This window comes from Microbacterium helvum, assembly GCF_014779795.1.
Taxonomy (GTDB): Bacteria; Actinomycetota; Actinomycetes; order Actinomycetales; family Microbacteriaceae; genus Microbacterium; species Microbacterium helvum.
This window is the reverse complement of sequence record NZ_JACXZS010000006.1, coordinates 101,361-158,552: the sequence shown is the minus strand read 5'-3', so window position 1 is coordinate 158,552 and position 57,192 is coordinate 101,361. Positions and strand designations below refer to the sequence as shown.

The window sequence follows — 57,192 nt, the reverse complement described above, 5'->3', positions numbered from 1 at the left end:
GGCGAGCTCCTTCTCGGGAGGCAGTCGCGAGCCCGGGGTCAGTTCGCCCCGGACGATCATGTCCTTGATCTTCGAGATCGCTTCGTCGGTGACGGCCACGACCCCATCGTAGACATCACCGCCGCAGACATCCGATGTCATGATGGTGCGCATGCGTGTCGTCGACAGTCACCTGCACCTGTGGGACCCTGAGCTCCTCGACTACGGGTGGCTCGAAGGCGCGCTGCTCCGATCTTTCGGGCCGTCCGAGCTCGACGGCGCGCTCGCCGCCGCCCCCGATGCCGAGTACGGCTTCGTGTTCGTCCAGGCCGACTGCGCGCCGGATCAGTCGATCGCCGAGGTCGACTGGGTTCTCTCGCAGGCATCGCGTGTCGGAGTGCGCGGAATCGTGGCGCACGCGCCGCTGGAGGATCCCGCCGCCACCGACACCCACCTCGCCGCCTACGCCGAGCGCCCGCTCACGGTCGGGGTGCGGCGGCTGCTGCAATCCGAGCCCGACGGCTTCTCGGCCGCTCCCGGGTTCCGCGCGTCGGCGGCCGCCGTGGCGGCGACCGGACTGGCGTTCGACGCGTGCGTCCGCGCACACCAGCTGCAGGACGTGATCGCGCTCGCCGATGCCGTGCCCGAGCTCAGGGTCGTGCTCGATCATCTCGGCAAGCCCGCTGTGGGGACGAGGGATGCCGCAGCCTCCGCCGCGGGAACGCCGTGGGCCGCGCAGCTCACGGCCCTCGCCGAGCGGCCGAACGTCGTGTGCAAGCTGTCGGGGCTGCCCGCCGAGTCGGCGGGCGGGTGGTCTGAGGAGCAGCTGCGGCCGTTCCTCGACGTGGCGCTGCAGGCCTTCGGGCCGGACCGTCTGCTGTTCGGCGGCGACTGGCCGGTCTCCGGTCCGTACGGCCGCTGGGCCGAGGCGGTGTCGACGTGGGCCGTCGACCGCCTGGGCGCTACCGAGGCTGTGATGGCCACGAACGCCGAGCGCGTGTACGGCCTGCGCTGACGCCGCACGCGCAGCTCGTCGCGTGGCAGGGTCCGATGGGCGGGTTGCGGCGTTTCGTCTCGCTCCGCTCGCTCAACGACCAATTCTTGGTCGTTGAGCGGAGCGAGGAACGAGCGAAGACGAAACGTGGTGAGCCGCTCTCGAGAACCCGGTATGCGGACGTCTGGGGTCAGCTGCCCAGGGGGCGGAGCCGCAGGGCGGCCATGCCGCCGTCGACCTCGATGAAGGTGCCCGTCGTCGAACCCGATCGCGGGCTGACGAGGTACAGGACGGCACCCGCGACCTCGTCGGGCGACACCAGGCGGCCGTGGGGCTGACGGGCCTCGAGCGCGGCGCGCTCGGCGGCGGGGTCCGGGGCGGAATCCAGCAGGCGCCCGACCCACGGGGTGTCGGCGGTCCCCGGGTTGACGGCGTTGACGCGGATGCCCTCGCGCAGGTGGTCGGCGGCCATCGCGCGGGTCAGCGACAGCACCGCGCCCTTCGACGCGCTATACAGCGCCCGCTGCGGAAGACCCGCCGTCGCGGCGATCGACGACGTGTTGCAGATGGCCGCCGCGGGCGACCGCCGCAGCCACGGCAGCGCGGCCGCGGTCACACGGGCGATGCCCGTCACGTTGATCGACAGCACGCGGGCCCACTCGTCGTCGTCGTTCGCGGCGATGTCGCCCTGCGCGCCGATGCCGGCGTTGTTCACGAGGATGTCGATGCGGCCGAAGCGCTCCGCGACCGCTGTGACGGCGGCATCCACCTGTTCCCGCGACGAGACGTCCGCAGGGAACGCGGCGAAGCGCGGGTCGGCCCCCGACGGGTCGCGGTCGAGCACGGCGACCTGCGCGCCCTCGTCGGCGAGGGCATGGGCGACGGCCGCGCCGATGCCCGAGGCGCCGCCCGTGACGACGGCGACGAGTCCGTCCAGCTGCGCGGTCATCGCGAGGCCTCCCATGCGACGAACTCCTGGCGCTGTGCGCCGAGCCCTTCGATCTCGATGTCGACGACATCGCCCGGCGACAGGTACGGGAAGCGGCCCGACAGCGCGACCCCCTGCGGGGTGCCGGTCAGCACGAGGTCGCCCGGCTCGAGCGTGAGGAACTGCGACAGGTGCCACACGATGTGGTCGACGGGGAAGATCATGTCGGCCGTCGACGAGTCCTGCCGGGGCTCGCCGTTGACGTGGCTGCGCAGCCGCAGCGCCTGCGGATCCACCTCGTCGGGCGTCACCAGCCAGGGGCCCGTCGGATTGAAGCCGGGGGCGCACTTGCCCTTGGACCACTGGCCCCCCGACACCTCGAGCTGGAACGTGCGCTCCGACAGATCGTTCGCGGTGACGTATCCGGCGATATGCGCGGCGGCGTCCGCGGGCGAGTCGAGGTACGACGCCCGGCGGCCGATCACGACGCCGAGCTCGACCTCCCAGTCGGTCTTCTCGCTGCCGCGGGGGATCGTGACGGTGTCGTTCGGCCCGACGACCGTGTTGGGGGTCTTCAGGAACATGACGGGCACGGGCGGCGGGGCGGAGCCCGACTCGGCGGCGTGCGCGGCGTAGTTCATGCCGATGCACACGACCGCGCTCGGCCGCGCGATGGGGGCGCCGATGCGCAGCCCGTCGGCCTCCGCGAGCTCGGGCAGCTCGCCGGCCGCGAGAGCGGCGGCGGTGCGGCCGATGGGGTCGCCGGCGAGGAAGTCGCCGTCGATGTCGGCGGTGAGGGGGCGCAGGTCGAGGCAGCGGTCCCCGTCGAGGACGACGGGGATCTCGTGACCGGGGTCGCCGAGGCGCGCGAACTTCATTGGTCTCCTGGTGGTTCCGGGGCGGACGCGAGCGTGGAGGTCGTGACCGCGGGCGGGGCAAGGGGCGTGATTGACAGTATAGACATCCGATGTTTAACTGCGGGAGTTCGAATCTCGGACCCGAAACCCCTGCAGGAGACCCCATCGTGAGCCGAATCGTCGCGTTCGAGACGACAGACATCCGATTCCCGACATCGCTGAGCCTGGACGGCTCCGACGCGATGAACCCCGATCCCGACTACTCGGCCGCATACCTGCGGATCGTGACCGACGCCGACGACGCCATCGACGGCCACGCCTTCGTGTTCACCATCGGGCGCGGCAACGATGTGCAGGTGGCGGCGCTCGACGCGCTCTCGGCGCATCTCGTCGGGCGCGAGGTCGAGGCGCTGCTCGACGACCTGGGTGCGACCAACCGGGAGCTCATCGGCGACTCGCAGCTGCGCTGGCTCGGCCCCGAGAAGGGCGTGATGCACATGGCGATCGGTGCCGTCGTCAACGCCCTGTGGGACCTCAAGGCCAAGCGCGCGGGACTGCCGCTGTGGCAGCTGCTGTCGCGCATGACGCCCGAGCAGCTCGTGGCCCTCGTCGACTTCCGCTACCTCACCGACGCGCTGACGCCCGACGACGCCCTCGCGATCCTGCGCGCGGCCGAGCCCGGTCGTGCGCAGCGCGAGGAGGAGCTGCTGGCGACCGGATACCCGGCGTACACGACGAGCCCGGGCTGGCTCGGCTACTCCGACGAGAAGCTCGCACGGCTGTGCCGCGAGGCCATCGCCGACGGCTTCGGGCAGATCAAGCTCAAGGTCGGCGCCGACCTCGACGACGACATCCGCCGACTGCGCATCGCCCGCGAGACGTGCGGCGAGGGGTTCCCGATCGCGATCGACGCGAACCAGCGCTGGGACGTCCCTGACGCGATCGCCTGGGTCACCGCGCTCGCCGGGTTCGACCTCGCGTGGATCGAGGAGCCCACGAGCCCCGACGACGTGCTCGGTCATGCCGCGATCGCGCGCGGAGTCTCGCCGGTGCGCGTCGCGACCGGCGAGCACGCGCAGAACCGCGTGATCTTCAAGCAGCTGCTGCAGGCCGGCGCGATCGACGTCATGCAGATCGACGCCGCGCGCGTGGGCGGGGTGAACGAGAACATCGCCAACCTGCTGCTGGCCGCGAAGTTCGGCGTGCCGGTGTGCCCGCATGCCGGGGGAGTGGGGCTGTGCGAGGCCGTGCAGCACCTGTCGATGTTCGACTTCGTGGCGGTCAGCGGCAGCCGCGAGGGCCGCATGATCGAGTACGTCGATCACCTGCACGAGCACTTCGTCGTGCCGACCGAGGTGCGCGGCGGCGTCTACCTGCCGCCGCTCGCGCCGGGAGCGGGCATGGAGATGAAGGCCGAGAGCCGCGTCGCGTACACCTTCGGAGCGATGGATGCTGCACTCTGAGCCTGTCCATCGCCCGCTGCCCGCGCTGACACGCCTGGGGTACGGTGCCGCGAACGTCGGCAACCTGTTCCGCGAGCTCACGGACGATCAGGCGTGGGCGATCCTCGATGCGGCCTGGGACGCCGGCATCCGGTACTTCGACACCGCGCCGCACTACGGGCTGGGTCTGTCGGAGCGACGCCTGGGCGCGTTCCTGCAGACCAAGCCCCGCGACGAGTTCGTGATCTCGACGAAGGCCGGCCGCCTGCTGCGACCGAACCCCGACCACGACGGCGGGCTGGACCTCGCCGCCGACTTCCATGTGCCGACGACCCTGCGTCGCGAGTGGGACTTCTCGGCCGCCGGCATCCGCGCGAGCCTCGACGAGTCGCTCGATCGACTGGGACTCGACCGCGTCGACATCCTGTACCTGCACGATCCCGAGCGGCACGATCTCGACCTGGCCCTGCGCGAGGGGTTCCCCGCGCTGCAGCAGCTGCGCGAGGACGGAGCAGTGGATGCCGTCGGCATCGGCTCGATGGTGTCGTCGGCGCTTGCGGCGGCCGTCGACAGCGCCGACCTCGACCTCATCATGGTCGCGGGGCGGTACACGCTGCTGGAGCAGTCGGCGACCGACGAGGTGCTGCCGGCCTGCCGTGCGCACGGGACCGGGGTCGTGACGGCATCCATCTTCAATTCCGGGCTGCTCGCGAAGGACGAGCCGTCGCGTGACGACCGCTACGAGTACGGACGGATCCCCGACGAACTGTGGGAGCGCCTGGAGCGCATCGTCGCGGTCTGCCGTGCCCACGGCGTCGCGCTGCCCGCCGCCGCGGTGCAGTTCACGCTGCGCGAGCCGGCGGTGCGCTCGGTCGTGGTCGGCGGCAGCCGCCCCGAGCAGCTGCGCCGCAACGCCGAGCTCATGGCCGTCGACATCCCCGAGGCCCTTTGGGTCGAGCTGGCCGCGGAGGCCCTGATCCGCTGACCCCCGGCATCCCGACCCCACCTCTTTGCAGTTCATCCGTCACAGATGTACGCGAGAACCGCCTCCCGGCGTACATCTGTGACGAATGAACCAGAGAGAAGGGGAGGGAGAGGATGCCGGGCGCCCGGCATCCGGTCAGTCGTTGAGGCCGAAGAGATCGAGCGGGTGGGTCAGGCGCCACCACGGCGACGGGTCCGAGACGTCGGCCGCGAGCGTGAGGTCCACCGTCGTGTCGTCGAGGGAGCCGGTGACCTGCAGCCTGCCGACGGTGTCGCCTTCGGCGCGGGCATCGCCGAGGTCGAAGGTCGTCGTGGCGGTGCCGACGCCGCCGTTCCAGAGGATCACCGACGCGTCGCCCGACGAGACGACGTCGACCTTGTCGCCCCAGCGGGTCTCGACGATGCCGGCGACGGTTCCCGCCGCGACCGAGGGTCTGAGCTGCAGCTCCTGCTCGAGCTGTGCGTAGATGGCGCGCGAGGCGGCCAGACGCGCGTCGTCGTCGGGCTGGCCGAGCACGGACGCGTACAGCCGCACGGTGGTGTCGCCGATCGTGACGTCCTTGGCCGAGAGCAGGTTCCAGGCGTCGAGCGTGCCGGTCTTGATGCCGACGACACCGGGGTCGGCGAGCAGCTCGTTCGTGTTCTCGACCGTCCCGGCGCCGGGCAGGACGACGGACTTCTGCGCGACGATCTCGGCGATCACCGGGTTCTCGAGCGCCTTCTGCGCCAGCGGGATGAGTGATTCCGCGCTCGCCCGGTTGCGCTTGTCGATGCCGGTGGGCTCGTAGAGCGTGATGCCGGGGACGCCGTGGTCGGTGAGCCACTTGTTCGCCGCGGACGCGTAGACCGCGTCGGACGGGAACAGATCCTGCGCGAGACGGTCGGCGTAGTTGCCGGCCGAGCCGATCAGCATGCCCTGCAGCATCTGGTACTCGCTGAGCGAGCCGCCCACCGGCACATCGAGCGCCGACTCGCCGTTGCGCAGGTACTGCCAGTATGCGCTGCTGTCGGCCGACGTGAAGCGGTACGACGGGCCCTGCTCGCCCACGGCGAGGGGCAGCTCGTCGAGCACGACGAGCGCGGTGACGACCTTGGTGATGCTCGCGATCGCGTCGGCGTCCGGCGTCGAGGCCAGCGTCCCGATGCCTTCGACGGCCTCGGCCGCGCTGCCCTCGGCGGGCCACGCCGGCACGGCGGCGGGCGCGGCGACCGGCTGCGCCTGGATCGGGGTGATGGTCGGCTCGACGGCGTTCAACGGCCACAGCAGCGTGGTGCCCGCGTACGCCGCGAGCACGCCCGCGATCGCGAGCGTCGGCACGATCACACCCGCGCGCAGCGGCGAGCGGCGGGGGGCGTCGGCCAGCAGATCGGTCTCCACCGCGATGTACGGCGTCGCCGCAGCCGCGAGATCCCCCGGGGCGCCCACGCGACCGACGGTCGCGGGGTCCACCCACGACAGCGCCGTGCCGTCCGAGGGGAGCGGTGCCACGGGAGCCGATGCTGCGTCCGGCGCGGTGACGAGCAGGGCGTCGGTGTCGACGGGGCCGAGATCCAGATCGTCCAGCGGGACGGTCTCGCCCGCGAGCCCGTCCTCGGCTGCGTCGGGTGTGGCAGCGGGAACGGGGGATGCTGCACCGGGCGCCGCATCCGTCGTCGCTGCCGGCGGTGCGAACATCGGCAGGGCGGACGAGGCCGTCGCCTCCCCGAGCGGCGCTGTGGCGATCGAGGTCGGAACGGCGGCCGTGTCGACGGGCACGGTGCTGGTGGTGCGCGGGGCAGACGCCGCCGCACCGGCGGACGGCGCGGTGAGCGCGCCCTCGGGGGCCGTCATCACCTCGCCCGTGCGCACGCGACGCTCACGGCGCGAGGGCGCAGGGGCGTCGTCCGGAGTCACCCGCCAACGATACCTTGACCGGCCGGCGGTATACTCTTCGGCACAACCACGGGAGTCCGGTGAGCCGGGCTGAGAGGAAGCGACCCACGCTTCGACCGTCGAACCTGATCCGGATCATGCCGGCGCAGGGAGGAGTACACATGCACGCGTCCACATCCGCTTCCGCATCGGTCGCGGCGGCAGCCGCAGGCTCGCGCAGCCTTCGCTGGCGTGTCGTCGACATCGTCGTCGCCGCCGTCCTCGGCGTCGCGGTCGGCCTGGTCTTCTGGGCCTGGAACACCATCGGCGGCACCTGGTTCGTCGCGATGGACGGCCTCACCCCCGGCCTCGGCGGCATCGCCGTCGGCATCTGGCTCATCGGCGGAGTCATCGGCGGGCTCGTGATCCGCAAGCCCGGCGCCGCCCTGCTGGTCGAGGTCATCGCCGCGCTCGTGTCGATGCTCATCGGCAACGTCTGGGGCGTCTCGACCGTCCTGTCGGGGCTGGTGCAGGGCCTGGGGGCCGAGATCGTGTTCGCCGCGTTCCTGTACCGGCGCTTCACGCTGCCGGTCGCGATGCTCGCCGGGGTCGGCGCCGGCGTCGGCGCGTGGGTGTTCGAGCTCTTCTACGGCAGCTCGCCCAACATCCTGAAGACCGTCGAGTTCAACGTCATCTACCTCGTCTCGCTCATCGTGTCGGGCGCCCTCCTCGCCGGTCTCGTCGGGTGGCTCGCCGTGCGTGCGCTGGCCGCGACGGGCGCGCTCAGCCGCTTCGCCGCCGGACGCGAAGCGCGACGCGAGGTCTGACGTGTCGGCGGTGCCGTCCGCCGGGACCGCACGGTCGGCGTCCGCCGCTCCCGCCCGGCCCGGCCGCATCACGGCCGAGGGGTGGGGCTGGCGCTACGCCGGCCGCCGGGCGCCCGCCGTGCGAGACGTGTCGTTCACGATCGAGCCCGGGCAGCGGGTGCTGCTGCTCGGCGCCTCGGGCGCGGGCAAGTCGACGCTGCTCGCCGGCATCGCGGGGCTGCTCGGCGGCGCCGACGAGGGCGACCAGACCGGCACGCTGCTGATCGACGGCGTCCGCCCCGAGCAGCAGCGCGGCCGCGTCGGCCTCGTGCTGCAGGACCCCGACGCCGGCGTCGTGCTGTCGAAGGTGGGTGACGACGTCGCCTTCGGGTGCGAGAACCTCGGCGTCCCCGTCGCCGACATCCCGGCGCGGGTTGCCGAGGCGCTCGAAGCCGTCGGGCTCGACGTGCCGCTGGGCCGTGCGACCAAGGCGCTCTCGGGCGGGCAGAAGCAGCGACTGGCGCTGGCCGGCGTCCTCGCGATGCGGCCCGGGGTGCTGCTGCTCGACGAGCCCACCGCCAACCTCGACCCCGAGGGGGTGCTCGAGGTGCGCGCGGCCGTCGAGCACGTCGTCGCCTCCAGCGGCGCCACGCTCGTCGTGATCGAGCACCGCACCGCGGTGTGGGCCGACCTCATGGACCGCGTCATCGTCGTGGGCGCCGACGGCGGCCTGATCGCCGACGGCCGACCCGACGACGTGTTCGCCCGCGTCGGCCGCGAGCTCGCCGACGCCGGGGTGTGGGTGCCGGGCCACCCTATCGACCTGCCGATGGTCGCCCCCGCCCCGGACCCGCCGAATGCCGCGCTGGCGGCATCCGCTCTCTCGATCTCGCGCGACGGACGCGCGATCGTGCGCGCCGGGCTCGACCTGCACGTGCCCCGTGGGGCGGCCACCGGCATCGTCGGACCCAACGGCGCGGGCAAATCGACGCTCGCGCTCACGCTGGCGGGTCTGCTGCCCGAGGCGTCCGGCGAGGTGCGCGCGGCTCCGGAGCTCGCGGGGCGGTCGGGGCGTCGACCGTCGCGCTGGACGTCGCGCGAGCTGCTGACGCGGATCGGCACGGTGTTCCAGGAGCCCGAGCACCAGTTCCTCGCCTCGACCGTGCGCGACGAGCTCGCGATCGGGCCGCGGTCGCGCGGCGTGCCCGCGGCCGCCGTCGACACGATCGTCGACGAGCTGCTCGAGCGTCTGCACCTGGCGCCGCTGGCCCTCGCCAACCCCTTCACGCTCTCGGGCGGGCAGAAGCGGCGGCTGTCGGTCGCGACCGTGCTCGCCGACGCGCCGCCGGTCATCGTGCTCGACGAGCCGACGTTCGGGCAGGACCGTCGCGGATGGGTCGAGCTCGTCGCGCTGCTGCAGTCCGAGATCGCGGCCGGCACGACGGTGGTCGCGGTCACCCACGACGACGACGTGCTGCGGCACCTCGGCGCCCACCGCATCGACCTGGGGGCGTCATGACCGCGCTCGTCGCCGACGCCCCGGCGGCCGACACCCGCGCCGCGTGGCTCGACGGCGTCAACCCCGTCACCAAGGTGGTGCTGGCCCTGCTGCTGTCGGTGCCGCTGTTCGCCTCGATCGACATCACGAGCGCGCTGGCCGCGATCGTGCTGCAGCTCGCGTGCCTGCCGCTCACCGGACTGCGCGTCGCGACCCTTCTGAAGCGGATGCTGCCGATCGTGGTCTTCGCCCCGGTCGCGGGCGTCAGCATGCTGCTGTATGCCGAGCCGGGCGGCCGCGTCTACTGGTCGTTCTGGTACGCGACCGTCAGCGACGACTCGATCGCGCTCGCGATCGCGGTGTGCCTGCGCGTCATCGCGCTGGGGCTCCCGACGATCCTGCTGTTCGGCCGCACCGACCCGACCGAGCTCGCCGACGCGCTGGCGCAGGTCGCCCGGCTGCCGTCGCGGTTCGTGCTCGGCGTGCTGGCCGGCACCCGCACGCTCGGCCTGTTCCTCGACGACTGGCGCAGCATGGGACTCGCCCGCCGCGCACGGGGTGTGGGCGACACCGGTGCGGTGCGCCGCTTCTTCTCGATGGCGTTCGTGCTGCTCGTGTTCGCGGTGCGCCGCGGCACGAAGCTCGCCACCGCGATGGAGGCCCGCGGCTTCGGCTCCGGCATCCCGCGGACCTGGTCGCGGCCGTCGCGACTGCACGCGCGCGACGCCGTCGCGCTGCTCGGCGGCGTGGTCATCATGGCCCTCGCCATCGGGGCGGCCGTGGCGCTGGGGACGTTCCGCTTCGTCTGGTCGTGACGGGGGTCAGGTCGCGTTCCAGAGGTCCCGGTAGTAGGCGAGGCGCTCGCGGTCGGGCTCGACGCCGTACGCGGCGATGAGCGCGTCCTCCCAGCCTTCGCCGTAGTTCCAGAGGGTGGACATCGACGCGACGGCGATGTCGGCCCACCGGTCGCCGACGCCCAGGGCGCCGAGGTCGACGTGCCCGCTCCACCGGCCGCCCTCGCCGATCAGCGTGTTCGGCATGCAGGCGTCGCCGTGGCACACCACGAGCCGGTCCACGGGCGGGGGCTCGCGCAGCGCGTCCGGGATGCGGATGCCGCGACGAGCCGCATTCGCGATCCGTCGGGGCACCGTCCACTCGAACGGGCACTCCGAGACCGGCAGCGCCTCGTGCAGCGCCCGCAGGCCCTCGCCGACGGCGCGGACCGCGGTGGCGGCATCCTCGCGGAACGCCGGATCGACGGCGGAGCGCCCCGCGATCGACGCGGTCACGATCCACTCATGAGTGTCATCGCCGCCGATGTCGAGGACGCGGGGGACCGCGATGTACGCGGCCGCCCATTCCAGGCGCTCGGCCTCCGCGGCGAACGACGTCTCGAGCGTGCGCGGTGTGTGCTTGATGTACCGGCCGTCATCGGTGCGGAAGGTCAGGCCGCCGTCCTCGTTGTGCCACACCGGCACCAGCGCGGCACCGCGCGCGAGCTCGCGCACCTTCGCGGGGACGACGATGTCGGAGGTCGGGATCGACATGCGTCCATCCTGCCGGGTGATTCAGGACGGGAGCGCCGCCTTCAGCAGCACGGCATGGTTCTGCTCCGGGTCGTGCACCGAGTGCAGCAGGGTCACGACGGGGTGCGGCGCGAGCTCGGCGCGCAGGGCGTCCAGCGCGGGCTTCGTCGGGCCGGCGAGCTCGGCGCGGTACGCGGCCTCGAAGTCCGGCCATGACAGGCCGTCGTGGTGGAACGCGGTGCGCAGCTCGGTCGACGGCGCCACCTCCTTCGCCCACAGGTCCAGGGCGGCGCGCTCCTTCGACAGTCCGCGCGGCCACAGCCGGTCCACCAGCACCCGGAACCCGTCCTCCGGTGACGGGTCGTCGTACACGCGCTTGATGCGGAGCTCCATGCCCCTCATCCAACACCGCGGCGAGACAGGTGGGTAGCGTGGACACTGCGTCCGACGAAGGATGCGCGCTGGAACGCAGTACCGCGTAATGTGGGACCCGATACCAAGTTCGAAGGAGAACGCATGGAACTGACGGACGCCTCGGCCCTCGTCACCGGAGGTGCGAGCGGTCTCGGACTCGCCACTGCGCGGCGTCTGGCGGCAGCGGGCGCGACGGTGACGATCGTCGATCTCGCGACCTCGGCCGGCGCCGACGTCGCCGCGGAGCTCGGCGGCGCGTTCGCACCCGCCGACGTCACCGACCCGGAGCAGGTGGCAGCGGCCGTCGCGGTGGCCGCGGCATCCCGTCCCCTCCGCGTGGTCGTGAACTGCGCGGGGATCGCACCGCCCGCGAAGGTGCTGGACCGCGAGGGCAACCCGTCGCCGCTCGACGCGTTCGAGCGCATCATCCGCGTCAACCTGATCGGCACGTACAACGTCATCGCCCAGTCCTCGGCCGCGATCGCGAAGACCCAGCCCACGGAGTCGGGGGACCGCGGCGTCATCGTCAGCACCGCGAGCGTCGCGGCGTTCGACGGGCAGATCGGGCAGCCCGCCTACTCGGCCAGCAAGGGCGGCGTGCACGCCATGACGCTGCCGATCGCGCGCGAGCTCGCCCGCTACGGCATCCGCGTCGTCACCATCGCGCCCGGCATCATGGAGACCCCGATGCTCGCCGGGCTTCCCGAGGCCGCGCAGGAGAGTCTCGGCCAGCAGGTACCGTACCCGCAGCGCCTCGGCAAGCCCGACGAGTACGCGCGCCTGGTGATGTCGATCGTCGACAACGGCTACCTGAACGGCGAGACCATCCGCCTCGACGGTGCTATTCGGATGGCTCCGAAGTAAGGAATGCAGACCACATGAGCGACTCGATCCTCGTCACGCGCGACGGCGCCCTCGCGCGCGTGACCTTCAACCGCCCCGCGAGCCTCAACGCGATGGGCTTCGAGATGGGCCGGCGCTGGCGCGACATCGCGCACGAGCTCACCTGCGACGACTCCGTCGGCGCGATCATCCTGGATGCCGCCGGCCCGGCGTTCTGCGCCGGCGGCGACGTCATCGAGATGGCGACGTCGGGGGCCTCGGGCGCCGACGTCACGGGCGCCGCGCACACGATCCACGACGGCATCCGCACCTTCGTCGAATCAGCCACGCCCATCGTCGCGGCCGTGCAGGGCGCGGTCGCCGGCGGGGGACTGGGGCTCATGCTCACGGCGGACTACATCGTCGCCTCGGAGCAGTCGAAGTTCGTGAGCCGCTACGCCAACATCGGCCTGACGCCCGACCTCGGCGTCTCGACGCTGCTGCCCGCGGCCGTCGGACAGCGGCGCGCGCTGCAGCTGCTGCTGCAGGACGTCACGATCGACGCCGCCACGGCCCTGGACTGGGGCCTCGTGACCGAGGTGGTGCCGGCCGCCGACGTCGCCGCGCGGGCCGAGACGGTCGCCCGGTTCTGGCTCGACAACGCGACGGCGGCCTTCGGACAGGCCAAGCGGCTCGTCCGCACCGGCGCCGGTCGTTCCTTCGCCGACAACCTCGACGACGAGGCCGCCTCGATCGGCGCCCGCTTCGACACCGACGAGGCCCGGGCCCGCGTGCGGGCCTTCGCCGCGGCATCCCGTTCCCGAACCTGACCCGCCTGACGTCGAGAGACCGCGTTCTCGCCGAGCGACCACCTCGTCGACGCGAACAACATGTGATCTCGGCGAGAAACCACGATCTCGACACCTGGAAGGACCCGAGATGACCGACAAGCCCCTCGCCGGCAAGACCATCCTGATGTCGGGCGGCAGCCGCGGCATCGGCCTCGCCATCGCCCTGCGCGCCGCCCGCGACGGCGCCAACATCGCGCTGCTCGCCAAGACCGACACCCCGCATCCCAAGCTCGAGGGCACCGTGCACTCCGCCGCGGAGGCGATCCGGGATGCCGGCGGCCGGGCCCTGCCGATCGTCGGCGACGTGCGCAACGACGACGACATCACCGAAGCGGTGCTGAAGACCGAGGGAGAGTTCGGCGGCATCGACATCGTCGTCAACAACGCTTCGGTGATCGACCTGTCGCGCTCGCTCGACCTCGATGCGAAGAAGTACGACCTCATGCAGGACGTCAACGTGCGCGGCACGTTCATGCTCTCGCGGGCCGCCGTGCCGATCCTGAAGGACTCCCCGAACCCGCACATCCTGTCGCTGTCGCCGCCGCTGAACCTCTCGCCGAAGTGGCTCGGCGGGCACACCGGCTACACGCTCGCGAAGTACGGCATGACGATGGCGACGCTCGGGCTCGCGGCAGAGTTCGCGAAGGACGGCATCGCCGCCAACACGCTGTGGCCCCGCACCACGATCGCGACGGCCGCCGTGCAGTTCGCCCTCGGCGGCGACCGCATGATGAAGGTCAGCCGCACGCCGGAGGTGTACGCCGACGCCGCGTACGAGATCTTCACGAAGCCGTCGCGCGAGTACACCGGGCAGACACTCATCGTCGAGGATGTGCTCGAAGCGGCCGGCGTCACCGACTTCTCGGGCTACGCCGCGGTGCCCGGCACGCCGGATTCGGAGCTGTTCCCCGACATCTTCCTCGACTGATCCGGCCGTCGTAGGGTGGGGCCATGGCGGTACGGAGCCTGTTCCCCATCCTCCTGACGCGGGACCTTCCTGCCCTCGTGCGGTTCTACGAGGGCGCGCTCGACGCGACCGTGGCGTACCGGTTCGGCGACGGCGGCGTCGACGAGTACGTGTCGCTGCAGCTGGGGGAGATGTCGCTCGGCATCGGTCACGACATCGATGCGCTGCCGCCGTCGGTCGGCGACCGGGCCGCCCTGTGGTTCTACGTCGACGACGTGGATGCGACGTACGCGGCGTGGCTCGCGGCCGGAGGCCGCGCCGAGCAGCCGCCGGCCGACATGCCGTGGGGCGAGCGCGTCGCGCAGGTGCGGGACCCGAGCGGCAACCTGGTGAACCTGGGGGCCGAGGCCGGCGCAGCCGGAGTCGCGCCGGACGAGACCTGACGGTCGTCAGGCCAGCCCGAGCCGGCGGAAGGCGTTCGCGATGCCGTCGTCGAGCACGTCGGTCGTGACGAAGTCGGCGAGCTCCTTGAGCTCGGGGTGCGCGTTGCCCATCGCGACGGCGACGCCGCACACCTCGAACATCTCGATGTCGTTCCAGCTGTCGCCGATCGCGATGGCGTCGGCCGCGTCGATCCCCAGCTGTGCCAGCAGCAGCTCGATCGCCGAGCCCTTCGTCGTGCCGGCCTCGTTGATCTCGCCGTTGGATCCACCGGGCAGCGGCATGCTGCCCGGCACGATGAGGAACTCGTCGCCGAGGTCGGCGCGGAGCTCGTCGATGCCCTCGGCATGATCGCTGACGAACACCGCCTTGTCGATGCGGTCGAGGTCCGCCTCGTCGACGCTCGGGAACGTGCGCTGGGCGAGGCCCACGAGCGAGTCCTCGGGCCGTACCTCTTCACCCGCCGCTTCCCGCGCCTCGAGCGCGGCCGCGTACCGGCGCATGAGCTCGGCCATGTCGTCGGACGCGTAGACGCCGTCGCGGGTCTGGAGGAAGTATCGGATGCCTCGTGCCTTGAGCGCCGCGACCAGACGGTCGGCGTGCTCACGCGTGAGCGGGCGGTCGATGACGATCTCGCCGCCCGAGGTGACGAGCGCTCCCGAGTTGGTCACCGCGCCGTCGAACCCGATCTCGGCCACCCGCGGATGGATGTCGGAGGCCGAGCGCCCGGTCGCGAGGTACACGAGGTGCCCCGCCGCGCGGGCGGCGCGGATCGCGTCGGGCGTTCCGGGCGCGATGTGCGAGCCGTGCTCGAGGATCGTGCCGTCGACGTCGATGAAGACGATGCGGCGACGGGATGCGGTGGCCATGGGTCGTCCTTCAGTGCTTGTTGCCGGTGAGGAGCAGGATGCCGCCGAGGCCGATCATGAGGCCGCCGCCGGTCGCCGACAGCGTGGCGATGCGCTTGGGCGAGCGGCCGAACCAGGACCGTGCCGCCGCCGCGACGAGCGCCCATGCGCCGTCCGACAGCAGGGCGATCACGAAGAACACGAGCCCGAGCTCGACCATCTGCAGCGGGACCGAGCCCGAATCGAGGTCGACGAACTGCGGCAGCACCGCGACGAAGAACGCGATCGTCTTGGGGTTGGTCACGCCGACGACGAACCCCTCGCCGAGCTGCCGCCAGGCCGATTTCGCGACCACGGTGGCGCTCGCCGCGTCGGCGGCCGCGCGCCGGCGGTGCCGGATCGCCTGCACGCCGAGGTACATCAGGTACAGCGCGCCGGCGACCTTGAGGATCGTGAACAGCACGACGGACTGCGCCACGATGCCGCCGACGCCGAGCGCCACCAGTCCGATGACCGGCAGCAGTCCGAGGGCGTTGCCCAGGACGCTCAGCAGACCGCCGATGCGGCCGAGCGCGAGGGCGCGGCCGATCGTGAACAGCACGCTCGGGCCGGGGATCACGATGAGCACCAGGGCGGCCAGCGTGAACGCCAGCAGGTTCTCGACAGGCACCACGAGTCGAGCGTAGCCGGGGCGGACGACGCGCGCCCGGCCGCCGGCATCCCCCACCCCACCGGGGAGACGAGCCGGCAGCGTCAGCCGGTGAGCAGGAAGCCGACGACGATGAGCGCGACGCCGACGCCGGCGAGGGCCATCGACAGCCGGATCGCCCGGTACTTGCGCTGCACCACCGCCGAGAGCACGAGCAGCTGCTGGAACGTGCGCTCGGGCGGATGCAGCCCGCGTTCGGTGAGTGCTCGCTCGACCTCGGCGGGCGAGCCGAGCCCGCGGATCTGCCCCCAGTACGTGATCGCGCCCGGACCCGGTCCGCGACTCAGGCGGGGCCAGACCGCGGCCGCAGCGGCGACGACCGAGGCGCCGGCCGTGACGACGCCGAGCAGCCACACGGTCGCCCCGAAGGCGCTGAGCGCGACCGGCGTCCAGTCGCCGCCGATCATTCCGCTCAGCAGGATCGTGAACGCGATGCCGAGCGACCCGATGAGCAGCGACGCCTTCTGGTCGGCGCGGTCGATCTCGTCGCGCACCTCGGTGAGCATGTCGGCTGCGAGCGCGGCGGTGTCGCGGGTGAGGCCGTCTTCGGACATCAGCGCACCCCGAACGTGACCGTGAACGACGTGCCGTCGCGCAGGTCGACGCGGAACACATAGCGGTAGCCGCTCGCGAGCTTGGACGTCTGGACGGTGCCCGACCAGGCGCCGGTGTCCTTCGCGTACGTGAACTTGTCGGCGCTGCCCGACACCGGCGGCACGAAGATCTCGTTCACCGCGGCCCCGGCCGGCAGCGCGGTCTTCGACACCTGCGTGACCGCCTTCACGAGATTCTTCGTGCCGACCGGCGTGCCCGCGGCGTCGCAGGCGGCGAACCGCACCGTCACGCCCGACGGCCGGGGGAACACGCTCGTGCCGTCGAGGTTCACCGGGTCGAGCGCGGTCCGGTCGAGCTGGCCCGCGCAGCGCGGCGGTTCCACCGTGAACGCGGCGACCGCCGTGGCGCGGTTGCCCGCGTTGTCGGTCGCCTCGCACGCGACGGTCTTCTCGCCGACCGCAGCGCTGTCGGGAGTGCCGCAGGACTGGGACGCCACTCCGGAGCCCTCGTCGGTCGCGTTCGGCGCGGCCGTCGCGGCGGCGCCGAGCGTCACCGGGTTCGGCGTCACCGTCGGAGCGAGCGCCGGGGCGACAGTGTCGAGCTTGACCACCACCTCTGCGGTCGCGGTGCGGCCGAGGACATCGGTCATGGTGCCCGAGACGGTGCGGCCCTCGGGGCCGGTGTCGGCGTCGACGGTGACCGGGGTGGGACACGACGCGATCGCCGCTCCCGAGGAGCACTCGAACGTCACGGTGACCGGCGCCGCGCTCCAGTCGCCCGGCTCGTAGTCCACGCCACCCGCCGTGGCGATCGCCGAGATCTGCGGGCCGACGGCGACCCGTTCGACGACGGTCGCCGAATCGCGTGCAGCGCCGCCGGCGACGCCGTTCGCCGTCGGCGTGACCTCGACCGTGATCACGTCGCCCGCGACGGCCCAGCCGGCGAGGTCGAGCGTGCTGTCGGTGCGCCCGTCGAGTGGGACGCCGTTGCGCGACCACGCGTAGGCGAGCGCGACCGGATCGCCGTCCGGGTCTTCGCCCGACGCGTCCGCGCTCAGCACGGCGTCGGGTGAGGCCAGGCCGTCGGACGACAGCCGCACGGTCGCTGTCGGCGGCCGATCCGCCGCAGGCACGAGCACCGCGAACGTCGCCTCGTCGCACTTGTCGGTCCGGCACACCGTGACCGTGACCGAGGAACGGCCGGTGACGGCGGCATTCGTCTCGACCACGGCGCGGGTCACCCCGTCTGCGCCGGTGGCGACCACGGCGGCGCCGGCGGCGAACGTGCCTCCGCCCTCGCCGGAGAGGACGAACGAGCCGGTGAGGCGTTCGCCGGGCTCGGCATCGGTGACGACGATGCTGCGCGTGACCCGGCCGCCGAGCGGCACCTTCATCTCGGGTCCCGGGTCGCCGAGCTCGGGGGCGGTCACCCCGCCGACGTCGAGGTGCCCGCGACCCGTGTCGACACCCACGTTGCCCGCGGCGTCGACGGCCTGCAGGAACCAGCGGAACGGTCCGTCGACGGGCACCGCCCCCGACCACACGCCGTCCGACTCGGTGAGCTCGACGGACTCCCACCGCGAACCGCCGCGCGGCTGGACGAGCAGCACCAGCGCCGTGACGGCGCTGCCGGTGCCGTCAGCGGTGGCGTGCATCGTGGTGACGCCGTCGGCGCTCGTCAGGTGCGCGGCGGTGATGAGGGGCTCGACGTCGTCGTCGGACGAGGCCGGGCCGTACTCGACATCGATGCTCATGTCGCTGAACCGCTCGACGATGCCGGTGCCGCCCACCGGTGCCTGCACCCGCGCCGGCGTGACGACCAGCAGATCCACGGGACCGGTCGGCGTCTGCTGCGTGGTGACGTGCGCGAACGACGACGGGAACGCCACCGCCGAGCGTGTCGCATCGTCGACGGCGTCGACGCCCACGGTGTTCTCGGCGATCGACGGCGCGATGGTCTCGCTGCTCTCGGACGTCATTCCCCGGATGAGCGCTCCACGCGCCTTCATCCCCTCGGGGGCGGCGGCGAGCCGCGCGGTGGTCTTCGGGAGCACCGGCTGACCTGACACCGCCACCGGCGCTTCGCCGTCGGCGGTCAGGTACGTCGTGCCGTCCGGCCCCGGCTTCACCGAGAAGTCGGGGTGCAGTGTGAGCGAGGCCGCCGTCAGCGACCCGACGGTCGTGGCCGGAGTCAGGCCGGCAGGCAGCTCGGGCAGCGGCATGTTCTTGGTCGAGCCCGCGAAGGTGTACATCGGCAGCCCGTAGTAGACGGCTTCCATCAGCACCTTCTCGTCATAGCCGGAGTAGAGCCCGAGCCCGCTGAGGTACGCGCGCTTCGCCTGTGTCAGCGCATCGGCCGCCGTCATGGTGCGGCCGCCCGCGGTCACGCCGATCCAGTCGGCATACAGCGTGAGCAGGCGCTCGCCGAGGGCGTTCGAGGTGCTGCTCGCGAGCCCGTACCCGGTGTTGCCGATGTAGGCGCCGGCGTTCTGGAACACGTCCACCCAGTCGGGACTGTCGCCGTAGTACGACGTCGGCAGATTGTTCGCCGCGTGGCAGCCGATCGTGAACACGAGCGCGCCGCTGACGGCCTGTGCGTCGGTGATGGATGCCGCCGACAGCAGATCCTCGTCGGTGAACACGCCGTCCTCGGCGCCGTCGACACCGGGCAGCATCTCGGTCTCGGAGAAATGGGCGTTCAGCGAGACGACGCGCGCGCTCTCGCCGTCGCCGGGGAACACGTCGGCGAGCACGTCCGCCTTCGTCCACGGCGCGGCCAGCGGGGCGGTGGGCGATCCGGTGCGCCACTGGAGGGCGTCGGTGACGTCCTGCGGAAGCTCGCTCCACGCGCCGTAGCCCGCCGTGACCGTCGAGTCGGCCCGCAGCACGCCGCTGCTCGAGGCGAACCGGGCGACGGCGTCCTCGATCTGCGCGGGCGTCTCGACCAGACGTCCGAGCCCGACCGAGGGGACGTAGAGCGTACCGCCGAGGGTGTCGTACGCCATCGCCAGGCCGTACGGGTCATCGGTCAGCAGATGCCCGGTCGCTGCGGCGGCCTGCAGCGGCGTCGCGCAGACGTCGACGGCGCCCGCCGCGGGCGCGGGGCACGGCGAGCCGTCCGGCGCCGTGGGGCGGCGCAGATCGTCGGCGTGCGACTGCTCGGTGAACTGGTCGGTGTGCTCGGCGACGGGCGCGAACGGGATGACGTCGTCGCCTCCGATCAGCACGATCGACGTGATGTGCGAACGGTCGTCGCCGATCTGCGCGTTCAGGTACGTGTTGATCGCCTTCACGAGCGCGGCGCGCGCGCTCATGTCGCACGGGTCCTGGTCGAGCTGGGTTCGCGCCGCGCGGACCTCCGGTGACGCGTCGACCGAGAGCACCGCGCCGTGCACCGGTGTCGCACCGGTCCCGTCGAGCGAGCCGAGCGCGGCGCGCACGTCGTTGGCGCCCTGCGCTGTCCACAGGTCGCCGAAGCGCTGCGTGTCGGTGACATAGACGGTGTCGGTCTCGGCGGTGATGTCGTCGCTGGTGCCCACCACGCCGGGGTCCGCGGTCTGCGGCGCCTGCCACGGCGCGCACATCGGCCCGCCGGGCTCATCGACATACTGCACCCGCAGCGAGTACAGCGCCCTGCTCGGCTGGCCGTCGCTGCTGGTCACCCGGATCGTCAGCGGCTGGCCGGGCGTCGTCTCGATCCCGGCAGCCTCGACGGTCGCCGCGCCGGAGCCTGTGACCGTGGACTGATCGAGCAGCACGCTGCCGGCCACGGCGGTGCCGGCATCCGCCCCCGCTTGGGCCGGCGCGCCGGCCGTCCCGGCTGACCCCTCTCCCGAAGCCGTGCCGGGCGCAGCGCCGACCGAAGCCACACCCAGCCCGGTCGTGTCGGACTCGGGGCGATACAGCGAGATCGACAGCTGACCGTCGGTCGCGTTCGTCGACACGATGAGCCGCTTGCCGACGGGCGCGGGATTCGCCAGCCACAGGTCGACCTGCGTCGACGGGCCGGGCACCGACACACCGTCGACATCGGTGTAGGACGGTGACAGCCAGCCGTAGTAGATCGAGTTCTCGAGCAGGGGCTGCGACATGTGCTCGGCGGTCTCGCGATACTCCGACGCGGGTCGCGAATACGGTCGCTGCAGCTGCGCGGTGAGTTCGCCCGAGGTCAGCGTTCCGGTGGAGACGCCGTCGCCGGGCAGCGCCGAGATCTGATACTGCACGAAGTAGGTCATCACCGTGCCTGCCGCGACGTCGCCGAAGGCGAAGCGGGCGGTCTCTTTCGATGAGGATGTCGGCTCGGTGGGCGTGCTGCCCAGACCGACGAGCGGTCCTGCGGCGGCCATGTCGGTCTCCAGCGGCACCGACCCGGCCGGCAGCACCACTTCTGCCGTGGACTGACGGAAGACGGTGGACTCGCCAGGACCCGGATCGAACGAGAACGAGTACCAGGCGTCGCGCACGCAGCGCGAGAATCCGGTGCAGTAGTAGTTGGAGATGGCGCTCGCCGCCTGCGGGTTGAGAGCGGTCGGGGCGATCTGCTCCCACGGGTAGCTGGCGTTGTCGAGGAGCGTTGCGAGCAGGTCCCCGAAGGTGATGGATGCCGGCGCCACGGCGGCGAGGTCCGCCGCGGTGGCCCCGGGCTTCACCGCGGCGAGGTTGGCCGCGATCGTGCCGGTGACAGGTGTGGCGAAGATGCGGCTCGGGTCCGACAGCTGCGACACGTCGAGCTCGCCGATGGCGGTGCGCTGCACCAGCAGTCCGACGCTGCCGGGTGTGGATGCGATCGGGAACGCGTCCAGCATCGTCTGCGCGATCGGCAGCGCGTTCAGCGGCACGGCGTCGACGCCGGTGCGTGAGACCTCCACGCCCGCGTAGTCGAGATCGGCCAGCACCGTGGCGTCGTCGACAGTGGCGTCGACGCCCTGGTCGTCGACGACCGACTGCCAGCGCTCGGTCGTGGATCCGATCCCGCCGATGGGAACCTGGGGGAGCGGAGCCGCCCCGAGGATCAGCGCGCCGAGGCTGAGGGCGTCGATGCCGCTGCCGGCGAGATCCATGTCGTCCAGCGTGAGACTGCGGATGAGGCGGGCTGCCGCCTTCTCGGCGTCCGTCGCCGTCTCGCTGTCGAGCGTGGCGGCCGCCCACTCGAGCACCTGCGCGAGCGTCAGCGAGACGTCCGACTGGCCTTCGAACGGGGTGTCGACGAGGGCCTGCGTCCATCCGCCCGGCAGGTCGAGCCGGTAGATCGGGAGTCGGTAGATCGGCAGGCGGTAGATCGGGAGCCGGTAGATCGGCAGGCGGTAAATCGGCAGCCGGTAGATCGGGAGCCGGTAGATCGGCAGGCGGTAGATCGGCGCGCCGGCGAATGCGGCGCCGTAGTCGTGGATCGCGGCGGTCGGGATCGATACCGTGCTGATCTGCGTCATGTAGACGGGTGCCAGCATCACGCCCTGGGTGGTCGTCACCGCCAGCCCGTTGCCGGAGCGGGTGTCGATCGCGCGGACGGCGTTCGTCGCGGCATCCTCCGGTCGGTCGGAGTAGGCGACGGTGCGACCGCTCACCGACAGCGACACGGCCGTGCCCTCGGCGAGCGTGACGGGCTGCTGCGCGTGCTCGGGCGCACAGAGGACGTTCTGGGCAGACAGCGCCCACGCGTCCTCGAACGACGGGTGCTCGGTGCGGATCACCGATCCCGGCACCGGCACCGGCACACCGCCCGCGTCGATACCCGGCTGGTTCGACGACCACGCGACCACGGTGCCGTCGGCCGAGATCGCCACGTCTGAGATGCTGCCGCTCGACCTGTCGATATTGCGCGACCCCACCGTCACCGCCAGCCATTGCGGATCGACGAACTGGTAGACGACGAGCGACTCGCCGGCGCCGCACACGCTCGACAGCGAGATGTCGGCGACTGTCGTGCCGGTGAAATCGAGGTCGGCGTCACGGCTGAAGCGGTCGAAGACGGTCCCGTTGAACCCGCTCAGGACGTCGCCCACCTGGGCGCGATACATGTCGCTGCCGGGGCGCTGACTGTCGCCGGTGCGGGCTTCGCTGTAGAGCAGGTACTGTCCGTTGCCGCTGATCCGCGGCCGGGTGTAATCGGCGGCGTCGGCGAGCGGGGTCTGCTGGGTGACGGTCATCGTCGTGTACGAGCCGTCGGTGTCGGCGTCGCGGTCGACCACGAAGATGTCGGAGAGGCCGTCGGTGTCGATGGGGGCCAGATTGCCGGCCACCGAGGCGACGACGATCCACCGGCCGTTGGCGCTGATGTCGGGCAGGCTCGTGGCGCCGTTCGGCTCCACGCCTCCGGCCGCGATCATCGTCGTGCTCTGCAGCACGGTGTCGTGCACGTAGACCTGTCGCGTGCCCGATGAGGGCGCGCCGGGCACCAGGTTCTTCGCGACGCTGTCGAACACGACGTACCGCCCGTCGGCGCTGATCGCCGGGTGGGCGCTGGCGCCGTCGGATACGAGCGCGGGGCCGGGGGTGCTGACCAGGGCCGGGGCCCCCGAGAACGGGTCGTCCGATCCCGCGATCGCCGTGGCGACGTACACGTCGGCGAGGCCGTTCGTGTCTTCGGGCACGAGCGCGGCCGTCGAGACGAAGGCGACGTGCTGCCCGTCGGCGCTGATCTGGGGATCGCTGGATGCCGCGTCCGCCGGCGCCGAGACGGTATACGCCGTCGGAGTCGGCGCGGGGTCGACGGCGGCCCGGGCGGGCGCCGGCGCCGTGAGCGAGGGCACCATGCTCACGACGAACGCGCCTATCGCGACGACGGCGGCGACCTCGAGGGGCAGTCGGGCGTGTGCGGTCATGAGGGAGCCTCGCCTTCGTGGGCTGGGATGGAGGACGCGGCGCCGGCCGCACCGAAGGGGGAGGAGTCGGTGATGCGCTCGATGTCGACGATGCCCAGCTCGGCGAGCAGCCGCGCTGCCTCGGCGCGGGCCGCGGCGGGGTCGGGGACGAGGTGCGCGAGCTGCGCGAGCGAGAGCGCTCGTTCGAGAGGGACGGCGTCGGGATCCTCGACGGCCTCCAGGCACAGTCGCAGCGCCTCCGCGTCCGAGCCGTCGCGAGCCGCCAGCCGAGCCCGCTGCCGGATCAGGCGAGGGCCGCCCGACGCACCCGCCAAGCCGGCCGCGAGCTCGTCGGCCCGCGCCGCGTCGCCCGCATCGATCGTGGTCTCGAGCAGTCGCACGCCGGCGTCGGTCGCGGCATCCGTCTCGCCCAATGCGGCGAACCCGTCGGCGGCGGCGCGGAAGCAGTCCCGTGCGCTGTCGAGGTCGCCGCTGCGATGGGCGATCCGGCCGGCGAAGCCGGTCACGAACGCCACGAGGTACGGGTTGTCGGAGGCCGTGAAGACGCGCAGCGAATCCGTCACGAGCGGCCGCGCCTCGTCGAGACGACCCTGGTCGATCAGCACCTCGGCGGCGTTCGCGCGCTCGATCGCCGCGCCGACGACATCGCCGGCCGCTTCGGCGGCGGCACCCGCCTGCTCGTACAGTGCAGCCGCCGTTGTCCAATCCCCGCGGTAGTAGGCGCGCGCCCCCAGCACGTTGTACACCTTCGACTTCGACAGCTCGTCGCCGGCCCGGCCGTAGAGCTCGAGCGCACGCGGCAGGTGATGCATCCCCGCGTCCCCGTCGATCTCACCCGAGGCGATGTCGCTGTAGCGCAGCGCGTCGGCGAGCACGCGCAGTTCGGTGTCGTCCGCGCTGCTCTCGTCGATGAGCCCGGCGGCGCCCTCCGCGAGCGCGCGGGCCTCATGCCACCGCGATTGCCGCAGCCGCAGACCCGCCTCGGTCACGTCCACGGCCGCCAGCAGGCTGCGCCCGTCTTCGCCGATGCCGACGAGCGCACGACGGGCCGCACGCAGCACGCGCACCGACTCGTCCTGGCGTCCGAGGATCGCCAGTGCGTAGGCGCGCTCCTGATCGATCCGGGCGCGCGTGACGGCGTCCGAGATGAGCTTGCGTGCCGCCGAGAAGGCGTCGAGGCCTTCTTTGGCCCAGCCTCCGGCCACGCTGACGCGGCCCAGCGCCTCGAGCAGGTCGGCGAGCCCGGCGTCCTTCGAGCGCTGCGCGGCGTCGACGGCCAGCCGATAGCTGTGGACCGCCTCCTCCAGCGCGAAGGACTTGGCGGCCTGTTCGGCGGCGTCGCGCGCAGCGACGCGCGCGGCTTCCCAGTCCTCGGCGGCCGTGTAGTGCGCGGCGAGCATGACGGCCCGCGAAGTCCCGCCGAGCGCGGGCTGGGCCTCGAGCACACGTGCCGCAGCCCGATGGAGCTCGCGGCGCGCCTGGAAGGTCAGCTGGCCGTAGGCGACATCGCGGAACAGCTCGCTGCGGAACGACACCGCATCCGCGCCGAGTTCGAGGAACGCACCCAAGTCGCCGTCGATGAGGGGAGAGCCGACGCACGTGACATACAGTCCGATCGGGATGCGCATGCCGAGGACGGCGGCGCGCCGGAGCGACGTGCGGTCGGCTTCGCTCAGGGCGTCGATGCGCTCGCCCACCAGTTGCTCGATCCCGAGGGCGTCGTCGCCGGTCGCCAGTCCCACCGCCAGCTCGATCGCGTACAGCGGATTGCCGGCGGCACGCTGGACGACGGGGCGCGCATCCGCAGGCAGCAGCGTCCGCCCGGCGACCGCTTCGATGAGATCGCGGATGTCGTCGTCGGGCAGCCCTTCCAACTCCAGGTGGTCGCCCTGCGCCTCGAGTCCGCCCTGGTCGGGCCGCCGGGCGAGCACGACGGCATGCCGGAGGTCATGCGTCGTGATCTCCGTCAGCACGGCGGCCGAGGCCGGGTCGACCCACTGCGCGTCGTCCACGGCGAGGCACACCGGATCGGGCAGCAGCGCGCCGAGGAACTCGCGCACGGCCCCCGCGAGCCGTTCGGCGCGGAACCCGTCGTCCAGGGCAGTCGTCTCAGGCGTCTCGGGCACGTCGGCCCCGACCGCGGCGCCGAGCAGCGGCGCCCACGACGCGAGGGCGGGTGCGTGCTGCGCGACCGCGTCGATCAGCACCTGTGCGGCCTCTGCCGGGGTCGCAGCCGGAGGGATGCCCAGCAGCGGCCGCAGCAGCGACTGCGTCGTTCGGTACGGTGTGGAGGCGCCGTACCGGTCGCCGCGCGAGCGCCACACCGGCAGCGGGGTCTCGGCCAGCGCGTGCTCCACGAGGCGGGTCTTGCCGATGCCCGCCGGTCCCGTCACCGTGACGACGCCGCCGACCCCGTGTGCGGCATCCGTCAGCAGCGCTCGCAGCCGTGCCAGTTCCGCGGCGCGACCCGTGAACGGTGCCGCCTGCTCGGAGAGCGGCGTGCCGCCCTCCGTCGAGGTCACCACCGCAACCGGGATCTCGGCCGTCTTGCCCTTGACGGTCATGACTCCCGCGTCGTCCGACGCGAACGGGCGTGCGGTGCGCTCCAGCACCGACCGGGCGACCAGCACCGTTCCTGGCTGCGCGCGTGCCGCGAGCCGGGCCGCGAGGTTGGTCGGATCGCCCATGACGGTGTACGTCTGCCGGTACAGGGCGCCGACGAACCCGGCGAACACGCGGCCGCTCGTGACGCCGGCGCGCACGGCGTAGTCGCCCGCGCCCTCCTGCACGATGCGCAGCGCCGCCGTCACGAGGCGCCCCTCGGGGTCTTCGAGGGTGGTCGGCGCGCCCGCGGTGAGGAAGTAGCGGTACCCGCCCGGCGCCGGATCGACGTCGAGCAGCGTCGCGCCGGTGTCGGCGCAGGCATCGTCCACGAGGCGGGTGAGACGGTCCATCCGCGCCAGGTCGGCGGCATCCGGATCGTCCGGTACTCCCGACACCTGCACGAACGCGATCGCGGCCCATCTGTGGTCGGGGTCGGCGCCGAGCAGATCGGGCCGCTGCGCGAACGCCCGCGGCAGGAAGTGCTCGGCCGCCTCGCCGCGTCCGGCGTGAAGAGAGAGAAGGGATGCCGCGGCCACCGATCCGCCCTTCACCAGGCGCCGCGCACCCGGCGCGTCGACGGTCGCTGCGGCCACGAGCGAGGCGGGAAGGAGCGCTGCGGTCCCATCGCTCACGAGGATCTGCCCGGGCTGGGCGGCGGACTGCAGTTCGAGCACCCGGCTCGTATCGCGACCGGCGAGCACGACGCTCACCGACCCCTCGCCGGTGAGGAAGAAGACGAACACGCCGGAGTGGACGCCGACCGACATGCGCAGCCGTGTGCGCGCGAAGGGCAGGTGGATGTCGCCGACCGCCGTCAGCACGCGGTTCATGTTCCACGCCGCATGCGCCGCATGGCGGGCGTGATCGGCGCCGGTGAAGAGCACGAACAGCGCGTCGCCCGCGAACTTGACGACGTCGCCGCCGTCGTCGGTCGCCGGCAGCAGCACCGTGAAGATGCGCGACAGCGTGGCGATGAGCTGCTCGGTGCCTTCGCGGCCCGCTGCGGCCAACTGCTCCGACAGCGTCGTGAAGCCTGAGATGTCGACCACGACGGCCGTGCCGTCGACGCGCAGGATCCGCTGCTCGAGGTCGCCCAGACCGTGGAGCAGCCGCGGCGTCAGCGCCGCCGCCGTCACGTGCGCGCCCAGTGCGGTTCCCCTTCCCCAGTCTGGTCCCCGCCGTCTCCCCAGACGGCCGCCCCCGGCGGACCTCTGGGGCAAGAATGGCACCAACTCGCTCCTCGCACCAGAGGCTGTCGAGTGCAGTATCGAGGGGCGCAGGTCCGGTGATGAGTGGATGCCTCGGCCGCCGGCATCCACGTGATCCATGCCGCTTCCGTCCAGCCGGGCCCGCGTACCCTGGAAGGCATGACCGAGTCTTCGCCCGTGCGCACCACGAAGCCCAAGCAGGTACGCCCGGCGACCGAGGGATGGACCCAGCAGAAGGACGCCGAAGGGCGCCCGCTGCTGCAGTTCGCGAGTCCCAAGCGCGGCAAGCCGCCCGTGCACCTCGCCGACCTCACGCCCGAGCAGCGCGTCGAGAAGGTCAAGGAGCTGGGGCTCCCCGGCTTCCGTGCGAAGCAGCTCGAGAAGCACTACTTCCAGCACTGGACGCACGACCCTGCCGACATGACCGACCTGCCGGCCGAGGGGCGCGAGCAGCTCGTGCACGGCATGCTGCCGCCGCTCCTCACCGAGGTGCGGCGCCTGGAGACCGACCGCGGCGACACGATCAAGTTCCTGTGGAAGCTGCACGACGGCGCCCTCGTCGAGTCCGTGCTCATGCGCTACCCGGGCCGCATCACGCTGTGCGTCTCGTCGCAGGCAGGCTGCGGCATGAACTGCCCGTTCTGCGCGACCGGGCAGGCCGGCCTCACCCGCAACATGTCTGCCGCCGAGATCATCGAGCAGATCGTGCGGGCCAACCGCCTCATCGCCGAGGGCGGCCTCGGCGGCAAGAAGAAGGACGACCACTCCGCCGAGCGCGTCTCGAACATCGTGTTCATGGGCATGGGCGAGCCGCTGGCCAACTACGCCCGGGTCATGCAGGCCGTCCGCGTGATGACCGACAAGACCCACGGCCTGGGCATGAGCGCGCGCGGCATCACGGTGTCGACCGTCGGTCTCGTGCCGGCGATCACGAAGCTCGCGAACGAAGACATCCCGGTGACCTTCGCGCTGTCGCTGCACGCGCCGGACGACACGCTGCGCGACGAGCTCATCCCGGTGAATTCCCGGTGGAAGGTCGACGAGGCCCTCGACGCCGCGCGCGCGTACTTCGACAAGACCGGCCGCCGCGTCTCGATCGAGTACGCGCTCATCAAGGACATGAACGACCACGCCTGGCGGGCCGACCTGCTGGCGAAGAAGCTCAACGACCGCGGCCGCGGCTGGGTGCACGTCAACCCGATCCCGCTGAACCCGACGCCCGGCTCGATCTGGACGGCTTCCGAGGTCTCGGTGCAGAACGAGTTCGTGCGCCGCCTCAACGAGGCCGGCATACCGACGACCCTCCGCGACACCCGCGGCAAAGAGATCGACGGCGCGTGCGGCCAGCTCGTGGCCACCGAGGAGGACGAGGCGGTCGCCGCCGTCACCCCGCTCGAGGTCTGAGTCGTAATCCGCTCGCGCGCGTGGCCGGGTCCGAGGGGCGCCGGTCAGCGCTGGGCATTCATGCACCTGCCGTCCAGGTGACCCTCGTACGGTGTTCGGATGTCTTACTCCGCACACCGGCCCGGGCGGTTCGGCTCCGACGGCCGTATCGAGTTCGAGACGCCGGGCTCCGAGCCCGAGGACTTGTACGTCGACGACGTCCGCGCCGCGCAGGCCCGCGCCGCGCAGGACGCCGACGCCGAGACTCCCGACGCGCCTGCCGTGACCGCGGCCGCGGACGACGGTCCCGAGGACCCGTACCCCGTCACGCAGGACCTCCTCACCGACGCCCTCGCGATGAACCCGACCCAGCCGGTCGCGGTGGCCCCCGAGCAAGCCACCGCCGCCTGGGGCGCCATCGCCGAGGCCGACGAGGTGCCGGCGGACGAGGCATCCACCCTCCCGATCGAACCCGCCGAACCCGCCGAGCCGGCCGAGCCCGCGAAGCCTTCGAAGCCCCCGAGGCAGCCGCGCGTCAAGCGCGAACGCGTGCCGGGATCGGGCTGGCGGCGCCTGGCGGTCCTGGGCGGCGCCGACGGCACCGTGCTCGACCAGGTGCCGACCGAGACGCCGCGCTTCGTGCAGATGTTCTTCGTGCTCGCCGGCACCGCCCTCGTCTCGGCGATCTCGATGATGTTCGCCCTCATGACCGGTGTGCGCGTCGCGGTGTGGTTCGCGATCCCGCTCGCGGTCGTGTGGGCGCTCATCATCTTCAACCTCGACCGCTTCCTCACCTCGACGATGCGCTCGACGCGCAACGTCTGGAAGCTCATCGGGATGGCGATCCCGCGTGTGATCATGGCTGCCATCATCGGCATGGTCGTGGCGGAGCCGCTCGTGCTGCAGGTGTTCCACAGCGACATCGCCCGCGAGGTCAACGCCACCAACCTCGTGCAGGCCCAGTCCGATCAGGACGCCGTGAGCTCCGGCCCCGAGAAGAAGGCGCTGGATGCTGCCGGCGAACGCGTCTCGGCGCTCGAGAGTCAGGCGGCCAGCGGCGTGGTCGCCGGTGCCGATACGACGTCGGCGGCGACCGCCTCGGCGCAGGCGACCGTCGACGACCTGACAGCCAAGCTCGCCGCGCAGCAGACCGTGATCGACCAGGCGCGCGCGATCTACCAGTGCGAGCTCACCGGGCAGGGCGCCGGCGAGGTCGCCGGCTGCACCGGCGTGGCGGGCGAGGGGGCGAGCTCGACCGCCGCGAAGGACCAGCTGGCCGCCGCGCAGGCGTCATACGACGACCTGGCCGCGAAGCTGCGCACCGCGCAGGCCGATCTCGCCGACGCCCAGGCGGCCGGCACGGCCGACGCCGGAGCATCCGAGGCGACGAACAAGAAGCAGGCCAAGGACGAGCTGCCCGCCGCCCGCGAGCAGTATCAGGCCGCGTTGGCCGCCTACAACGCGCGCGCCGCCGAGATCGCCGGCGGCAACGCCCAGGCGACGGGGCTGCTCAGCCAGATCAGCGGACTGGAGCGCCTGTCGCAGCGCGAGCCGACGCTGATGTGGGCGCACTGGCTCATCGCGGGCCTGTTCTTCATGATCGAGCTGCTGCCGGTGCTCGTGAAGGTGCTCACCAGCTACGGCGACCCGACCCTCTACGAGCAGGCCGACGCACTGCGCAAGCAGGTGGCGCTCGACCGCGTCACCGCGCGCAGCTGGCGTGAGCGCGCCGACATCGCGCAGGGCGGCGAGGCCTGACCCGCTGACGCGCGAGGGAGGGGATGCCGGGCGCGGGGAGCATCCTCCTTCTCCCTCTCGCCGTGGGCGCCGGTCAGGGTGTGGGGGAGGCGAGCCAGCCGCGCACCCGCGACAGAACGTCGGGGCCGGAGTCGCGGTCGACCGTCGCGACGAGGTCGGCGACGGAGACGCCGCGCAGCGAGGCGCGCCAGGCCTGCTCGGCGGCGAGCATCGCGCGGTGGACGGCGCACGCCTGCAGGCATTGCTCGGGGGATGCCGCAAGCGGACCCCGCTGGCGGACCTCGGTGCAGGTGAACTGCGGTTCGGTGCCTTCGATCGCGAGGACGATGTCGAGCACCGAGATGCTGTCGGCTGGACGCGCGAGGACGTAGCCGCCGGCCTTGCCCTGCACGGAGTGCACCAGGCCCGCCCGGGCGAGCGACTGCATCTGCTTGGCGAGATACGTCATCGAGACGTCGTTCAGGCGTGCGAGCGTCGCCGCCGGGACGGGCTCGGTCACGCCGGTGAGCGCGACGCAGCAGTGCACGGCCCACTCGACCCCGCCCGACAGCTTCATGTCCGACACACTACTTGACTCGGACAGGTCTTGTCCGGGTAGATTGAACCCGGACAACATCAATCCGGGTTGGAGTGACTCATGAAGATCGTGGTGCTGGGTGGAACGGGACGCATCGGCGCGCGAGTGGCGGCGCTCCTGACGGAGCGTGGGCACGAGGTGGTGGCGGCCTCGCGCTCGACCGGCGTGGACGCCGTCGCGGGGACCGGGCTGGATGACGCCTTCGCCGGCGCGGACGTCGTCGTCGACGCCACCGAGTCCTCGGCGTGGGACGAAGCGGGCGTGATCGAGTTCTTCACGACGGCAACGGGCAACGTTCTCGCCGCCGAACAGCGCGCGGGCGTCGCGCACCATGTCGCGCTGTCGATCGTCGGCATCGACCGCAACCCCGAGGCGCGCGGGTACCTCGCCGGCAAGGTCGTGCAGGAGCGCCTCGTCACCGGGAGCCCGGTGCCCTCGACGATCGTGCGGGCGACGCAGTTCTTCGAGTTCCTCCCGCAGATCGCCGACGCGAGCACCGTCGACGGCGCGGTGCGCGTCGGCACGGCGCTGCTGCAGCCGGTGGCGGCCGACGCCGTCGCTCTCGCCCTCGCCGACGCCGCCGAGGCGCCCGTCGGCGGCGCGGTCGACGTCGCCGGGCCTGAACGGGCGCCGCTGGCCGAGTTCCTCCGGCGCGATCTCGCGGTCCGCGGCGATGCGCGCCGGGTCGTCGTCGACCCCGCCGCCGGGTACTTCGGTCGCGTCGTCGGCGAGACGAGCCTGGTGCCGGCCGGCGAGGCGACGGTCGACACCGTCACGTACAAGGAGTGGCTCCTCGCGCGCTGACGCGGGGAGAGGATGCTGCACCGCCGGTCTGCGGACGGGCCGGAGGCGCGGCATCCTGCGTTCCCGGCTCTTCACCCGACACGATATATCGTGTTACAGTGACGGGCGGATGCCGGCGGCCACGGCATCCCGCGTCCACAGTCCGCCCTCCGCGAACGGGTCTGCCGCGATGTCGGCGCCCCGTGCGAGGGTGGGACACACACCACCTTTCGCGCGCTCGTCCGCGTGCCTTTACGCGCCCCAGGGGATCCTCGTGCTGGCAAAACTCCTCGTCCGATATCTGAAACCGTCCGGCTGGCTGCTGCTCGGCGTGCTCGTGTTCCAAGCGGCCTCCGCCGTCGCCTCGCTCTACCTGCCCAGCCTCAACGCCGACATCATCGACAACGGCCTGACCAAGGGCGACACCGACTACATCTGGCGCACCGGCCTGTTCATGCTGACGGTGTCGCTCGGGCAGATCGTGGCGTCCATCATCGCCACCTACTTCGCGGCGCGGGCCGCGATGAAGCTCGGTCGCGATATCCGCGACGACATCTTCGAGCGCGTGTCCGGGTTCTCCGAGCGCGAGGTCACCGACTTCGGCGCCGGCTCGCTCATCACCCGCAACACGAACGACGTGCAGCAGGTGCAGATGCTCGCGATGATGGGGGCGACGTTCCTCGTGACCGCGCCGCTGCTCGCGGTCGGGGGCATCATCCTGGCGATCCAGCAGAGCGCGAACCTCGCGTGGATCATCGCGGTCGCCGTGCCCGTGCTGCTGATCGTCGCGATCATCATCATCTCTCGCATGGTGCCGCTGTTCCGCAGCTGGCAGGGCAAGCTCGACAACGTCAACCGCATCATGCGGGAGCAGCTCACCGGCATCCGCGTCATCCGCGCGTTCGTGCGCGAGCCGATCGAAGAGGAGCGCTTCCGCGAGGCGAACACCGACATCATGATCGTCGGCCGCAAGGTGGGGTCGCTGTTCGTGCTGCTCTTCCCCGCCGTGATGCTGATCCTCAACGTCACGGTGATCGGCGTGATCTGGTTCGGCGGCATCAAGGTCGACGCGGGCGAGGTGCAGATCGGCACGCTGTTCGCCTTCATGCAGTACGTCATGATCATCCTGTCGGGCGTCATGATGGCGAGCTTCATGACGCTGATGATCCCGCGCGCCGCGGTGTCGGCCGATCGCGTCGGCGAGGTGCTCGACACGCACTCGACGCTCGTCCCGCCCGTGGACGGCGTCACGGAGTTCCCGACGCCCGGATCGGTGGCCTTCCAGAACGTGACGTTCACCTACCCGGGCGCCGAGCATCCGATCCTCTCGGACATCACCTTCGGCGCGGCCCCCGGCGAGACCGTCGCGATCGTCGGTTCGACCGGTGCAGGCAAGACCACCCTCGTGTCGCTGATCCCGCGCCTGTTCGACGTGACCGAGGGCACGGTCCTCGTCGGCGGTGTCGACGTGCGGCGCGCAGACCTCGACGCGCTCTGGCGCACGATCGGGATCGTGCCGCAGCGGCCGTTCCTGTTCTCGGGCACCGTCGCGTCGAACCTGAGGTTCGGACGTGAGGACGCCACCGACGCCGAGCTCTGGCACGCACTCGAGATCGCGCAGGGCAGCGACTTCGTCAGCCAGATGGACGGCGGCCTCGACGCCGCCATCTCGCAGGGCGGCACCAACGTGTCGGGCGGGCAGCGGCAGCGCCTCGCGATCGCCCGCGCGATCGTGCACAACCCCCATGTGCTCGTGTTCGACGACTCGTTCTCGGCGCTCGACCTCGCCACGGATGCCAGGCTCAGGCAGGCGCTGTGGCGCGAACTGCCCGACGTCACCAAGATCGTCGTCGCGCAGCGCATCTCGACCATCACCGAAGCCGACCGCATCGTCGTGCTCGACGACGGCGGCATCGTGGGCCTCGGCACGCACGAGCAGCTGCTCGAGACGAGCCAGACCTACCGCGAGATCGTCGAATCCCAGCTCGGAGCGGAGGCGGCCCGATGAGCGCCGACAACACCACCAAGGCCGACAAGCCCCGGCGCGGCAAGCGGGCGGAAGCCGTGCTCAGCGCCGAAGAGCTGGCCGAGATCGAGCTCGGCGAGAAGGCGCGCATCGCCGCCGACGACTGGAGCGGCGGCGTCGCCCCCGGCAAGGCGGCGCGGTTCGGCCCGACCTTCAAGCGCCTCATCGGGCTGCTGAAGCCTCACGCGGTGCCCTTCGTCTTCGTGTCCCTCCTCGGCGCGGTCGGCGTCGTGCTGGCCGTGCTCTCGCCGAAGGTGCTCGGCGAAGCGACGAACATCCTCTTCGAGGGCGTGGTCTCGTCGATGGCCCCGGCAGGCGCGACCCAGCAGCAGGTCGTCGACGGCCTCGTCGCGGCCGGTCAGCAGGACCTCGCCAACATCGTCGCGGCGATGAACAACTTCACGCCGGGCGCCGGTGTCGACTTCATGGCGCTCAGCCGGGTGCTGCTGTTCGTGCTCGCGCTGTACTTCGCGTCGTCGATCCTGATGTGGCTGCAGGGCTACGTGATCAACGTCATCATGATGCGCGTCCTGTGGCGGCTGCGCGAAGACGTCGAGGCGAAGATCAACCGCCTGCCGCTGCGCTACTTCGACCGCGTGCAGCGAGGCGAGCTGATCTCGCGCGTCACGAACGACATCGACAACATCACGCAGATGATGCAGCAGTCGCTGTCGCAGGCGCTCACCAGTGTGCTGACCGTGATCGGCGTGCTCATCATGATGCTGTCGATCTCGTGGCAGCTGACGCTCGTCGTGCTGGTGAGCTTCCCGCTCATGGGCGTGCTCTTCGGCGTCATCGGGCCGCGCTCGCAGAAGGCGTTCGGCATCCAGTGGCGCAAGGTCGGCCGGCTCAACGCCCGCGTCGAGGAGTCGTTCTCGGGCCACGCGCTCGTGCGTGTCTTCGGCCGCGAGCAGTCGGCGCGAGAGGCGTTCCACGCCGAGAACGAAGAGCTCTACCAGGCCTCGTTCAAGGCCCAGTTCCTGGCCAACATCATGATGCCGGCGATGATGTTCATCGGGAACCTGACGTACGTCGGCATCGCCGTGTTCGGCGCCCTCATGGTCGCCGGCGGCCAGCTGCGCCTCGGCGACGTGCAGGCGTTCATCCAGTACTCGCAGCAGTTCACCCAGCCGCTGTCGGAGCTGGGCGGCATGGCCGCGGTCGTGCAGTCCGGCACCGCGTCGGCAGAGCGCGTGTTCGAGCTGCTCGACGAGGACGAGCAGGAGCCCGACGCATCGGACGCGCCCGCGCCGGTCGACGGCGACGGCACGATCGAGTTCCAGGACGTCGCGTTCTCGTACTCGCCCGACCGTCCGCTGATCCACGATCTGTCGTTCCGCGTCGAGCCCGGCCAGACGGTCGCGATCGTCGGTCCGACGGGGGCCGGCAAGACGACGCTCGTCAATCTGATCATGAGGTTCTACGAGCTCGACGGCGGGCGGATCCTGCTCAACGGGCAGAATATCGCCGAGCTCACCCGCCGCGACATCCGCGCCAAGACGGGCATGGTGCTGCAGGACCCGTGGCTGTTCGCCGGATCGATCCGCGAGAACATCCGCTACGGCCGCGCCGACGCCACCGACGACGAGATCCTCGCCGCCGCGCGGGCGACCTACGTCGACCGGTTCGTGCATTCGCTGCCCGACGGGTACGACACGATCCTCGACGAGGACGCGTCGAACATCTCGGCCGGCGAGAAGCAGCTCATCACGATCGCGCGCGCCTTCGTCGCGCAGCCCTCGGTGCTGATCCTCGACGAGGCGACCTCGTCGGTCGACACCCGCACCGAGCTGCTGCTGCAGCACGCGATGGCGGCGCTGCGCGAAGGCCGCACGTCCTTCGTCATCGCGCACCGGCTCTCGACGATCCGCGACGCCGATCTCATCCTGGTGATGGAGAACGGCGGCATCGTGGAGCAGGGCACGCACGACGAGCTCATCGCGGCTCAGGGTGCGTACTTCCGCCTGTACAACTCGCAGTTCGAACAGGCCGCCGCCGACCTGGACGAAGAGGCGCGGCTGCTGGCCGAGGCGGCGGGGGTCGGCGAGTCCGGCCCGGTCGACGCGCCGAGCACGGGCGCCGACGAGGGAGAGACCACCCCGGTCGTCTGATCGTCCGTGTCGTCGAACGTCTGCCCGCCCCGGCATGTCCGCCGGGGCGGGTAGCGTTTTCTCATGGTCAACTACCGATATCTCGGAAACAGCGGTCTCAAGGTCAGTGAGATCACGTACGGCAACTGGGTCACCCACGGCTCGCAGGTCGACGACTCCGCCGCGATCGCGACCGTCCACGCGGCGCTCGACGCCGGCATCACCACGTTCGACACCGCCGACACCTACGCCAACACCGCGGCAGAGGTCGTGCTCGGCAAGGCGCTCGCCGGTCATCGCCGCGAGTCGCTCGAGATCTTCACGAAGGTGTACTTCCCGACCGGCCCGAAGGGCCCGAACGACACCGGTCTGAGCCGCAAGCACATCTTCGAGTCGATCAACGGGTCGCTGAAGCGGCTCGGCACCGACTACGTCGACCTCTACCAGGCGCACCGCTTCGACTACGAGACGCCGCTCGAAGAGACGTTCCAGGCCTTCGCCGACGTGGTCCGCCAGGGCAAAGCGCTCTACATCGGCGTCTCGGAGTGGACGGCCGAGCAGCTGCGCGAGGGCCACGCGCTCGCCAAGAGCTACGGCGTGCAGCTCATCTCGAACCAGCCGCAGTACTCGGCGCTGTGGCGGGTCATCGAGGGCAAGGTCGTCCCGGCCTCTGAAGAGCTGGGCATCTCGCAGATCGTCTGGTCGCCGATGGCGCAGGGCGTCCTGTCGGGCAAGTACCTTCCCGGCCAGTCGCTGCCGGACGGGTCGCGGGCGACCGACGAGAAGAGCGGCGCGAACTTCATCAAGTCGTTCCTGCGCGACGAGGTGCTCGAGGCCGTGCAGCGACTGAAGCCGATCGCCGAGCAGGCGGGCCTGTCGATGCCCCAGCTGGCGATCGCATGGGTGCTGCAGAACCAGAACGTGGCGTCGGCGCTGGTAGGGGCATCCCGCCCCGAGCAGCTGGCCGAGACCGTGAAGGCCTCGGGTGTCGTGCTCGACGCAGACACGCTCGCCGCCATCGACACGGCCCTGGGCGACGTGGTCTTCCGCGACGCGGAGGACACCTACACGGTGTCGCCGAAGGCCCGACTGGTCTGACCGTGGTCACGACCAGCGCCGGCGTCCTGCTGTACCGGCTCGCGCCCGACCTCGAAGTGCTCATCGCGCACATGGGCGGGCCGTTCTGGGCGAGCAAGGACGCCGGCGCCTGGTCGGTGCCCAAGGGCGAGTACGACGAGGGCGAAGAGAGCGCGCTGGATGCCGCGAGGCGCGAGTTCCGCGAAGAGCTCGGCATCGACGCGCCCGAGCCGCCGTACGCCGAGCTCGGCACGTTCGCGTATTCGTCCGGCAAGCGCGTGACCGTGTTCGTCGCCGACGGGTCGGGGCTGTCGCTCGACGGCCTGCAGTTCGGCGAGTTCGAGCTGGAGTGGCCGCCCCGCTCCGGGCGCACGGCCCGCTTCCCGGAGGTCGACCGCGTCGAGTGGACGGCGATCGATGCCGCGCGCGAACGCCTCGTGAAAGGCCAGCGCCCCGCACTCGATGCCCTCGCGGCACATGTGGCGGCAGCATCCACCCCTCCGCAGGAGTGACGCGGCACGGGCGACGTCACGGGGGGCTTTGTCTCACCGAAAGCCTTGCGCGGCTGTGAGTGCGGGGTGAGACTGACCGGGTCGAATCCGCACGAGAGGACCCATCATGGCTCACGGCGACATCACCCACATCGACATCCCGGTCAGCGACTTCGCGAAGGCCACCGAGTTCTACTCCGGCCTGTTCGGCTGGCAGATCGCAGAGATCCCGGGCTACGAGGGCTACCCCATGTGGCAGGCGCCCAACAAGATCTCGGGCGGCGGGCTCGCGCCCCGGGACGAGGGCTTCACGCAGCCCCGGTCCTACGTCGAAGTGGACTCGATCGATGAGACGCTCGCGAAGGCGAAGGATGCCGGCGGCAAGGTGGTGAGAGAGAAGAGCGAGATCTCGCCGACGAGCTGGTGGGCGGTGATCGAAGACCTCGACGGCAACACCATCGCGCTGTACGAGGGCGTCACCGACGCCGGCTGACAGACTCCGGTCTCGACCAGCCGACCGGGTCAAGACTCGTCGGCAGGGCGAGCCCCGGGGACTCAGCCGAGAGCGGCGAGAGTGGATGCCGCACGCCGGCCGTTCGCCGCGCGTTCCGGGGCGACGGGCAAGTCGGCCGCCGGCGGCAGCACCCCGAAGTCGCTCACGTGCTGATCACCCGCAGACGGGTGCAGACGCAGACGGCCGGCGATCGATCGTACGAGCGGGACGACCGATGCCGGACGCACGCTGTCGCCCCGCATTCCCGCGAGCGACGCGTCGATCGCGCTGAGCAGCGGACGCAGCGCCTCGTCATGGCAGCGGGCGTCGTCGGCCGCGATCCACGTCAGCAGTTCGTGAATGGTCCAATCGGCTGAAACTGGACCGAGCTGAGCGGGAACGCTGGTGTGAGTGCGGAACATTGGACCAGAATGCGGTGTCATGACGACCGTGGACAGGGCCAATGAGCGGCTGGTGGACCATCGGGTGGCCCTCGGCGGCACCGTGGACGCAGCTCGGCTCGCCGCACGGCTCGGACGATGGGCCCACGGCGACGGCACGCTGACCGTTCGGCTGGCGCAGGCGATCGCGGCGCTCGTCGAAGGCGGCGAGCTGCGCCCGGGCGACCGCCTGCCGCCGGAGCGCGGCCTCGCGACCGCGATCTCGGTCTCGCGCGGCACCGTCGTCGCCGCATACGCGCTGCTCGCCGAGGACGACCTCGTCGAACGTCGACAGGGGAGCGGCACCCGCATCGCCGGGCATCACACGGCCGCGCTGCCGGCTCGCGAGCGCACCGCGCGCGGCGAGGGGCTGTTCTCTGCGCTGCCGTCGGGGATCGACCTGCTGCGAGCGGTGCCGGCGATGCCGCAGCCGGCGCTCGACGTGGTGCGCGCGCATGCGCCGGTGCTCGACCCGGTGACGCTCGCCGAGACCGATCCCGCGGGACTGCCGATGCTGCGCACCCGTGTCGCCGCGCTGTTCGAAGAGGAGGGGACGGCGGCGACCGCCGCGCAGATCCTCGTCACCCACGGTGCGCAGCAGGCCATCAGCCTGGTGGTCGACGAGCTCGTCTCGCCGGGCGACATCGTGCTGACCGAGTCGGTGACGTGGCCGGGGCTCGCCGATTCGGTGCGACGGCGCGGCGGGCGCGTGCACGGGATCACGATCGGCCCCGACGGCATCGACGTCGACGAGCTCGAAGCCGCGATCGTCGCGCTGCGGCCCGTGCTCATCGCGGTGAACCCGCACCATCACAACCCGACCGGCACGCGGCTCCCCGCCGCGGGTCGTCAGCGCGTCGCCGACCTCTCGGCGGAGTACGGCGTGCCCGTCCTCGAAGACCGCGTGCTGGCGCACATCTCGTTCGACGGCGTCGTGCCGCCCACGCTCGCAGCCCTGCGGCCCGATGCCCCCGTGATCGTGGTGGACTCGCTGTCGAAGTGGTGCTGGTCGGGGCTGCGCGTCGGGTGGCTGCGGGCGGATCCCGTGCTCGTGCGGCGCCTGCGCAGTGTGCGTCAGCTCGTCGACCAGTCGACCAGCGTTCCCGCGCAGCTGCTCGCGCTCGACCTCGTCGACCAGGCTCGCGCGCTGCGGCTCGCCGTCAGCGAGACGCATGCGATCGCGGCGGCCCAGGTGGCGGCGGCGATCGACGAGCACCTGCCCGGGTGGCAGGCGACACCGCCGCGCGGCGGGCTCGCGATGTGGGCGCGGCTGCCGATCGGATCGGCGACGGCGTTCGCACGGGTCGCCGCGATGCACGGCGTCTCGGTCGCCGGCGGCACCGAGTTCACAGCATCCATCACCTACGACGATCACATCCGGCTGCCGTACACCGCGCCCGAACCCGTGCTGCACGAAGGCATGCGGCGCCTCGGCGAGGCCTGGCGCGAGTACCGCGCACAGCTCTGAAGCGATGCCTCACGCCTGTTCCGCAGGCAGCTTCAGTGATCCGCGTGCCGCGGCGGTCGCAGAAAGCGGCTGGGGAGCGGATGTGCGAGACGGCCGCGGTGCGCGGGGACTGCTCAGCGCCCGTTCTTGGGACGCGTCGAGACGTCGATGCGGTCCTGCGCGCCGAGCGACGACCACGCGCTCGCGACGCCCTTGGCGGCGTGCTCGGACGCACGGACGGCGCGTTCGTCGGCCCATGCGTTGAGCACGTGGCCGGAGTGTCCGCGCACGTGCTCGAGCACGACGTCGGGCAGGCCCGCGGCGCGGCGGGCGTCGCGGGCCGCGATGAGCTGCTCGAGGATGTCGACGTTCTTGGTCGGCGCGCCCGTCGAGGTCTTCCAGCCGCGGCGGCGGTGGCCATCCATCCACTTCGTGTAGGTGTCGATCGCGTACTTCGAGTCCGCCTGGACAGTCAGCTGTGCGACGTCGGCGTGGTCCTCGATGGCCTTCAGCAGTCCGGTCAGCTCTCCGATGTTGTTGGTGCCGACGGGGATCGAGCCGGCCGCCCAGTGCCCGTCCTCACCGACCCACGCCCACCCGGTCGGGCCGGGGTTGCCCTTGCAGGCTCCGTCGGTGGCAACGATGTAGCGGGGCGCGTCTGTCACTCGGGCAAGGCTACCCGGCCGCGGCGGTGCGGTCGGCCGGTTCCCCCCCCGGAAGGCTGTCGCATCGGACCCGGGATGCTTCGCGCTGTCGAGATCGGCACCCGCGCCTGTCTTGTTCGACAGCGTGTGCCGGTTTCGACAGCGCGACCGAATCGGGTGTGCCGGGTTCGACAGCGGATGCCGGTTTCGACAGCGCGTGAAGATGGATGGATGCCGGCGGCCGCTGCCGTCGACGGACGGTCAGGCCGAGTCGGCCCCGGCCCCGGCCCCGGCCCCGGCCCCGGCCCCGGCTCCGGCCCCGGCTCCGGCCCCGGCTCCGGCCCCGGCCCCGGCCCCGGCTCCGGCCCCGTCGCGTCCGGCGCGCCACTCGGCCGCGAGCAGCGGCATCCGCTCGGCGAGGTAGCGCAGGAAGTCGGCGATCTCGTGCGCCCGTGCGGCGGACGCCGGGGCGGGATTCTCGTCGGCGATGCGGTCGAGGTACCCGGCGAGGTTCGCGTACAGCGGGGCGTTCGCGGCGATCATGCCGGTCCAGGCGTCCTCGGTGAGGTCGTAGCGATCGCGGCGGTCGCCCGGCCGCGACCGGCGATGGATGAGCCGCAGCGACACGAGGTAGCGCACCGCGCCCGACACCGCGGCCGCCGAGACGCCGAGGCGCTCGGCGAGATCGGCGGCGGTGTAGCCGTCGTCGGGGGCGCCGGCGAGCGCCATCATGACGCGCGCCGGCATGCGGGGCATGCCCACGGCCGCGAGCATCGCGGCGGACTGCTCGGCCGCCTCGACTCCCGCGTGCTCCGCTGACATGCGCACCCCCTCCGTCGAGGCTATCCGTTGGTCGCCAGCTGCCGCCGCCGCATGAGCACGAGCGCCCCGCCCGCGAGCACCACCGTGGCGCCGAGCAGCCACCAGCCGCCCTTCATGTCGAGGTCGCCGGCGTCGACCGTCGGAGCCGAGGTGAACGGCGACAGGTTGACGACGGCATCCGGCAATCCGAACAGGGCCCCGAAGAGGCCGAGCATCAGCCCGCCGAGCACGAGGATCCAGGCGAGCGCGATGGTCAGGCGCGGTGCGACCACGAACACGAACGCCGTGATCGCGAGGAAGACGGATGCCGCGACCGCCTGCCCGAAGCCGGCCAGCAGTGCGTCGCCGACGAGGTCGGCATCGCCCTCTCTGAGAGAGCCGAGCCACGCGCCGAGCACGCCGAAGGCGCACACCGCGAGCACGCCGGCGAAGGCGATCACGAGGTAGCCGCCCAGCCAGCGCACCCGGCCGACGGGCTGAGAGGGCACGAGTTCGGCGGTGCCGTGCGCTTCCTCCTGCCGGGCGCGCGACACCGTCTGCACCGCCGCACAGGCGGCGAGCACGCCGACGATGAGGAAGAAGATCACGACCATGCCGGCTGCCAGGCTGCCGTTGTCGGAGAGCGCCGACAGCACGTTCTGCAGCGCCGGGATGTCGGTGCCGAGATCGCTGACCACCGAGGCGAGGCTCGTCGAGAGCAGGCCGGTGAGCAGGCCCCCCACGCACCAGCCGACGAGCGAGCCGCGGCTCAGCCGCCACACCAGGCCGATCGGGGCCGAGAGCGACGCGTGGGCGTACAGGCGGCCGGGACGCTGGGCGATGAAGCTCTCGCCGACGTCGCGCAGCGGCTGCAGCACGAGGGCGAGCACCGTGAGCACGACGCCCGTGCCCAGGCACAGCAGCACGGGCCACCACGCGTCGTCGGCGAACGGACGCGAGTTCTCGGCCCACCCGAACGGCGACAGCCACGTCAGCCACGAGCTCTCGATGCGCTGCAGGTCGTCCGACGGCGTGCCGAGGGCGTTGCCGATCCCCGACAGCAGGAACGTGATGATGAGCACCCAGACCGACAGCGAGTTGGCGCCGCGCGAGGTGCGCATGAGCTGCGCCGCGACGAGCGCGACGCCGAGGAACACGATGCCGACGGCGCCGGCGGCGACGCCGGCGATCACCGAGCCTGCGGTGTCGAAGCCCGAGCCCGCATACACCGCGATCACGAGCACGGCGAGGATCGCGTTCGCGATCACGCCGTGAAGGATCGTCGCGATCGTCGGCGCCGTGCGGGCGGCCGGAGTCGCCGAGACGAGCTCGGCGCGCCCGAGCTCCTCTTCGGCGCGCGTGTGGCGCACCGCCAGGAACGACGACATGAATGCCGCCATCATCGCGAGGAACGGCAGGATCAGGAACAGCGTGAACGCCTCACGCTCGGCGCCCGACGGCAGGCCGCGGAACAGCATGATGACGGGGTTCGCCGCCACTGCGACGAGCACCTCCTGCCGGTCCTGCAGCGTGCCGTACGACTGCTCGACGCCGCTCACGGCCGATGCCGCAAGCGCTGCGGTGCCGAGGATCCACAGCGTCAGCTGCAGCCAGTCGCGGCGCATCCGCTGGCGCAGCAGTGCGGGAACGGTCATCGTGACGCCCCCGCGGTCTCGCGGTCGCCGGTGGTGCCCGTCCCGTCCTGGGCGGCCTCGTCGGCGGCGAGCTCGTCACCGTAGTGGCGCAGGAACAGCTCCTCCAGCGAGGGCGGCGCGATCCGCAGGCCCGCGGCGTTGCGCTGGGCCAGCGAGGGAAGGGTGGATGCCACGGCGTCGCTGTCGACGGTGAACTTCACACGTCCCTCCTCCACCGTCACGTCGTGGGCTGCGGGGATGCCGGCCGCGGCCGAGGCGTCCGTCCCCTCGAACGAGATCTCGGTGCGGGTGAGGTGGCGCAGCTCGGCCAGCGTGCCGGACTCGACGACGCGGCCGGCGCGGATGATCGACACGCGGTCGCACAGCTGCTCGACCTCCGAGAGGATGTGGCTCGACAGCAGCACGGTGGCGCCGGCATCCCTCACCCGCGCGATCTCGCGGCGGAACATGACCTCCATGAGCGGGTCGAGGCCGCTCGTCGGCTCGTCGAGGATGTAGAGGTCGGCGGGCACGGCGAACGCCGCGATGAGTGCGACCTTCTGCCGGTTGCCCTTCGAGTACGACCGGCCCTTCTTGCGCGGATCGAACTGGAAGGCCTCCATGAGGCGCTGGCGCTCGGCGCGGTATGCGCGGTCGCGCTTGCCGACACCGCGCAGGCGCGACAGGAAGTCGATCGCCTCGCCGCCCGAGAGATTCGGCCACACGCTGACGTCGCCCGGCACGTACGCGATGCGCCGGTGCAGCTCGACGCTGTCGTTCCACGGATCCCGGCCGAAGACGCTCGCCTCGCCGCCCGTTCCGCGGGCGAGCCCGAGCAGAATGCGGATCGTCGTGGACTTGCCGGCTCCGTTGGGTCCGAGGAACCCGTGGATCTGGCCCTGGTCGACGGTCAGATCGAGACCGTCGAGGGCGTGGACGCGGCCGTAGTGCTTGGTGAGGCCGCTGGTGCGGATGACTGTGGACATGCGGCTGACGCTACGCCGACTTCACAAATTCGTGAATATTCCTCACGCTTTCCATACGGCCTTCGCGCTCTTGTATACGATGATCGCCGGATTCGCGACGGACTATCTCGTTGTGCCGGTTTATGTATACACTGACCGAGGCGTGTGGTGAGGGGGTGATGCGAGATGCGTGCCAGCGATCGCGCGTACGCGACTCTTCTCGACGAGATCCAGTCCGGAGTCCTCAGCCCCGGCACCGTGCTCGGCGAGGTCGATCAGGCCGCCCGGCTCGGGGTCAGCCGCACACCGCTGCGTGAGGCGCTCGGCCGCCTCGCCGCCGACGGCCTCGTCGCGCAGCAGTCGCCGCGCGTGACGGTCGTCACCGCGATCGACGCGGGCGACATCCGCGAGATCTTCGAAGTGCGCCGGGCTCTCGAAGAATCTGCGGCCCGCCTCGCTGCGGAGCGGGGGGATGCCGCAGCCTTCGCCGACCTGGCACACGACTTCGCGCGCGTCGATCTCGACACCGCCGACGGTGCCGACGGCTACTACGCGCTCATCGCACGGTTCGACGCGATGCTGGACGCGTCGGTCGCGAACGACTACCTCACCGCCGCGCTGCGCACGGTGCGCACCCACCTCGTCCGGGTGCGCCGGCTCGCACGCGACAATCCCGGCCGGCTGGCGGCATCCATCGCGGAGCACCGGCTCATCGCGGCGGCCATCGCCGCACGCGACGCCGACCTCGCCGCGCACGCCACCCACGTCCACCTTCACAACGCGCTCGAGAGCATCCTCGGCGCCCTCGACGCTTCGACGGACTCAGCGACCGGGCCTCGCGTTCTCTCGCCCTCCGGTCTCTGAGCGTGTCGAAGGGAATCATCACGAAAGGCCGATCATGACCGTCACCCATCACCTCCGCGTGCACCGCAGCGATGAGAACCTCGCGCGCGAGGGGCAGCTCGCCTGGCACCTCGCCGAGATCGCCGCCGACCCGGTCGAGGTCGACGCCGACGTCGTCGACATGATCATCAACCGCGTGATCGACAACGCGGCGGTGGCGGCGGCATCCCTCACTCGCGCGCCCGTGAGCGCCGCGCGCCAGCAGGCTCTGGACCACGCGGTGTCGGTGGGCGGATCCGGCGCGACCGTGTTCGGCTGCGCGCTCGACCGCAAGACCAGCCCGGAGTGGGCCGCGTGGGCCAACGGCGTGGCCGTGCGCGAGCTGGACTACCACGACACGTTCCTCGCGGCCGAGTACTCGCACCCGGGAGACAACATCCCGCCGATCCTCGCGGTCGCCCAGCACGTCGGCGCCGACGGCCACGCCCTCGTGCGCGGCCTCGCGACGGGCTATGAGATCCAGATCGACCTGGTGCGCGCCATCAGCCTGCACAAGCACAAGATCGATCACGTCGCGCACCTCGGCCCGTCGGCCGCGGCCGGGATCGGCACCCTCCTGGGCCTCCCGGTCGAGACGATCTACCAGGCCATCGGCCAGGCGCTGCACACGACCACCGCGACGCGCCAGTCGCGCAAGGGCGAGATCTCGACGTGGAAGGCGCACGCCCCTGCGTTCGCGGGCAAGATGGCGATCGAGGCCGTCGACCGCGCGATGCGCGGCGAGACCTCGCCGTCGCCGATCTACGAGGGCGAGGACGGCGTCATCGCGTGGCTGCTCGACGGCCCCGAAGCCACGTACGAGGTGCCGCTGCCCGCCGCCGGCGAGTCCAAGCGCGGCATCCTCGACTCGTACACGAAGGAGCACTCGGCCGAGTACCAGGCGCAGGCCTGGATCGACCTGGCACGCAAGCTGCACAACGAGGCGTCGTTCGACACGGCAGATGTCGAGTCGATCGTGCTGCATACCTCGCACCACACGCACTACGTCATCGGCTCGGGTGCGAACGATCCGCAGAAGTACGACCCGACGGCCTCGCGCGAGACCCTCGACCACTCGATCCCGTACATCTTCGCGGTCGCGCTGCAGGACGGCGGCTGGCACCACGTGGACTCCTACACTCCGGAGCGTGCGGGGCGGGAGGACACAGTGGCGCTCTGGCACAAGATCACGACGGCCGAGGATGCGGAGTGGACGCGCCGGTACCACTCCGAGGACCCGAACGAGAAGGCGTTCGGCGGTCGCGTCGAGATCCGCCTGACCGATGGCACCGTCATCGAGGACGAGATCGCCGTCGCCGACGCGCACCCGCTCGGCGCCCGGCCGTTCGCACGCGAGGACTACGTGCGCAAGTTCCGGCTGCTGGCGGAGCCCGTGCTCGAAGAGGCCGAGATCGAGCGGTTCCTCGACCTCGCCCAGCGACTGCCCGAGCTCACCCCCGAAGAGGTGCAGCAGCTCACGATCGTCGCGAAGCTCGGGGTGCTCGCCGGTGCGCCGGCGCCGAAGGGGCTGTTCTGATGCTGTACTCCACCAGTCCCGCGCACGAGAAGCGCCGGCTGTTCCGGGAGAGGCTCGCAAGCGGCGAGCTGCTGCGCTTCCCGGGAGCGTTCAACCCGCTGAGCGCCCGGCTCATCGAGCGCAAGGGCTTCGAGGGCGTGTACATCTCGGGCGCCGTGCTGTCGGCCGACCTCGGCCTGCCCGACATCGGCCTCACGACGCTCACCGAGGTGGCCGCGCGCGGGCAGCAGATCGCGCGCATGACCGACCTGCCGGCGATCATCGACGCCGACACCGGCTTCGGCGAGCCGATGAACGTCGCCCGCACGATCCAGACCCTCGAAGACGCCGGTCTTGCCGGCACGCACATCGAGGACCAGATCAACCCGAAGCGGTGCGGGCACCTCGACGGCAAGGCCGTCGTGGACGAGGACACCGCGATCAAGCGGATCCGGGCAGCCGCCGACGCACGGCGGGACCCGAACTTCCTCATCATGGCGCGGACCGACATCCGCGCCGTGGAGGGATTGGATGCCGCCATCCGGCGCGCGCAGGCGCTCGTCGACGCCGGGGCGGATGCGATCTTCCCCGAGGCGATGCGCACGCTCGACGAGTTCGAGGCTGTCCGCAAGGCCGTGGACGTGCCGATCCTCGCCAACATGACCGAATTCGGCAAGTCCGAGCTCTTCAGCGTCGAGCAGCTGCGGGATGTCGGGGTCAACATCGTGATCTGGCCGGTCTCGTTGCTGCGGATCGCGATGGGGGCGGCATCCCGCGCACTCGATACGCTCGTCGAGGACGGCCACCTGACGTCGAAGCTCGGCGAGATGCAGCACCGCGCCGACCTCTACGACCTCATCGACTACGAGCAGTACAACCACTTCGACACCTCGGTGTTCAACTTCACCATCACGAAGGACTGACATGACCGAACCCGACATCAAGAAGGGCCTCGCCGGCGTCGTCGTCGACTACACGGCGATCTCGAAGGTCAACCCCGAGACGAACTCGCTGCTGTACCGCGGGTACCCGGTGCAGGAGCTCGCGGCCACGCAGCCGTTCGAGGCGGTCGCCTACCTGCTGTGGAACGGCGAGCTGCCCGACGCCGAGCAGCTCGCGCAGCTGCGGCTGACCGAGCGCGCGCACCGCGCGATCCCCGACGACGTGCGCACCACGATCGACCTCGTGCCGCTGGATGCGCACCCGATGGACGAGGTGCGCACCGCGGTGAGCCTCATCGGCGCCCGCGACCTCGCCGGCACCGGCTCGGTGCTCGACGCGAGCGGCAGCGCCGAGCAGAACCTCGAGCGCAGCATCCGCCTGTTCGCCGTGCTGCCCGCGATCGTCGCCTACGGCCAGCGCCGCCGCCGGGGACTGCCGCCGGTCGCGCCGCGCGACGACCTGGACTACGCCGCCAACTTCCTCTGGATGACGTTCGGCGAAGAGGCCGACGAGGTCGTCGTCGACGCCTTCAACCGCTCGATGATCCTCTACGGCGAGCACTCGTTCAACGCGTCGACGTTCACCGCGCGCGTCATCACCTCGACGCTCAGCGACCTGTACTCGGCCGTCGTCGGCGCCATCGGCGCGCTCAAGGGCCCGCTGCACGGCGGCGCGAACGAGGCGGTGCTGCACATCTTCGACGAGATCGGCACGGCGGACAACGTCGGCCCCTGGCTCGACCAGGCCCTCGCCGAGAAGCGCAAGATCATGGGCTTCGGGCACCGTGTGTACAAGCGCGGCGACTCGCGCGTGCCGACGATGAAGGCTGCGCTCGACACCCTCGTCGAGCACTACGACCGCCCCGACGTCGCGGCCCTGTACGACACCCTCGAGTCCGAGTTCGTGGCGCGCAAGGGCATCTACCCGAACCTCGACTACCCGTCGGGTCCCGCGTACAACCTCATCGGCTTCGACACCGAGACCTTCACGCCGCTGTTCGTCGCGGCACGCGTGACCGGCTGGACGGCGCACATCATGGAACAGCTCGCCTCGAACGCGCTCATCCGCCCGCTGTCGGAGTACAACGGCCCCGACGAGCGCCACATCGACGGCTACGTCGCCGACACCGCGGCGCTCGCCGTCGCCGACCGGGCAGAAGAAGCGGCCGGATGACGCTCTGGTTCGGCGACGTCGCCGCCGTCGACCTCACGGCGATGGCCGGCGGCACGCTCATCGAGAACCTCGGCATCGAGATCGTCGAGATCCGCGAGGATGCGCTGGTGGGACGGATGCCGGTCGACCGGCGCACCGTGCAGCCGGCGGGCGTGCTCCACGGCGGAGCGTCGGTGGCGCTGGCCGAGACCCTCGCGTCGTGGGCGGGCTACCTCGCTGTCGACCGCGAGCGGTTCCACGTGGTCGGGCAGGAGATCAACGCCAACCACATCCGCCCGATCTCGTCGGGCTGGGTGATGGCGACCGTGACCCCCGCCAACATCGGGCGCCGCGCGCACGTGTGGGAGATCCGCATCGTCGACGATGCCTCCCGCCTGGTGTGCATCTCGCGCTGCACGCTGGCGGTCATCGAGCAGCGCAGCACCTACGCGACGCCGGACGACCGCGGCTGACGCGTGGTGTCGGCAGAGGTCTACCGCGAGCGCCCCGTGCGTCACCGGTACCGGCTCACCGAGTCCGGGCAGGAACTCGTGCCCGTGCTCATCGCGATCACCCGCTGGGGCGATCGCTGGCGGGCGCCCGAGGGGCCGCCGATCGTGTTCCGCCACGACTGCGGCGAGATCGCGGCGATGAGGCTGCGCTGCGATGCGTGCGGCGAGGAAGTGGATGCCGCGTCCGTGACGGCGTTGCCAGGGCCGGGCGGCCGTTGCGCCGAAGGAACGATCGTGGTCGCGGAGCGGCTCGCGGCGGGGGAAGCAGAGGAGAGCGCACGATGATCGACGCGATCGAGGCGTGGAAGCGGTCGGGCGAGGCGGGGGATGCGGCAACAGCGGTCGCCGCCCTGACTCCCGATGCGGAGCTCATCTCGCCACTCACCGAGAGATTCCGGTTCCGCGGACGCGACGAGATCGAGCCGCTCCTGCGCACCGTGCTCGCGGTCATCGACGACTACCGCTACGTCGCCGAGGCCCACGCCGACGAGCACGTGTTCCTGACGGCGACGTTCTCCGTCGCGGGTACGCAGGTGGAAGAGTTCCAGCACCTCGAGCTGGCGCCCGACGGCCGCATCGCGCGCCTGGCGCTCGCCATGCGCCCGCTGCCGGCGCTGACCGCGTTCGCGCGTGCGCTGGGCCCCGCCCTGGCCACCGCGCAGGGTGATGCGCGGGCCGCGCGCACGCTCCGCTTCGCGGGCGCGTTCCTGGACTCCGTCGCGGCCACCGGCGACCGCCGGTTCATCCCGCTCGCCGCGCCGCGGTAGCGGAGCTGCGAGCGACGCCGCAGCTGAACGCCCGGTTCATTCGCCGGACGGCTCGCCCCAGGCGCGCCGCATGAGGAGATTCACGTCGCGGTCGAGGTGCTCGATCTTCGTGTTGACGGTGTCGAACCGGGCGTTCATCTCTCCACGCAGTCCATCGATGGCGCTCGTGGTCGCGCGGTTGATCATCGTCGTCATGAGCGTCATGCCGCCGAGCATGATCGTCGTGAACACGCCGATCAGCGTCCACACCTGCGGGTCGTTCATGAGGCTCATCCCTTCATTGTGCGGTGGCGGGTTCCACAATGCCAGGGGCTCTGCGTCGCGAGACGCGCACGTCAAGGCGCTGTGCACAATCGCTGCCGCTGGGCGGCTGTGGAGGAGTGGACGCCGCGACCCCCGGCATCCGTCATCGTCCTAGGCTCGAATCAGGAGGCATCTCATGCGCAGCGCGGTCATCGTCGACGTCGTCCGAACCCCGTCCGGGCGGGGCAAGCCCGGGGGCGCGCTGAGCGCCGTCCACCCGGTCGATCTCGCCGCCGACGTGCTCACCGCCCTGCTCGAGCGCAGCGGGCTCGAGTCCACGCAGGTCGACGACGTGCTCATGGGATGCGTGAGCCAGGTCGCAGACCAGTCCCTCAACATCGCGCGCCAGGCCGTGCTCGCCGCGGGCTTCGCCGAGACGGTGCCGGCGGCGACGATCGACCGGCAGTGCGGGTCGAGCCAGCAGGCCGCGCACTTCGCGGCGCAGGGCGTGATCGCCGGCGCCTATGACATCGTGATCGCTGCCGGCGTCGAGTCGATGAGCCGCGTGCCGCTCGGCTCGGCGGCCCATGGCGGCACCGTGTCGCAGGGTGTTGCGCGGCGCTACCCCGACGGCCTCGTGAACCAGGGCGTGTCGGCCGAGCTCATCGCGCAGCGCTGGGGCTTCACCCGCGAAGAGCTCGATGCCTTCTCGGCCGAGTCGCACCGACGGGCGGCGGATGCGTGGACTCGCGGCCGGTTCGATTCGCAGGTGATCCCGGTCCTCGGCGGGGGTGAGGATGCCGTCGCGTTCGACGAGACCGTCCGCCCGGGCACCACGGTCGAAGGTCTGGCCGGTCTCGCGCCCGCGTTCCGCACAGAGGCGCTGACCGGGCGATTCCCGGAGCTCGACTGGCGCATCACCGCCGGCAACTCCTCGCCGCTCACGGATGCCGCGTCCGCGGCGCTCATCATGAGCGAAGAGAAGGCGCGCGAGCTCGGGCTCACGCCGCGCGCCCGGTTCCACGCGTTCTCGGTGGTCGGCGACGACCCCATCATGATGCTCACCGGGCCGATCCCGGCGACGCGGCGCATCCTCGAGCGCAGCGGCTTGTCGATCGACGACCTCGACGCGTACGAGGTCAACGAGGCGTTCGCGTCGGTGCCGCTCGCCTGGCAGCGCGAGCTCGACGCCGACCCGGCGAAGCTGAACCCGTGGGGCGGGGCGATCGCCCTCGGCCACGCCGTCGGTGCCTCGGGCACGCGCCTGCTCGGGACGCTCGTCGCGCATCTCGAGGCCACCGGCGGTCGCTACGGACTGCAGACGATGTGCGAGGGCGGCGGCATGGCGAACGCGACGATCATCGAGCGGCTCTGAGGTCGAGCGGCTCTGACACGCGCGGTCTACGATGGGCGCAGACCTGACGACGACGGAGTCGCCCGATCGCATCCGCTGATCTGCAGTTCGGGGGTAGTCATGTCTGAGACCCGCACGTCGCCCGAGGCGCCCGCGGCCGTCGCCGCGCCGGTGATGACCCACCGGATGATCCTGTTCGTCATCTTCGGCCTGATGGCGGGCATGTTCCTCTCCGCCCTGGACCAGACCGTCGTCGGCACCGCGATCCGCACGATCGGCGACGACCTGCACGGCCTCAGCGAGCAGGCGTGGGTGACGACCGCGTACCTCATCGTCTCGACCATCTCGACGCCGATCTACGGCAAGCTGTCCGACATCTTCGGCAGGCGGCCGCTGTTCATCTTCGCGATCGTCGTGTTCGTGATCGGCTCGATCCTCGCGTCGTTCTCGACGTCGATGCTGCAGCTCGCGGCGTTCCGCGCGATCCAGGGCCTGGGTGCCGGCGGCCTGATGTCGATGCCGCTCGCGATCATGGGCGACATCCTCGCGCCCCGCGAGCGTGCGAAATACCAGGGCTACTTCCTCGCCGTGTTCGGTGTCTCCAGCCTGCTCGGACCGCTGATCGGCGGCCTGTTCGCGGGTGCCGACCAGATCCTCGGCATCGCCGGCTGGCGCTGGGTGTTCCTCATCAACGTGCCGATCGGCCTGGTGGCGCTCGGCATCGTGCTGCGGTTCCTGCACATCCCGCGGCATCCGATCCACTCCGTCCGCATCGACTGGTGGGGCGCGACCACCGTGATCATCGCGCTCGTGCCGTTGCTGCTGGTGGCCGAGCAGGGCCGCGAGTGGGGATGGGACTCCCCGCTCGCACTCGGGTGCTACATCGTCGGCGGCCTCGGCGTGATCGCGTTCGTCATCGTCGAGACGCTCATGAAGGACGACGCGCTCATCCCGCTCAAGCTGTTCCGATCGTCGACGTTCTCGATGGCGACCGTGATCGGCGTGTTCGTGGGCTTCGGCATGTTCGGCGCGATGCTCACGATCCCGCTGTACCTGCAGCTCGTGATGGGCGCGACCCCCACCGAGAGCGGGCTGCAGATGCTGCCGATGATCCTCGGCATGATGATCGCCTCGATCGGCAGCGGCCAGATCATCGCCCGCACCGGGCGGTACCGGATCTTCCCGATCCTCGGCACCGCGTTCCTCTCGATCGGCTTCTTCTGGCTGACCCGCCTGCAGTACGACACCTCGTACTGGTTCATGGCCGGCGGCATGCTGCTCATCGGTCTCGGGCTCGGGCAGCTCATGCAGACGCTGACGATCGCGAGCCAGAACTCCGTCGGGCTGCGCGACATGGGCGTCGCGACGAGCGCCTCGACGTTCTTCCGGCAGATCGGCGGGACGCTCGGCACCGCCGTGCTGCTGTCGCTGATGTTCACCCTCATGCCGCAGAACATCCAGGCGTCGTTCGCCGACGAAGCCACTCTCACGAGCGCGCTCGACGCGGCCTTCGATCCCGAGGTCGCGACCGCGCCCGAGAACGCCGACATCATGGCGAAGATCTACACCCCGATCGTCACCCAGGCGACCGACGCGACGACCGAGAAGCTGCAGCAGGGCGTCGACCAGGCGACCGCCGCGGCCACGGACGCGGTCGCGGCGCAGGTAGAGGCGGGGCAGCTCCCGGCCTCGCAGCAAGCGGCCGCGACGGCTGCGGCCGTCGCCCAGGCGCAGCAGGCGGCGCTCGTCGAGATCCAGAAGCAGGTGCCGGCTGCTCGACTGTCGGACGAGGGCACCGTGACCCTCGACCTCTCTGATGCCGACGAGCGTTCCGCGTTCGTCGACACGCTGGTGCCCACGCTTCTCGACCGTTTCGCCGATGACGGCGGGGACTCGCAGATCGACGACAGCACCGTCGACGACACGTCGTTCCTCGTCGGCGCCGACCCGCGGTTGAGCAAGCCGATGCTGGTGGCGTTCAACGATTCGGCGGTCGCGGTCTACTGGGTCGCGATGTGGGTGGTCATCATCGCCTTCGTGCTGTCGCTGTTCTTCAAGACACCGCCGCTGCGCGCCAAGTCGGCGCTGCAAGAGGCGGTCGACGATGACGCGGCGCTGTCGGCCCAGCGCGCGGCGAATGAGGCCGGTGCTCCGGTCGAGGTCGACACCGGCGGCATCCGGGTGCCCGCCGAGGCGGCCCCGCTCACCCGGCGCCAGGCCCGCGAGGCCGGCACGGCGCAGTAGCCCGGGATGCGGCGGGGGATGGTGTCGCTCGGCCACGTCTGCCCGGCCCGGGTGTGCGTGGACACCGGTCTCCGCGGCGCGTGCCGGTTTCGTGACGCGCCCCACAGTTGCACGAGGTGCCGCAACGCGGTCGCCAGCGTGCGGCGTCTCGCGCACGAGTGCGGCGCCTCGGCTGAGAGCGGAGAAGGGATGCCGGCGCCCTGGCGCGTCCGCCGCATGAGGCGGCGGCCCGATGGCGCGACGTCGGGCGTTCCCGCGGCGTGAGGCGCCGGCATCCGTGCATCACTCCGTCTTCCCCGACGAGGGCCGCGGACGTACGCTTAGAGAACGAACCGTTCACTAAGGAGTTCGGATGGATGCCGCACCAATGGTCGCCCCGCTCACCGACTTCGGGCGGGAGGACCTTGCCCGCGCGGGCGGCAAAGGCGCCAATCTCGGCGAGCTGATCCGCGCCGGGATGCCCGTGCCGGACGGGTTCGTCGTCACGACCGACGCGTACGCCGCGATCCGGGTGCCCGATCGCGACCGCGCGAGCTACGAGCGCGCGGAGCTTCCGGCGGCACTCGAGCGCGCGCTCGCCGATGCCTACCGTGCGCTCGGCGAGGGCGCGGTCGCGGTGCGCTCGAGTGCGACCGCCGAGGACCTGCCGGGCGCCGCCTTCGCCGGCCAGCAGGACACCTACCTGAACGTGGTCGGTCACGCCGAGCTGCGCGATGCCGTCCGCCGCTGCTGGGGGTCGCTCTGGACGGACCGTGCCGTGGCGTATCGCGACCGGCTCGGCATCGCCCCCGAAGAGGTGCGCATCGCAGTGGTCGTGCAGCGGATGGTGGACGCGGACGTCGCAGGCGTCATGTTCACCGCCGATCCGGTGACCGGCGACCGTGACCGGATCGTCGTCGAGGCCGGTGCCGGGCTCGGCGAGGCGGTCGTCTCGGGTCTGGTCACGCCGGATCGCTACGTGCTGTCGCGCGACGGCGCGGTGCAGCAGTTCACGCCCGGCCGCAGCGAGGTCGTGGTGCGGCCAGCAGCCGGGGGCGGGCTCGTGCACGAGACCGGCGGGGATGCGGCATCCATCCCCGTCCTCGAACTCCCGAGACCGCAGCTGGCCGAACTCGCGCGGCGCGCGGCCGAAGTCGCCGCGCTGTTCGGGCGTCCGCAGGACATCGAGTGGGCGATCGCGGCGGGGCGCATCTGGCTGCTGCAGGCGCGGCCGATGACGGCGCTGCCACCGCCGCCGGTCCGCGGACACCTGAACCCGCTGCGGCGCAGGCTCGCAGGCACGCTGCTCGAGTTCCTGCCCTGGCGGCCCTACCCGATGGACATGTCGACGTGGGTGCCCCACGGGCCCGCGGGGCTCATGGCGAAGGTCACCGAGAGCATCGGCCTGCGCGGCGCATTCGAGGGGTTCCTTCGTGAACGCGACGGCGTCGTCACGCAGCTCGTGCCACCGCGTCCGCATCCCACGCCGCGCATCGTGCTCGCCCCTTTCCTGATCGCCTCGCGGGCCCGCCGCCACGATCCGGCGCGCTGGGAGGCCGACCCCCGATACGTCCGATATCGCGACCGGGTGCGCGAGCTCGCGGCCGTCGACGTCGCGGAGCTGGAGTGGAACGAACTGGTGGGGATGCCGCGCCACGCGCTGGCGCTCGTCGAACCGGTCGCCGACCTGCGCATCGACTACCTGCCCGCGTCGGGCGTCGCCTTCGTGCGGCTCATCGTCGCACTCAAGCTCGCTCGCACTGGGCTCGCGGTGAGCGATCTGCTGCTCGACGGCCGGAGCGCGACCGAGCGCGCGAACCGCGACCTCGAGGCGCTCGCCGCGCTCGTCCGCGCCGATCCCGGCCTGGCACGGCGGTTCGCCGCCGAAGAGCCCCGCGACCTGGTGCCGGCGATGCAGCGGATCCCGCAGTTCACCGCGCTGCTCGCGGAGCACGGGCACCGCGAATCGGCGTCGCCCCTGCTCGCGACGTCGCCGACGTGGGGAGAAGCACCCGAGATCGTGGTCGGTCTGGTGAAGGTTCTGGTGGCGGCACCGGATGGGGGCGGGGAGGATCCGGCTCGCCGGCACGCGTCGCGGGAGCGGCCACGGATCGAGGCGCTGAGCCCGCGGCTGCAGCGTCGGATCGAGAGAGCACGGGTCGCCACGGCGTTCCGCGAGGACTCTCACTACGAGTTCACGCGACCGCTGCCGATCCTGCGCGCGGCGCTCCTCGAGCTCGGTCGTCGCCTCGCCGCCGCCGGTGTCCTGGATGACGCCGACGACATCTGGCACCTGCGTCTGGAAGAGGTGGAGGGTCTTCCCGCTCCGGGTGCGCCCGCGGCCGCGAGCCTGCGGGCGCGTGTGCGGGCGCGCTCCGCGCGGCGCGACGAGCTCGCTGGCACGAGGCTCATCGATCCGCGCGTCGTGTTCCCGCACCGCGACTCCGGCGATGCCCTCGTCGCCGGCGAACCCGCGGGCACCGGCCGGGCGACCGGGCCCGCGCGCATCATCACGGGTCCCGCGGAGTTCGGGCGCCTCCAGCCCGGCGAGGTGCTGGTCTGCCCGTACACCAACCCGTCGTGGACGCCGCTGTTCCAGCGCGCCGTGGCGGTCGTGGTGGACTCGGGCGGCATCGCCTCGCACGCCGCCATCGTCGCGCGGGAGTACGGCATCCCGGCGGTCATGGGCACGGCCGTCGGATCGTCGACGCTCCGCGACGGGCAGCTCGTCACGGTCGACGGCGACACCGGCCGGGTCACCGCGGCGGACGATACGGCGGCTGCGCGGTGAGCGAGGGGACCGCGCCGCCGCACCGGGATGCGGCATCCGCTGCTCGCGAAGGCCGCGGACGGAACGCGCCGGATCATCGCACGCGACCTCGTCGTCGCGGTGAGGCACTGCGGTCCGCGATCCTCGCCGCCGCGTTCGAGCTCCTGGCCGAGGACGGGTACGCGGCGCTCACGATGGAGGGTGTCGCCGAGCGCGCGGGCACCGGCAAAGCGTCGCTGTACCGGCGCTGGCCGACGCGCATGGAACTCACCCTCGACGCCGTGCGCCACGCGATGCCCGATCCCGCCGCCCCGCGCGACACCGGATCGTTCCGCAACGACGTGCTCGCGTGCCTGCGCGAGAACGCCGACGCGCTGGCCGGCCCCGCAGGTCAGGCCCTGCGCGGCCTGCTCGGCGACGCGATGGCCGACGAGCAGCGCATGCGCGCGCTTCGGGCGGGCTCGCAGGGCTCCGGGACGACAGCCATGGCCGAGATCGCCCGGCGCGCCGTGGCGCGTGGCGAGGTGCACCCGGCTGCCGTGACGCGCATCCGGCTCGAGGTCGCGCATTCGCTGCTGCGCCAGCGGTTCCTGTTCGCCGGCGCCCCGATCGACGACGCGGTGCTGCTCGACATCGTGGACGGCGTGGTGGTTCCGCTGTTCACCGAGCGCTGACTGCAAGCGGTTGCGCAAACATCGGGAGAGTGGATGCCGGCGGCCGAGGCTACGCCGTCGCCTGGCTCGGCACCGGGTCGGCACTGGCGTCGACGCGCTCGATCCGGTTGATGAGGTCGGTCACCTGCGCGTCGGTGAACAGCTCATCGGGACCTTCGGGAGCCACGCCGTCGAACGGGTCGGAGTACAGACGACGCGGGTCGAGGTAGCCCGTGATCGTGAGCTGCTGCACGACGAGATCGACGAACGCGTGCTGGCGGTGCGTGAATCCCGGCGCTGCGACGAAGTCCGCCAGTGCCTCCTCGATCGCGGATCGCTCCATGCCGACGATCGACCGCACGAGCCTCCCGAGCCCGCCGACATCGGCGGAAGCGTCGTGAAGCTGTGCGGCATCCACTCCTCCCGCTGTGGTGAGCAGCTCTTCGAGCTGGGCTAGGTCCACATCCGTGAGGGTGCGGCCCGTACGCAGCTTGTGCAGTGCGACATCAGACCGTCCCTCGAGA

General features: G+C 71.5%; 49 protein-coding genes and 1 riboswitch (2 of these 50 running past the window's edge). Of the genes, 30 read left to right on the top strand and 19 right to left on the bottom strand.

Annotated features, from left to right (window positions below):
• Positions 1–99: the start of a FadR/GntR family transcriptional regulator gene (locus tag IF188_RS10720; protein WP_191171799.1), read on the bottom strand. It extends 582 nt beyond the left edge of the window; only the first 99 of its 681 coding nucleotides appear in the window; it begins with the start codon at positions 97–99; the stop codon falls past the left edge of the window.
• Positions 100–151: 52 nt separating this feature from the next.
• Between IF188_RS10720 and IF188_RS10715 the strand changes: the two genes are divergently transcribed.
• Positions 152–994, top strand: a complete 843-nt coding sequence (locus IF188_RS10715) for an amidohydrolase family protein (protein ID WP_191171798.1) — start codon at positions 152–154, stop codon at positions 992–994.
• Positions 995–1,163: 169 nt separating this feature from the next.
• Here IF188_RS10715 and IF188_RS10710 read toward each other — a convergent pair whose 3' ends face one another.
• Together IF188_RS10710 and IF188_RS10705 are read right to left on the bottom strand one after the other, a co-directional pair.
• Positions 1,164–1,922 carry an SDR family NAD(P)-dependent oxidoreductase gene (locus IF188_RS10710; protein ID WP_191171797.1) on the bottom strand — a complete coding sequence of 253 codons (759 nt, stop codon included), beginning with the start codon at positions 1,920–1,922 and terminating at the stop codon, positions 1,164–1,166.
• Positions 1,919–2,779: a fumarylacetoacetate hydrolase family protein gene (locus IF188_RS10705; RefSeq protein ID WP_191171796.1), complete on the bottom strand. Its 861-nt coding sequence runs from the start codon at positions 2,777–2,779 to the stop codon at positions 1,919–1,921. Before IF188_RS10705 ends, IF188_RS10710 begins: the two co-directional genes overlap by 4 nt.
• A gap of 146 nt (positions 2,780–2,925) precedes the next feature.
• On the opposite strand from IF188_RS10705, the gene IF188_RS10700 reads away from it, so the two are divergent.
• Together IF188_RS10700 and IF188_RS10695 are read left to right on the top strand one after the other, a co-directional pair.
• On the top strand, positions 2,926–4,221 hold the full coding sequence (locus IF188_RS10700; protein WP_191171795.1) for an L-fuconate dehydratase: 1,296 nt from the start codon (positions 2,926–2,928) through the stop codon (positions 4,219–4,221).
• Positions 4,208–5,185, top strand: a complete 978-nt coding sequence (locus tag IF188_RS10695) for an aldo/keto reductase (protein WP_191171794.1) — start codon at positions 4,208–4,210, stop codon at positions 5,183–5,185. Before IF188_RS10700 ends, IF188_RS10695 begins: the two co-directional genes overlap by 14 nt.
• Before the next feature lie 135 nt (positions 5,186–5,320).
• On the opposite strand, the gene IF188_RS10690 is transcribed toward IF188_RS10695, so the two are convergent.
• Positions 5,321–7,078, bottom strand: coding sequence for a D-alanyl-D-alanine carboxypeptidase family protein (locus tag IF188_RS10690; RefSeq protein ID WP_191171793.1), 1,758 nt, complete (start codon positions 7,076–7,078; stop codon positions 5,321–5,323).
• A 38-nt stretch (positions 7,079–7,116) separates the two neighbouring features.
• A riboswitch (TPP riboswitch) is annotated at positions 7,117–7,226 on the top strand.
• Here IF188_RS10690 and IF188_RS10685 point away from each other — a divergent pair.
• From IF188_RS10685 to IF188_RS10675, 3 genes are all read left to right on the top strand, one after another.
• A complete protein-coding gene (locus IF188_RS10685; protein ID WP_191171792.1) occupies positions 7,219–7,863 on the top strand; it encodes an ECF transporter S component in 645 nt (214 codons plus the stop codon). Its footprint overlaps the riboswitch before it by 8 nt.
• Positions 7,864–7,873: 10 nt before the next feature.
• Positions 7,874–9,361, top strand: coding sequence for an ABC transporter ATP-binding protein (locus tag IF188_RS10680; protein ID WP_191171791.1), 1,488 nt, complete (start codon positions 7,874–7,876; stop codon positions 9,359–9,361).
• Positions 9,358–10,155: an energy-coupling factor transporter transmembrane component T family protein gene (locus IF188_RS10675; RefSeq protein ID WP_191171790.1), complete on the top strand. Its 798-nt coding sequence runs from the start codon at positions 9,358–9,360 to the stop codon at positions 10,153–10,155. The genes IF188_RS10680 and IF188_RS10675 overlap by 4 nt, the downstream gene beginning before the upstream one ends.
• A gap of 6 nt (positions 10,156–10,161) precedes the next feature.
• Here IF188_RS10675 and IF188_RS10670 read toward each other — a convergent pair whose 3' ends face one another.
• On the bottom strand, positions 10,162–10,887 hold the full coding sequence (locus IF188_RS10670; RefSeq protein WP_191171789.1) for an aminoglycoside 3'-phosphotransferase: 726 nt from the start codon (positions 10,885–10,887) through the stop codon (positions 10,162–10,164).
• A 21-nt stretch (positions 10,888–10,908) separates the two neighbouring features.
• Positions 10,909–11,259, bottom strand: a complete 351-nt coding sequence (locus IF188_RS10665) for a DUF488 domain-containing protein (protein ID WP_224751727.1) — start codon at positions 11,257–11,259, stop codon at positions 10,909–10,911.
• A 123-nt stretch (positions 11,260–11,382) separates the two neighbouring features.
• Here IF188_RS10665 and IF188_RS10660 point away from each other — a divergent pair, with 123 nt between their 5' ends.
• The 4 genes from IF188_RS10660 to IF188_RS10645 all read left to right on the top strand — a co-directional run bounded on the left by IF188_RS10660 (position 11,383) and on the right by IF188_RS10645 (position 14,303).
• Positions 11,383–12,144: an SDR family NAD(P)-dependent oxidoreductase gene (locus IF188_RS10660; RefSeq protein ID WP_191171787.1), complete on the top strand. Its 762-nt coding sequence runs from the start codon at positions 11,383–11,385 to the stop codon at positions 12,142–12,144.
• 14 nt (positions 12,145–12,158) lie between these two features.
• Entirely contained in the window at positions 12,159–12,932 is a 774-nt protein-coding gene (locus IF188_RS10655; RefSeq protein WP_191171786.1) for an enoyl-CoA hydratase/isomerase family protein, read from the top strand.
• A 109-nt stretch (positions 12,933–13,041) separates the two neighbouring features.
• Positions 13,042–13,881, top strand: coding sequence for an SDR family oxidoreductase (locus tag IF188_RS10650; RefSeq protein ID WP_191171785.1), 840 nt, complete (start codon positions 13,042–13,044; stop codon positions 13,879–13,881).
• A 23-nt stretch (positions 13,882–13,904) separates the two neighbouring features.
• Positions 13,905–14,303: a VOC family protein gene (locus tag IF188_RS10645; RefSeq protein WP_191171784.1), complete on the top strand. Its 399-nt coding sequence runs from the start codon at positions 13,905–13,907 to the stop codon at positions 14,301–14,303.
• A gap of 6 nt (positions 14,304–14,309) precedes the next feature.
• On the opposite strand, the gene IF188_RS10640 is transcribed toward IF188_RS10645, so the two are convergent.
• From IF188_RS10640 to IF188_RS10620, 5 genes are all read right to left on the bottom strand, one after another.
• Positions 14,310–15,170: an HAD family hydrolase gene (locus IF188_RS10640; protein ID WP_191171783.1), complete on the bottom strand. Its 861-nt coding sequence runs from the start codon at positions 15,168–15,170 to the stop codon at positions 14,310–14,312.
• 10 nt (positions 15,171–15,180) lie between these two features.
• A complete protein-coding gene (locus IF188_RS10635) occupies positions 15,181–15,822 on the bottom strand; it encodes a LysE family translocator (RefSeq protein ID WP_191171782.1) in 642 nt (213 codons plus the stop codon).
• 80 nt (positions 15,823–15,902) lie between these two features.
• Complete coding sequence (locus IF188_RS10630; protein WP_191171781.1) at positions 15,903–16,412, bottom strand: Pycsar system effector family protein; 510 nt, start codon at positions 16,410–16,412, stop codon at positions 15,903–15,905.
• Positions 16,412–23,233 carry a hypothetical protein gene (locus tag IF188_RS10625; RefSeq protein WP_191171780.1) on the bottom strand — a complete coding sequence of 2,274 codons (6,822 nt, stop codon included), beginning with the start codon at positions 23,231–23,233 and terminating at the stop codon, positions 16,412–16,414. Before IF188_RS10625 ends, IF188_RS10630 begins: the two co-directional genes overlap by 1 nt.
• A complete protein-coding gene (locus IF188_RS10620) occupies positions 23,230–26,973 on the bottom strand; it encodes an AAA family ATPase (protein WP_191171779.1) in 3,744 nt (1,247 codons plus the stop codon). The genes IF188_RS10625 and IF188_RS10620 overlap by 4 nt, the downstream gene beginning before the upstream one ends.
• Before the next feature lie 231 nt (positions 26,974–27,204).
• Here IF188_RS10620 and rlmN point away from each other — a divergent pair, with 231 nt between their 5' ends.
• The gene (gene rlmN, locus IF188_RS10615) at positions 27,205–28,449 is read left to right on the top strand and encodes a 23S rRNA (adenine(2503)-C(2))-methyltransferase RlmN (protein ID WP_191171778.1); all 1,245 of its coding nucleotides are present in this window, start codon (positions 27,205–27,207) and stop codon (positions 28,447–28,449) included.
• A gap of 99 nt (positions 28,450–28,548) precedes the next feature.
• A complete protein-coding gene (locus IF188_RS10610) occupies positions 28,549–30,186 on the top strand; it encodes a DUF4407 domain-containing protein (RefSeq protein WP_191171777.1) in 1,638 nt (545 codons plus the stop codon).
• 73 nt (positions 30,187–30,259) lie between these two features.
• On the opposite strand, the gene IF188_RS10605 is transcribed toward IF188_RS10610, so the two are convergent.
• Entirely contained in the window at positions 30,260–30,742 is a 483-nt protein-coding gene (locus IF188_RS10605; RefSeq protein ID WP_191171776.1) for an RrF2 family transcriptional regulator, read from the bottom strand.
• Between the two features lie 81 nt (positions 30,743–30,823).
• Between IF188_RS10605 and IF188_RS10600 the strand changes: the two genes are divergently transcribed.
• The 6 genes from IF188_RS10600 to IF188_RS10575 all read left to right on the top strand — a co-directional run bounded on the left by IF188_RS10600 (position 30,824) and on the right by IF188_RS10575 (position 37,723).
• Positions 30,824–31,567 (top strand): SDR family oxidoreductase, encoded by a 744-nt coding sequence (locus IF188_RS10600; protein WP_191171775.1) that lies wholly within the window; start codon positions 30,824–30,826, stop codon positions 31,565–31,567.
• Positions 31,568–31,820: 253 nt separating this feature from the next.
• A complete protein-coding gene (locus IF188_RS10595) occupies positions 31,821–33,554 on the top strand; it encodes an ABC transporter ATP-binding protein (protein ID WP_191171774.1) in 1,734 nt (577 codons plus the stop codon).
• Positions 33,551–35,683, top strand: a complete 2,133-nt coding sequence (locus IF188_RS10590; protein ID WP_224751725.1) for an ABC transporter ATP-binding protein — start codon at positions 33,551–33,553, stop codon at positions 35,681–35,683. The genes IF188_RS10595 and IF188_RS10590 overlap by 4 nt, the downstream gene beginning before the upstream one ends.
• Positions 35,684–35,746: 63 nt before the next feature.
• The gene (locus IF188_RS10585) at positions 35,747–36,760 is read left to right on the top strand and encodes an aldo/keto reductase family protein (protein WP_191171773.1); all 1,014 of its coding nucleotides are present in this window, start codon (positions 35,747–35,749) and stop codon (positions 36,758–36,760) included.
• 2 nt (positions 36,761–36,762) lie between these two features.
• Positions 36,763–37,251, top strand: coding sequence for an NUDIX domain-containing protein (locus tag IF188_RS10580; RefSeq protein WP_191171772.1), 489 nt, complete (start codon positions 36,763–36,765; stop codon positions 37,249–37,251).
• Positions 37,252–37,357: 106 nt separating this feature from the next.
• Positions 37,358–37,723, top strand: coding sequence for a VOC family protein (locus IF188_RS10575; RefSeq protein WP_191171771.1), 366 nt, complete (start codon positions 37,358–37,360; stop codon positions 37,721–37,723).
• A 62-nt stretch (positions 37,724–37,785) separates the two neighbouring features.
• Here IF188_RS10575 and IF188_RS10570 read toward each other — a convergent pair whose 3' ends face one another.
• Positions 37,786–38,145: a hypothetical protein gene (locus IF188_RS10570; protein ID WP_191171770.1), complete on the bottom strand. Its 360-nt coding sequence runs from the start codon at positions 38,143–38,145 to the stop codon at positions 37,786–37,788.
• Positions 38,146–38,164: 19 nt separating this feature from the next.
• Between IF188_RS10570 and IF188_RS10565 the strand changes: the two genes are divergently transcribed.
• Entirely contained in the window at positions 38,165–39,631 is a 1,467-nt protein-coding gene (locus tag IF188_RS10565; RefSeq protein WP_191171769.1) for an aminotransferase-like domain-containing protein, read from the top strand.
• A 113-nt stretch (positions 39,632–39,744) separates the two neighbouring features.
• On the opposite strand, the gene IF188_RS10560 is transcribed toward IF188_RS10565, so the two are convergent.
• The 4 genes from IF188_RS10560 to IF188_RS10545 all read right to left on the bottom strand — a co-directional run bounded on the left by IF188_RS10560 (position 39,745) and on the right by IF188_RS10545 (position 43,675).
• Positions 39,745–40,275: a ribonuclease H family protein gene (locus IF188_RS10560; RefSeq protein WP_191171768.1), complete on the bottom strand. Its 531-nt coding sequence runs from the start codon at positions 40,273–40,275 to the stop codon at positions 39,745–39,747.
• Between the two features lie 240 nt (positions 40,276–40,515).
• Positions 40,516–41,076, bottom strand: a complete 561-nt coding sequence (locus IF188_RS10555; protein ID WP_191171767.1) for a GbsR/MarR family transcriptional regulator — start codon at positions 41,074–41,076, stop codon at positions 40,516–40,518.
• A gap of 20 nt (positions 41,077–41,096) precedes the next feature.
• Positions 41,097–42,710, bottom strand: a complete 1,614-nt coding sequence (locus IF188_RS10550; protein ID WP_191171766.1) for an ABC transporter permease — start codon at positions 42,708–42,710, stop codon at positions 41,097–41,099.
• A complete protein-coding gene (locus IF188_RS10545) occupies positions 42,707–43,675 on the bottom strand; it encodes an ABC transporter ATP-binding protein (protein WP_191171765.1) in 969 nt (322 codons plus the stop codon). Before IF188_RS10545 ends, IF188_RS10550 begins: the two co-directional genes overlap by 4 nt.
• A 165-nt stretch (positions 43,676–43,840) precedes the next feature.
• Here IF188_RS10545 and IF188_RS10540 point away from each other — a divergent pair, with 165 nt between their 5' ends.
• From IF188_RS10540 to IF188_RS10510, 7 genes are read left to right on the top strand one after another with little or no spacing between them, the layout of a single operon-like run.
• Positions 43,841–44,518 (top strand): GntR family transcriptional regulator, encoded by a 678-nt coding sequence (locus IF188_RS10540; RefSeq protein WP_191171764.1) that lies wholly within the window; start codon positions 43,841–43,843, stop codon positions 44,516–44,518.
• Between the two features lie 34 nt (positions 44,519–44,552).
• Positions 44,553–46,073 carry an MmgE/PrpD family protein gene (locus IF188_RS10535; RefSeq protein WP_191171763.1) on the top strand — a complete coding sequence of 507 codons (1,521 nt, stop codon included), beginning with the start codon at positions 44,553–44,555 and terminating at the stop codon, positions 46,071–46,073.
• Positions 46,073–46,975: a methylisocitrate lyase gene (gene prpB / locus IF188_RS10530; RefSeq protein WP_191171762.1), complete on the top strand. Its 903-nt coding sequence runs from the start codon at positions 46,073–46,075 to the stop codon at positions 46,973–46,975. Before IF188_RS10535 ends, prpB begins: the two co-directional genes overlap by 1 nt.
• A 1-nt stretch (position 46,976) precedes the next feature.
• Positions 46,977–48,167 (top strand): bifunctional 2-methylcitrate synthase/citrate synthase, encoded by a 1,191-nt coding sequence (locus IF188_RS10525; protein ID WP_191171761.1) that lies wholly within the window; start codon positions 46,977–46,979, stop codon positions 48,165–48,167.
• A complete protein-coding gene (locus IF188_RS10520; RefSeq protein ID WP_191171760.1) occupies positions 48,164–48,619 on the top strand; it encodes a hotdog fold thioesterase in 456 nt (151 codons plus the stop codon). The genes IF188_RS10525 and IF188_RS10520 overlap by 4 nt, the downstream gene beginning before the upstream one ends.
• Before the next feature lie 3 nt (positions 48,620–48,622).
• Positions 48,623–48,943, top strand: a complete 321-nt coding sequence (locus IF188_RS10515) for a winged helix-turn-helix transcriptional regulator (protein ID WP_191171759.1) — start codon at positions 48,623–48,625, stop codon at positions 48,941–48,943.
• A complete protein-coding gene (locus IF188_RS10510; protein ID WP_191171758.1) occupies positions 48,940–49,425 on the top strand; it encodes a nuclear transport factor 2 family protein in 486 nt (161 codons plus the stop codon). The genes IF188_RS10515 and IF188_RS10510 overlap by 4 nt, the downstream gene beginning before the upstream one ends.
• A gap of 36 nt (positions 49,426–49,461) precedes the next feature.
• Here the strand turns inward: IF188_RS10510 and IF188_RS10505 are convergent, their stop codons facing one another.
• On the bottom strand, positions 49,462–49,698 hold the full coding sequence (locus IF188_RS10505; RefSeq protein WP_191171757.1) for a hypothetical protein: 237 nt from the start codon (positions 49,696–49,698) through the stop codon (positions 49,462–49,464).
• 166 nt (positions 49,699–49,864) lie between these two features.
• Here IF188_RS10505 and IF188_RS10500 point away from each other — a divergent pair, with 166 nt between their 5' ends.
• The 4 genes from IF188_RS10500 to IF188_RS10485 all read left to right on the top strand — a co-directional run bounded on the left by IF188_RS10500 (position 49,865) and on the right by IF188_RS10485 (position 56,689).
• Positions 49,865–51,043 (top strand): thiolase family protein, encoded by a 1,179-nt coding sequence (locus IF188_RS10500; RefSeq protein ID WP_191171756.1) that lies wholly within the window; start codon positions 49,865–49,867, stop codon positions 51,041–51,043.
• 99 nt (positions 51,044–51,142) lie between these two features.
• A complete protein-coding gene (locus IF188_RS10495; protein ID WP_224751724.1) occupies positions 51,143–53,266 on the top strand; it encodes an MDR family MFS transporter in 2,124 nt (707 codons plus the stop codon).
• A gap of 352 nt (positions 53,267–53,618) precedes the next feature.
• Complete coding sequence (locus IF188_RS10490; protein WP_224751723.1) at positions 53,619–56,036, top strand: PEP/pyruvate-binding domain-containing protein; 2,418 nt, start codon at positions 53,619–53,621, stop codon at positions 56,034–56,036.
• Entirely contained in the window at positions 56,033–56,689 is a 657-nt protein-coding gene (locus tag IF188_RS10485) for a TetR/AcrR family transcriptional regulator (RefSeq protein ID WP_191171755.1), read from the top strand. Before IF188_RS10490 ends, IF188_RS10485 begins: the two co-directional genes overlap by 4 nt.
• A gap of 49 nt (positions 56,690–56,738) precedes the next feature.
• On the opposite strand, the gene IF188_RS20545 is transcribed toward IF188_RS10485, so the two are convergent.
• On the bottom strand, positions 56,739–57,192 hold the 3' portion of the coding sequence (locus IF188_RS20545; protein ID WP_191171754.1) for a DEAD/DEAH box helicase family protein. The gene runs 2,936 nt beyond the window's last position; the window shows 454 of its 3,390 coding nt (coding positions 2,937–3,390); its start codon lies off the right edge, out of view; it ends in the stop codon at positions 56,739–56,741.

Bases quoted from the DNA above. Each gene is read 5' to 3' on its own strand.
- IF188_RS10715 (WP_191171798.1), top strand. From the start codon at position 152: ATGCGTGTCGTCGACAGTCACCTGCACCTGTGGGACCCTGAGCTCCTC.
- IF188_RS10710 (WP_191171797.1), bottom strand. From the start codon at position 1,922: ATGACCGCGCAGCTGGACGGACTCGTCGCCGTCGTCACGGGCGGCGCC.
- IF188_RS10705 (WP_191171796.1), bottom strand. From the start codon at position 2,779: ATGAAGTTCGCGCGCCTCGGCGACCCCGGTCACGAGATCCCCGTCGTC.
- IF188_RS10695 (WP_191171794.1), top strand. From the start codon at position 4,208: ATGCTGCACTCTGAGCCTGTCCATCGCCCGCTGCCCGCGCTGACACGC.
- IF188_RS10685 (WP_191171792.1), top strand. From the start codon at position 7,219: ATGCACGCGTCCACATCCGCTTCCGCATCGGTCGCGGCGGCAGCCGCA.
- IF188_RS10675 (WP_191171790.1), top strand. From the start codon at position 9,358: ATGACCGCGCTCGTCGCCGACGCCCCGGCGGCCGACACCCGCGCCGCG.
- IF188_RS10670 (WP_191171789.1), bottom strand. From the start codon at position 10,887: ATGTCGATCCCGACCTCCGACATCGTCGTCCCCGCGAAGGTGCGCGAG.
- IF188_RS10665 (WP_224751727.1), bottom strand. From the start codon at position 11,259: ATGGAGCTCCGCATCAAGCGCGTGTACGACGACCCGTCACCGGAGGAC.
- IF188_RS10660 (WP_191171787.1), top strand. From the start codon at position 11,383: ATGGAACTGACGGACGCCTCGGCCCTCGTCACCGGAGGTGCGAGCGGT.
- IF188_RS10655 (WP_191171786.1), top strand. From the start codon at position 12,159: ATGAGCGACTCGATCCTCGTCACGCGCGACGGCGCCCTCGCGCGCGTG.
- IF188_RS10650 (WP_191171785.1), top strand. From the start codon at position 13,042: ATGACCGACAAGCCCCTCGCCGGCAAGACCATCCTGATGTCGGGCGGC.
- IF188_RS10645 (WP_191171784.1), top strand. From the start codon at position 13,905: ATGGCGGTACGGAGCCTGTTCCCCATCCTCCTGACGCGGGACCTTCCT.
- IF188_RS10640 (WP_191171783.1), bottom strand. From the start codon at position 15,170: ATGGCCACCGCATCCCGTCGCCGCATCGTCTTCATCGACGTCGACGGC.
- IF188_RS10630 (WP_191171781.1), bottom strand. From the start codon at position 16,412: ATGTCCGAAGACGGCCTCACCCGCGACACCGCCGCGCTCGCAGCCGAC.
- IF188_RS10625 (WP_191171780.1), bottom strand. From the start codon at position 23,233: ATGACCGCACACGCCCGACTGCCCCTCGAGGTCGCCGCCGTCGTCGCG.
- rlmN (WP_191171778.1), top strand. From the start codon at position 27,205: ATGACCGAGTCTTCGCCCGTGCGCACCACGAAGCCCAAGCAGGTACGC.
- IF188_RS10610 (WP_191171777.1), top strand. From the start codon at position 28,549: ATGTCTTACTCCGCACACCGGCCCGGGCGGTTCGGCTCCGACGGCCGT.
- IF188_RS10605 (WP_191171776.1), bottom strand. From the start codon at position 30,742: ATGAAGCTGTCGGGCGGGGTCGAGTGGGCCGTGCACTGCTGCGTCGCG.
- IF188_RS10600 (WP_191171775.1), top strand. From the start codon at position 30,824: ATGAAGATCGTGGTGCTGGGTGGAACGGGACGCATCGGCGCGCGAGTG.
- IF188_RS10590 (WP_224751725.1), top strand. From the start codon at position 33,551: ATGAGCGCCGACAACACCACCAAGGCCGACAAGCCCCGGCGCGGCAAG.
- IF188_RS10585 (WP_191171773.1), top strand. From the start codon at position 35,747: ATGGTCAACTACCGATATCTCGGAAACAGCGGTCTCAAGGTCAGTGAG.
- IF188_RS10575 (WP_191171771.1), top strand. From the start codon at position 37,358: ATGGCTCACGGCGACATCACCCACATCGACATCCCGGTCAGCGACTTC.
- IF188_RS10570 (WP_191171770.1), bottom strand. From the start codon at position 38,145: ATGTTCCGCACTCACACCAGCGTTCCCGCTCAGCTCGGTCCAGTTTCA.
- IF188_RS10565 (WP_191171769.1), top strand. From the start codon at position 38,165: ATGACGACCGTGGACAGGGCCAATGAGCGGCTGGTGGACCATCGGGTG.
- IF188_RS10555 (WP_191171767.1), bottom strand. From the start codon at position 41,076: ATGTCAGCGGAGCACGCGGGAGTCGAGGCGGCCGAGCAGTCCGCCGCG.
- IF188_RS10550 (WP_191171766.1), bottom strand. From the start codon at position 42,710: ATGACCGTTCCCGCACTGCTGCGCCAGCGGATGCGCCGCGACTGGCTG.
- IF188_RS10545 (WP_191171765.1), bottom strand. From the start codon at position 43,675: ATGTCCACAGTCATCCGCACCAGCGGCCTCACCAAGCACTACGGCCGC.
- IF188_RS10540 (WP_191171764.1), top strand. From the start codon at position 43,841: ATGCGTGCCAGCGATCGCGCGTACGCGACTCTTCTCGACGAGATCCAG.
- IF188_RS10535 (WP_191171763.1), top strand. From the start codon at position 44,553: ATGACCGTCACCCATCACCTCCGCGTGCACCGCAGCGATGAGAACCTC.
- prpB (WP_191171762.1), top strand. From the start codon at position 46,073: ATGCTGTACTCCACCAGTCCCGCGCACGAGAAGCGCCGGCTGTTCCGG.
- IF188_RS10525 (WP_191171761.1), top strand. From the start codon at position 46,977: ATGACCGAACCCGACATCAAGAAGGGCCTCGCCGGCGTCGTCGTCGAC.
- IF188_RS10520 (WP_191171760.1), top strand. From the start codon at position 48,164: ATGACGCTCTGGTTCGGCGACGTCGCCGCCGTCGACCTCACGGCGATG.
- IF188_RS10510 (WP_191171758.1), top strand. From the start codon at position 48,940: ATGATCGACGCGATCGAGGCGTGGAAGCGGTCGGGCGAGGCGGGGGAT.
- IF188_RS10505 (WP_191171757.1), bottom strand. From the start codon at position 49,698: ATGAGCCTCATGAACGACCCGCAGGTGTGGACGCTGATCGGCGTGTTC.
- IF188_RS10500 (WP_191171756.1), top strand. From the start codon at position 49,865: ATGCGCAGCGCGGTCATCGTCGACGTCGTCCGAACCCCGTCCGGGCGG.
- IF188_RS10495 (WP_224751724.1), top strand. From the start codon at position 51,143: ATGTCTGAGACCCGCACGTCGCCCGAGGCGCCCGCGGCCGTCGCCGCG.
- IF188_RS10490 (WP_224751723.1), top strand. From the start codon at position 53,619: ATGGATGCCGCACCAATGGTCGCCCCGCTCACCGACTTCGGGCGGGAG.